Genomic DNA, 55,180 nt, shown 5'->3' with positions numbered 1-55,180 from the left:
GGCGCCGACACCTCGAGCCAGGCCCGCAGTACGCCGGTCATCCGCGGCACGAACGACTTCTCCGCCGCCAGAATCGACTCGACCGCCTCCCGGTGCTGGTCCTGCAGGTGGTCGTAGTACGCCTGCATCAGATGCTCTTTGGAGCTGTAGTAGTAGTACGCGTTGCCGACCGATACGCCCGCCTCGGTGGCGATCGCGCGCATCGTGGTCTTGCCGTATCCCTGCTGGCGAAACAACCGCAGCGCGGTGGACAGGATCAGCTCCCGGGTCTGCTCACCCTTGGAGGTCGCACTCTCCGTCACATCGGTCAGCGTAGTCACCTCCACTCAAGCGCCTCAGTCCCGCAGCCGCCTGGACCATTGCCCGCGCCACCGGCCGCAGGGCCGGACTCGCCAGTCGTACGGCGGTGTGCCTGTGCTCCCCCGTGGTCCACAGGCACACGATCCACGCCCGGTCGCCGACGTACACGGACCCGTCGTCCGCGACCGCCGTCACCTCGCGCAGTGTGGCCGCGTGGTCCAGGTCGGGGTAGAGCGCCCGCGCATACGTCGACCCCGCCGCGACGAATCTCAGCCGCACCACCCCACCCTGCCCGTTCGACGCCGGCCGCTGTACCGCCAGCCACTCCTTGAACCGGCGGCACAGGCCACACTGCGCGTCGTACAGGACGGTCAACTCGCGCATGATCAGTAACCGAGGTGCACAGACGGTTCGGTTCCGGCCGGCAGGACGTGGTTCGGCGGCACCGGTGGCGTGGTCATCTCCTCGATCCGGCTACGGCGGCGGATGGCGTTGAAGACCCAGACATTCACCAGGTGCAGTCCACCCAGCACCAGCATCACGATGCCGAGCTTCACGCTCAGCTGCTCGAACACCCCGCGGGCGTCCAGCACCGCGGCGTCGCTGCGCAGGAACAGCGTCACGAACCCGAGATTGACCAGGTAGAACCCGACCACAAGCAGCCGGTTCACCGCGTCGGCGAAGTCCTCGTTCCCTTGGAACACGTCGACCAGGAAGATCCGGCCGTTCCGGCTCAGCGTGCGGGCCACCCAGATCGTCAGCGGCACCGCGATCAGCAGGTAGATCAGGTACGTCGCCACCGTCATGCTCACCACGTCCTCACAATTTGAACACGTTCAAATTTAGTCACAGCTGGAGCCTACGACCGACTTTTGAACATGTTCAAGTAGCGGAAGACGTGAGCTGGGTCTCGTGCTGCGGCAGGATGGCGGACATGACGACGTGGGTCTTCGAGGGAACCGTTCTGCCGGCCGCGTCCGGCGCGCGCCTGGTGTTCGGCTCTGGTGACGCCGAGGCGCTGCCCGGCCGGTTCGGCGTACCGGGGCTGGTGGACTCGCACTGCCACCTGACCATGGGACCGGGCGAGAACGGACCACGGATGTTCGGCGCCGACTTCGCCGACGAGCGGCTCGACGAGCTCGCGAACGCCGGGGTCAGCGCGCTACGGGACGTCGGCGGCGACCGCGAGATCACCCTCAAGCTCGCGACCACCGAGGACGACAGCCGCCCACTCGTACTCGCGGCCGGCCGTTTCCTCGCACCGCCCGGCCGCTACTTCGCCGGGATGTACGACCCGGTCGAGCCGGAGGACCTGCTCGCGGCGGTCGAGGCGGAGATCGCCGACGGCGCGACCTGGCTCAAGCTCGTCGGCGACTTCCCGGAGGTCGGCCCGGACGGCCCGATCCGCGGCAGTGTGGTGGCGCAGACGTACGAGAGCGACGTGATCCAGGCCGTCGTCGACCTCGCTCACGCGCGGGGTGCGCGGGTCGCGGCCCACACCAACACCTCGATCGTCAGCGAGCTGGTTCGGGTCGGTGTCGACTCGATCGAGCACGGTACGTCGCTCACCGAGCAGGACCTGGAGGCCCTCGGCGCCCGGGGTGGCGCCTGGACGCCGACACTCTGCGCCTCCGTCGGCGCGCACCCGACCCACACCCCCGAACTGCTCGCCCGGCGGACGGCCAAGTCGGAGTACCTGGCATCGATGCTCCCGCTCGCCGATCGGTACGGCGTCCGCGTGCTGACCGGATCCGACGTCGTCGGGACCGTCGCCGGCGAGATCGACCTGCTGGTGCAACACGGCCTGACCGTCACCCAGGCACTCGAGGCCGCATCAACCGGAGCGCAGGACTTCCTCGGCCTGACCGGCGACGGCAATCTCGTCACGTACGACGCCGATCCGCGCGAGCACCCCGCCGTACTCGCAACCCCGTCCGCCGTCATCCTCAACCACCGCCGGATCTCATGAAGGAGAAAGATCTGGATCGGTGGGTGGCGAAGTACCGGAAGGCGTGGGAGTCCAACGATCCGGCTGACATCGCGGCGCTGTGGACCGAGGACGCCGCGTGGTACCGCCGGCCGGACGAGGCGCCGGTGCTCGGCCGGGACGCGATCGTGAGCGCGTGGCTGGAGGTCGCGGACGCGCCGGGCGAGACCACGTTCGAGTACGAGGTGCTGGGGTTCGGCGACGGCGTCGGGTTCGTTCGCGGCTGGACGACGTACCTGACCCAACCGCCGGGTGAGTTCAGCAATCTGTGGGTGATCCGGCTCGACAAGGACCGCGCGCACGAGTTCGTCGAGTGGTGGATGGAGAAGCCTTGATCGGCTACGGTTTCGGTAGGCACTCAGGGTGCCACCGGTCCGCGGGAAGGGCTCAGCCCACCTGATCACGGAGTTGTGCGGTAGTTGTTCACCTCCTTTCTCGCCTGACGACGCGGACAGCAGGCTCGTAGAGAGGAGGTCGCGATGCCGACCCGGAATCTCCCGAACGACCCGTCCCTGGAGCACCTGCGCAAGCAGGCCAAGACCTTGCTCAAGCAGGTCCGCGACAACGATCCCCAAGCGGTCGCGCTGGCCGACGAGTTCCATCCGGTGCAGTCGCTGGCCGATGCGCAGTTGGTGATCGCCCGGAGCTACGGATTCGCCAGCTGGCCGCGGATCGTGCGGCATCTCGAGCTGGTCGACCGGTACAGCCGGTCACCGCATCGCCAGGAGATCGGCGGCCCAATCGACACTCCGGAGCAGCGTGCCGACGAGTTCCTCCGGCTGGCGACACTGCACTACGGGCAGGACGATCCCGCTCGGCAACGCTCGGCCCGGGAGCTGCTCGACCGCTTCCCGGAGATTGCCCTGAGCAACATCTATACCAAGGTGGTGGCCGGCGAGCTGGACGCCGTACGGTCGGAGCTTCCCTTGCAGGCAAGGGCCGAGGGCGGTCCGTATCGGTGGGAGCCGTTGCTGTATCTCACCTATAGTCGCCTCAATGCGCCGCATCAGGTGGAGATCGCTCGACTGCTTCTCGAGCATGGCGCGGATCCGAACGCGGGCTACCTGTGGCAGGGCCTGCCGTCGCCGTTCACTGCGTTGACCGGGGTCTTCGGTCGTGGTGAAGGCGATCAGCCGCCGCATCGCGACCGGGTCGAGCTCGCCCGGGTGCTGCTGGACGCCGGCGCCGACCCGAACGACAGCCAGACCATGTACAACTGCGGCCCCGGCGCTCCTCCGCCGTACGACGAGGTGCACTTGGAGCTACTGCTCGAGTACGGGTTGGGGCGTGGCGACGGCGGTCCATGGCATGAGCGGATGACGACGGCACACCCGACACCCCAGCAACTCCTGGAGGACGAGCTCATCTTCGACGCCCATCAAGGGCTGCTTCGCCGGGCCGAGCTGATCCTTGCGCAGGGCACCGATCCCGAAGGCACGGGCACTGAGCATCCCGCGTTCGGTGGACACCGTCCCTACGAACTCGCGGCCGTCCACGGACACACCGAGGTCGCGGAACTGCTCCGCGCCCACGGTGCGGCACCGCTGGACGACGTACACGAGGTCTTTGCCGCGATCATGCGCGGCGAGACACCGGACGTCAGCGCGGACCTCGCGGCGCGAGCCGTCGAGCGCAATCCGTATCTGCCGATCCGGGCCGCCGAGATCGGCCGGACCGAAGCCCTGCAACCGTTGAAGAATCTCGGCTTCGACCTCAACATCATGGCGCTGACCGCACCGATCCACCGGCCCGCGCTCAACGGACACCTCGACACGGTGAAGAAACTCATCGAACTCGGTGCCGATCCCACGGTCCGCGACACGATGTACGGCGGCAACGCGATGGGCTGGGCCGAGCACGGCGGTCAGCAGGCAGTGATCGACTACCTGAAGACCGTCATGGACTGACCGCGAGGAACAGGAACGCGCTGAACACCATCAGGTGTACGGCGCCCTGCAGCAACGTCGCCCGACCGGTGGCCAGCGTCAGCATGCTGGTCACCACGGTCAGCGCGAACAGCACTTCGGCGTGGTGGACGGCCGCGATCACGGCGGCACCGAGACCGGCACAGACCAGGATCAGCAGTACTGCGCCCAGATCACGACCCCAGGACAGCAGCAGGACGACGAGAGCGAGCGGGGGCACGGCCAGACTCCAGCGCGGCAACCCATGGACCACCGTGTTTGTCATCCCCAACAAGTCTATTCGCTCCTGCGATACCGCCTTGGCATCTTCCGCAGAACGGGTGATGCTTCTCGCACTATGACAGTGCAGATCAGGGATGCGGTCGCGGGCGACTGGGCGGCTATTTGGCCGTTCTTTCATGAGATCGTCACCGCGCGTGAGACCTATGCGTATGACCCGGACCTCACCGAGGAGCAGGGGCGGGCGCTCTGGATGTCGCCGTCGGCCGATCCGCTCAGCCGGACCACGGTCGCGGTCGATGCCGATGGCACCGTCCTGGGGAGCGCCAACATGTACCCGAACCGGCCGGGTCCCGGGTCGCACGTCGCCAGTGCGAGCTTCATGGTCGACTCGGCGGCCCGCGGCAAGGGCGTCGGCCGGCTGCTCTGCGAGGACATGATCGACTGGGCCACTCGTGAAGGATTCCTGGCGATCCAGTTCAACGCGGTGGTCGAGACGAACGAGTCCGCCGTACACCTCTGGCAGGAGCTGGGCTTCAACATCATCGGCACCGTGCCCGGGGCGTTCAACCACCCCAAGCACGGGTACGTCGGCCTCCACGTGATGCATCGGCCGCTCGGATGACCGACAACCGGGCGCGGCGGATGTGGAAGTCGCTCGAGCCGTACCACGCGATCACCTACTTCGCCCCGGACACGAGGCGCGAGACCGACGCGCTGGGCCTGCGCGGCGGCTGGATGAGCTACTTCGGCTGTCGCGCAGCTCCACTTGGCCCGGTCGGCCCGTCACTGGTCGCGGCCGTGTTCTACAACTTCCATCCAGCCATGGTGGCTCGCGCAATCCCGGATGCGTGGGGTCATGCCTCGCCCGCACAGTTGCTCGACGCCCGGCTGCGCGCGGTCGATTCCGCCGTACGACGACTCTTCCCTGACGCGGACCTTCGTCGTACCTCGGAGATCGCTCGTCGCGCGGCCGAGTTGGCGCCCGTCGCGGGGCGGCCGATCGCAGCGGCGAACGCAGCGTTGGAGTGGCCGGACGAACCGCATCTCGTGCTGTGGCAGGCAACGACGATCCTGCGGGAGTCGCGGGGTGACGGGCATGTCGCGGCGCTGGTTGGTGCGGGACTGAGTCCGTGTCAGGCCTGCGTGACGATCTCTGCCGCGGGTGGGCCTTCGAAGGAGGTGTTCCAGGTCAATCGCCGCTGGAGCGACGACGACTGGGCCGCTGCCGAGGAGGATCTGCGGAGCCGGGGCCTGCTCGACTCAGCCGGCGGACTCACTGTCGCCGGCCGGGAACTCCGTCTGCAGGTGGAGGACACGACGGACGCGTTGGCCGATCAGGGCTGGCGGGCGCTCGGCGATGAACTGACCGCCGAGCTCCACGACCTCGTCCATCCGTTGAGCGCGACGCTGATGGCGTCGGGTCTGATCCCGCCCGACAATCCGATGGCGATGCGCTGGGACTGAGGCTCAGCGCAGACCCTTCGCGGCTGCCCGCAGTACAGCTGCAGTAAGGGCATCGAGGATGGCTGACTGTAGCTTCCAGTGCTGCCAGTAGAGCGGTACGTCGATGTACTTGCCTGGGGCAACCTCAACCAGGCGGCCGGCTTCCAGCTCGGGCTGAGCGACCTCATCCTCGATCATGCCCCAGCCGAGACCGATCCGGACGGCTTGATGGAACCCGCCCGGCGCGGGGATCGCATGCGTCGGCGGATCGAGTTTCCGCCGGGTCACCTTGCGCGCCAGCCGATGCTGCAACTGATCCTTGCTGTTGAACACCATCATCGGCGCCTCGGCGAGTGCCTCCGGCAACGGTTTCCCGACCAGCCAGCGATCGGCGTACTCGGGCGTGGCAACCGCCAGATACCGCATCTTGCCCAGCGGTACGACGCGACAGCCCTGCACCGGCCGTGGATCCGCGGTCACGGCAGCGAGCACCGTGCCGTTGCGGAGGAACTCGGCGGAGTGCTCCTCGTCCTCCTGATGGACGACGAACTGTGCTGCGTGCTGCTCGGTCAGATCGAGCATCGCGGGCAGGAACCAGTTGTTGAGCGAGTCCGCGTTCACCGCGATCGGCAACCGCAACGTGTCGGCCCGGCCGCGGACCGCGGCGATCGCCTCCAACTCCAGCAGCGAAACCTGGCGCGCGAGCCGTCGCAACGCCTCACCCGCCTCCGTCGGCCGCGCGGGCTTGCCTCGCATCACCACGACCTGACCGAGCCGGCTCTCCAATGCCTTGATCCGCTGGCTCACCGCCGACGGCGTGATGTTCAGCCGTCGGGCAGCCGCGTCGAAACTGCCTTCGTCGACGACGGCCGCGAACGTGTCCAGCTGTGCGGAGTCGATCTGCATGATGAAGCCATGCTAATGGCACGTGAGAATCTTTAGCTGGTCTGACGGTGAGAAGCTTGCCTACCGTCGTACCCATGCCACTCCTTGCCGGCTTTGCCACCACGTTGTCCCTGATCGTCGCGATCGGCGCGCAGAACGCCTTCGTGCTGCGCCAGGGGCTGCGCCGCGAGCACGTCCTGCCGGTGGTCCTGATCTGCTCGCTGTCCGATGCCCTCCTCATCTCCAGCGGCATCGCCGGCCTCGGCGCCCTGCTCACCCGCAGCGAACTCGCCCTCGACATCGCCAAGTACGGCGGCGCCGCCTTCCTCTACCTGTACGCCGCCTTCGCTTTCCGCCGCGCGCTGAAACCCAGCTCCATCAACCCCGCCGACCATGCCCCCACCGCCCTCCGCAGCGTCCTGCTCACCTGCCTAGGCTTCACTTACCTCAACCCGCACGTCTACCTCGACACCGTCGTACTGCTCGGCTCTCTCGCCAACCAACGCGGCACCGACGGCCGCTGGTTCTACGGCCTCGGCGCCGTCACCGCCTCCTTCGCCTGGTTCTTCGCCCTCGGCTTCTTCTCCCGCAAACTCACCCCCCTCTTCGCCCGCCCCCGAGCCTGGCAACTCCTCGACTCCGCCATAGCCCTCCTCATGACCTCCCTGGCCACCTGGATGCTCCTCCCCTGACTCAGACTGGCCGTGTGGACGTGACGGTGTTGTGTGATGCGGTGGCGGTGTTTCCAGAGAGTGTTGAGGAGGCCTTGCCTGGGTGGAGTGCTGAGCATTCGCAGTGGACCGCCGAGGTGATGCCGGGGAATGTGGGCGGCGTGGGGTGGTGGCTGCACTTCCACAGCTACCTGGTGACTGGGGACGCCGGAGTGGTGCTGGTTGATGCGGGGGTGGGGCCGGCAGGTGGGGAGGCGGCGGAGTGGTTGGGGGTTGGTGGGCGGTTACCGGCGCTGCTGGGGCAGGTGGGGGTTCGGGAGAGCGACGTCGACACCGTGGTGCTGACGCATGTGCATCTGGATCATGTGGGGTGGAGTGCGGAGGGTGAGCGGCCGCGGTTCGGGAATGCGGAGTACGTCGTACAGCGGGATGAGCTCGAGCATGTGCGAGGCGGGGCGACGTACGAGCGGATGATCCGGCCGATTGTCGAGGCCGGGCAGCTCAGGGTGGTGGACGGTGAGGTCGGGTTGCGCGGGATGCGGTTGGTGCCGACGCCGGGGCATACACCTGGGCATCAGTCGGTGGTGACCGAGCGGGCCGTGCTCGGCGGGGACGTGCTGGTGCATCCGGCGCAGGCTCGGTGGCCTGAGCTCGTCTATGTGTACGAGCGGGATCCCGCCCGGGCTGTGACGTCGCGGCGGGAAGTGCTTGCGTTGGCGGCCGCGTCGGGGATCCCGATCGCGGCCGCGCATCCGCATGCGGCGCTGTCCGCCGACGCGCGTCCACTGGCGACGCCCGGCGACGGCAGCGACGTCTGCCCGCCGTACCGGCTTTAGCGGTAACCGGTGGTGTCGGCCGGCTTGCCCGGGTCTTGGACCTCGACGATGTAGCGCCACGCGTCCGGCTGACTTCCGTCGAGGTCGGTGAAGCCGTAGAGCTGCGCGAGTTCGCCGCTCGACGTGGACTTGCCGTTCCAGCGTCGTACGTCGGGATCCGCGGCCAGGGCTGCCACCGCGCGACCGACGTACGACGGACTCTCGGAGATCGCGAAGTGCGGGATCCGCTCGGTCGCGTCCCGCCAGTTGGCCTCGGTCACGCCGAATCCTTCGAGCATCGACTCGGACCGAAGCCACCCAGGTGAGAGCAGTACGGCGGTCGCGTCGTACTTGTCGAGTTCGTGCGCGAGCGCGAACGCCATCCGGCTGACGGCGCCCTTGGCGAGGTCGTAGAAGAACGAGACGCGGTAGTTGTCGGCGTTGTACTCGTTCGTGCCGTCGGTCATCTCGATGACGAGCCCGCCGGGTGACTTGATCAGCAGCGGCAACGCGAAATGGCTGGTGATCACATGCGTGTCGACACCGAGTCGGAGCAGGCGCAGCCCGTTGTCGAGGTCGCTCTCCCAGACGGTCTTGTCCCACTCTGGTTCGCCGAACTGACCCCAGATGTCGTTCACCAGGATGTGCAGCGCGCCCTGTTCGCGTTCGATCCGCTCGACGAGGGCGCGGACCTGCTCGGGGTCCAGATGATCCACCGGTACGGCGATGCCGTGACCGCCGGCCTGGTCGACCAGCTCGGCGGTCTCCTCGATCGTCTCCGGCCGGTTCATCTCCGACCGCCGCGCCTGCGTACTGCGCCCGGTCACGTACACGGTCGCGCCGGCCGCGCCGAGCTGGACCGCGATCCCTCGCCCGGCCGCCCGGGTCGCCCCCGTCACCAACGCAACCTTCCCCGCCAACGGCTTCATGCTCGTGTCCTTTCCATACGTTGTATGGTTATGTACCATACGTCGTATGATTAATGCTGGCAAGCGGTCCGGCCGACCCCGCGCCGGCCAGGAGCGGCTGAGCCGGGAGGCGATCCTGACGGCGGCGCTGCGGATCGTCGACGACGAGGGCATCGACGCACTGACCATGCGGCGGCTCGCCTCGACGCTCGAGGTCAACCCGATGTCGCTCTACCACCACCTGCCGAACAAGGCCGCCGTACTGGCCGGGCTCGCGGAGCTGGTGTTCGCCGACATGGAGCAGCCCGATCCGGGCGACGCGGTGCCGTGGCAGGAGCAGTTGAAGGACGCGGCGCGGGCCTATCGCAACGCGCTCCGGGCACATCCGAACCTCGCCCTGCAGGTCCTGTCCGACACGTCGGCGGTGTCGGATGTGGTCGTCGTGACGGTGGAGCCGTACTATCGCGCGCTCGACCGGGCCGGGTTGTCACCGCGGCAGATCTTCGAGTCGGTGAACACGCTGGTCGACTTCATCCACGGCTTCACGCTCGGCGAGGCCGCGGTCCGCGCGGAGACGTTCGAGCTGGCTCCGGACCTGCTCGCCCGAGTGCAGGGACTGCCCGCGGGCAAAGCGCCGACGCTGGCCCGCGTGGTCGGCGAGTTGGGACCGGAGGGACTCGCCTACGACTTCGACAGCGGGTTCGAGTCCGGGCTGACCGTGCTGACAGCAGGCTTCGCAGCGGCGGTGCCCCGCGACCGATAGCGCGAGATCGCGACACCCATCAGGCAGAGCACACCGCCGAGATAGGCCAGCGGCGCCGGACTTTCGTCGAGCAGGAGCCAGCCGAGGAAGATCGTCAGCGGCGGGACCAGGTACGTCGTCGCGCCCATCCGGCCCGCTGTCGTCCGCGCCAACGCATAGGCCCAGGTGGTGAAGGCGATCGCGGTCGGGAACGCACCGAGGAAGACGATCCACCAGATGGTCGACGGTCGCGCGTCGGCCGACTCCCGGACCAGTGCGGGAGCGAACGGCAGACAGCTGACCGTGCCGATCACGCAGGCCAGCCAGGTCACCTCCAACGCGGGCAGCCTGGCGAGCAACGGCTTCTGTGAAACGACACCGATCGCGTACGCCGCCGCGGCGACGACGCAGAGTACGACGCCCCACGTCTCGGCCCGCCCGTCGGACGAGGACAACCCGATCAGGACGACCCCACCGAACGCGGCGATACTGCCGATCACGAGCTGACGCGGGAAGCCCTCCTGCAGAAGTACGCCGGCCAGCAGAGCGATCAGCAACGGCCCGATGTTCACCAGCATCGCGGTCGTGCCGGCGTCGAGGCGTTGCTCGGCCGCGTTCAGCGCGAGGTTGTAGACGCCGAACCACAACACACCGCAGAGCAGCAGGAACTTCCAGTCACCCTTCGCCGGCCAACGGCGCGGCCGGGTGAACACGAACGCACCCAGCAGCACGCTGCCGACCAGCAACCGGCCGAGCGACAGCGCACCGGCCGAGAACTCCTGGCCGACATGACGGATCGCGACGAACGCCGAGGCCCAGAACACCACCGTCACCGCTGCCGCACCCGCAGCCAGCACACCCTGCTTTCTCATGCCTGCGAGGCTAAGCGTCCGATACTTCGGCGGACACCGAATTCTTGGGCGCCGGCAGCGCGAACGGTACGACGAGCGCCGTCAGCAGCACCGGGATCGTCAGGGCGGCGACCAGGATCGACATGCTGAACCAGAGCGAGCCGACCGCGAACCCCGCGTAGACCGCGACGGCGAAGATCTCGGCGAAGAAGCCGGACACCGACGTCACGGTGGCTCGGGCCGGACCGGTGATCGAGTCCTGCAGCCGCGCCTCCGCGACCACGATCACCAGCTGCATCACGCCGTACCCGATCGCGATCGGGAGGAATCCCCAGGCCGTGCCGCTCAGCGCACCCCAGGCGATCAGCACCGCCGTCGCTCCGAGGCCGACCGCGAATGTTGCTGCTGGCAACTTGTACGCGGGTCCCGCCAGGGCGCCGCCGATCGCCTGGGCCGCGACAGTCCCGGCGATCAGCAAAGGCACGACAGTTGTGGACGCGCCGGCCTCTCTGGCGAGCAGCGGGAAGTACTCGTCGAATGCCAGGAAGCCGCCGAGCAACGCGACCAGCGCCACGGCTCTTCGGACGGGACGGCTGGTCAAGGCCTCGGTCACACCGGATCGCAGCATCGACCAGTACTCGGCCAGCGCGGCCCGAGTGGACGTCGGTTGCGGCTCGTCCTCCTCCGGCTGTGCGGGCTCGACGGGTGGCGCTTCCGGGAGTGTCAGCGCGACGGCGGCTTGGATCAGGCAGCTGAGGACGCTGACGACGCCCGCGAGGGTGTAACCGCCGAGGTCGAACAGCGGTGCGGCCAAGGCAGTCGCGGCCAGGTTGGCGATCAGCGAGGCGGACCTGGCCCGGCCGAGCAGCCCGGCGTACTTGTCGGTGCAGTCGCGCGCGGCCAACTCGTCGTACACGAAGGCCTCGAACGTGCCGGAGATCAGCGCGGACGCCGTACCCCACAGGACGAAGCCGAGCGCGAAGCCGGCGAACGACGGCACCGTGATCCAGGCCGCGTATCCGAGCGCGCTGATCAGCGCACCGAGGACCAGCAGCTTGCGGCGCGAGTACGTGTCGGCCCAGGCGCCCGACGGCACCTCGAGGACGAACGCGGTCGTCGACCAGATGACGAACAGGATCGAGATCTGGGCAGGCGACAACCCGTGATCGGCGAACAGCAACTGGTACAGCGGATACAGCGGGATGAAGTCCTGTAGCGCCTCGTACGCGACGATGCGGCTGGACAGGCTTTTCGGTAGGCGGTCAGGGCGTCAAAGGTGCGGGCTCGTGTACCTCATGTCTTGAAAGATACGAGGAAATCAGCGTCCAAGCAGCTCTTTTCTGCCGGCTGTGGACAAGTGCAGCGCCTGGTACCGCGTGCCGGGCACCGCGCCAGGCTCCGGCGAGCTCCACAAGGTGAAGTGCACGATCTCCCAGCGAGTGGGATCCACCGCGATCGCCGAGCTGTGGACGTCCGCACGGGCTGCGGTCTGCTGCAAGATCCCGACCGCCTCGGCGACCGGATCGGCTGGATCCACGTCGGATGAGAGCTGCCAGGTGTGCTTGGTCGCGCTCAGCGCAGGCTGGTCGACGTCTGGACCGGCGAGTGCCTCCACGCCGGTCCAGTGCCGGACCGGCGGACGGCCGAAGGAGGTGCAGATCGCGGTGAAGAAGCCGCCGCCCCAGAGGAAGCGGCCCATCCCGGCCGAGTCGTTCCACAGGTAGAACGGCGCGTACTGGTTGACCATCGCGCCGTTCGCCCGATCCTGGATCAGGTACGCCTTGACGCCCAGCCCGTCGAAATCGTCCATCCGGTGCCCGGTCGTCTCAACCCGCCGCCGGATGATCCCCATGTCGTAATCGGTCGGCAACGTGACCTCGTACTGCATCGCATCCACGATCCACCCTCTCGCTTGATCCCGAACATACTAGTAGGTACAGAACTAAATGAGGAGCGGGGTCGACCGAGGTCGGACACAGTAGAGCGATGAGTGATGTGAGTGAACGGGTCTGGGGGCGGTTGCCGGAGGGGTGCCGGGAGGCGCTGGTCGATGGGTTGAGTCCGTCGGATCTGCAGTCGGTGCTGCTGGATGTGAGTCGTGCGCGGGCCGCGAAGGTGACGCCGGCGCGGCTGTTGCAGCGGTGGCAGCAGGACCGGTTCGCGCGGCCGTCGACCTCTGATCCGCGGCAGCTCGTGAAGACCCAGCAGCGGCTGTGGGAGCTGCTGCCGGAGCAGTTTGCGGGGGTCGAGCTGTCTCCGGTGACGCCGCTCGGCACCTGTTCGGCCGTCTCCAACATCAACCAGCATCAGATTCTCAGCACGATCCGCAGTACCGAGGTCGCCAGCGATCCGACCAACGAGCTCGCGATCGAGGCCGCCGTACGGCGTCGTGCCGGACAGGCGCGGGTGGACCTGGCCGCGTGCCAGCGGGTCGTCCGCGCTCAGGCGGTCGAGGGACCAGGGATGTTCGCGCACTTCCAGCTGTTCGTACTGGTGTCGAGTGCGCGGGACACCGGCTCGGGCCGGACCGAGGCCGAGCTGCTGGTCGATCACCTGCGCTACTGGCACGACGTACTGGGTGACGCGGCCGAGCTCACGTTCACCACGTTCACCCCGTCGGCTGTGCGGGAGCGGATCGACGACACGGTCCGGCCTGCGCTGAAGACGGACCTCACCGAGGACCCCGAACGCACCAAGGGCAAGAACTACTACTCCGGTACGGCGCTGGGCATCGGCTGGGATGGGGCAGAGCTGGGCGACGGCGGCTTCACCCGATGGACCGCGGACCTGCTCGGCGACGCCAAGGAACGCTGCCTGATCTCGTGCGTCTCGACCGAACGGCTGACGGCTATCTCAGCCTGAGCAGGCCCGCATCGCTCGGCCGGAACCCACAGGCCTCGAGGTAGAAGGCGGTCAGGTGTGGCTCGAAGTCCACATGCAACCACTCACACCCGGCCGCCTTCGCCTCCTCAGCCGCAGCCAGCACGAGCCGTCTCCCCAGGCCCTGCCGCCCATGATCCGGGTGTACGGCGGTATCCAGCACGAACGCGTGCGCACCACCGTCCCAGCACACCTGCACAAAACCGATCAGCTGGTCGTTGCTAAAGGCCCCCACCCACGTCAGCGCCCACCGCTCCAACCGCTCCCGCCAACCCTGCACTTCGACCTCGCCCCCAAAGGCCAACGCGTGCAGCGTGGACAGCTCCCGATCATCAACCGGAAACCGGACTCGGATGTCGGTCACGCTGCCTCCGTGCTGATGAGGATGACTGTGCTGTCGCTGGACAGGTCCAGGCGGTCGCGGGCTGCGCGCAGACCGGCGAGTGATGCCGCTCCACTGGGTCCTGACGAGATTCCAAGCGCGTTGAGGTCGTGTACCGCCTGCAGGGCCGCGTCGTCTTCGACTGTCACGGCGTAGTCGAGGCCTGAGCGCAGTACGGGCCAGGCGAGAGTGGAGGGGGTGCCGCAGTTAAGGCCTGCCATGACTGTCTTGCCGGTGGGGATGGTGAGCAGCTCACCGGCCAGGAGGCTTGTGGTGACGCAGGAGGCGGTGGTGGGTTCAACACCGAGCAGAGCTGGTGTGGACGAGCCACTGCGGTAGTGGGTGACGGCTGCCTGGGCTATCGACCCCACTCCCATCGGTACGACGACCAGGTCGGGCTGTACGTCGATCTCGCGGAACAGAGTGGAGTAGCCGTCCACGATGTGCTGGGGCACCACGTCGTACCCGGGCCAGGCAGAGTCCTGGATCAGCAGCCGGCCAGAATGATCCGCGTACGACGCTGCCTCGGCGACTGCGGCGTCATACGAGTCCGGTACGACGGTCACCGTCGCACCCTCCGAGCGGATGGCATCGATCGCCGCATCGCTCACCACGTCCGGGACGAACACGTGGGACGGCAGACCCAGCATCGTGGCGCGGCGTGCGACCGCGCGGCCGTGGTTGCCGTCGGTCGCGGTGACTAGCTCCACCGGCCCCGGGCGGTCCTGCAGCGTGCGGTGGATCGCCCACCACGCGCCGAGCGCCTTGAATGCGGGCAGGCCGAGCCGCTGCGACTCGTCCTTCACCAGGACTCGGCCGACACCCAGTTCCGCCGCCAGCGACGGGACAGGGGTCAGCGGGGTCGGACGGTAGCCGGGCAGGCTCTGGTGGAACGCCAGCACCTCGTCCGGTGCAGGCGTGGTACGCCAGGCCCGTGCGGCCGGGTTGTCATACCAACGCACCAGCTAGGCGACCAGGCAGAACGCCTGAGCCGAGCCGGAGTAGGCACGCGGGGACGAGGCGATCTGCTGCGGGCGAGACTCCTCGACGCGGATGGCGGCAGTCTGGAGGCGGATCGGTAGCGTGGCCCGGACCGCTGTGGTCAGGTCGAACTGCACCTCGGCCAGCAGGTCGGTCAGCTCGAGGTCCAGCGCGCGGCAGATCGCGGCGAGGATCTCCGAGGACGGCTCCTTGCGGCCGCGCTCGATCTCGGAAAGGTAGGGCACCGACACTTGCGCCAGCTCGGCGAGCTCGCGCAGGGTGATCCCCCGCTCGCGCCGCAGCCGGCGGAAGACGTTCCCGATCACCTGGCGTAGCAACACGTCTGGCCCTCCTCGCCTCCGATGTCCTGTACCGAGTGTGCCATCCCGGCCAGGTCTGCGGTGGGCAGATCTGCCACGGGCAGATTCCCGGGCGCTCCGGTACGCTGGCACGCAGGCTGGACCGCATGAGTGAGTTCCAGCTTCCGAACAGCCTCGACGGCCACATCTACCAGCGTCTGCTCTGGCAGCGCATCCTCGTCCTCGGCGACGAGATCAAGGACGAGAACGCCAACGCCCTGTGCGCCCAGCTGATCCTGCTGAACGCCGAGGACCCGAAGGCGGACATCTCCCTCTACATCAACTCCCCCGGCGGCTCGGTGTCGGCCGGGCTGGCGATCTACGACACGATGAGCTTCATCAGCAACGACGTGGCGACGTACGCGATGGGCATGGTCGCGTCGATGGGGCAGGTGCTGCTGACCTGTGGTGCGCCGGGCAAGCGGTTCGCGCTGCCGCACGCGCGGATCATGATGCACCAGCCGACCGGCGGGATAGGCGGTACGGCGTCCGATATCAAGACGCAGGCGGAACAGGCGATCAAGGCGCGGGAGGACCTGGCTCGGCTGATCAGCGACCGGACCGGTCAGCCGGTCGAGCGGATCGAGACCGACTTCGACCGGGACCGCTGGTTCACCGCGGAGGCAGCCCGCGACTACGGCATCGTCGACCGAGTACTCACGAGGCCCGCTGCGGTGCCGGCCTGACGGAGGGCGCTCGGGTCGGAGGCGCGCTCTGGTGGGGTGGGCAGCGCCGGTCAGGCCTGGGCGAGGGCTTGGGCCAGGTCTGTCGTCAGGTCCTCGGGGTCTTCTAGGCCGAGGCTGAGGCGGAGGAGGCCGGCGGAGGGCTTGGCTTCGGGGGCTACCAGGCGGTGGGTGAGCGCGGCGGGGTGCTGGATGAGGGTGTCTACGCCACCCAGCGACACAGCATGCGTGATCAGGCTCAGCGCACCAGCCACCCGGGCTGCCGCGTCGTACCCGCCAGCAACAGTGAAGGCGAGTACTGCGCCCGGACCGGCCTGCTGGCGGCCGATCAGCTCCTGCGGGTCGGACAGACCCGGGTAGTACACCGCCTCGACGGCCGGCTGAGCGGACAGCCAGTCCGCCACCTTCATAGCGGTCGCCTGCTGCGCCCGCACTCGCACCGGCAACGTCTGCAGTCCCCTGTGCAGTTCGTACGCCGCCAACGGGTGCAGCAGGCCACCAGTCACAGCCCGGATCTGGCGGAGCCGGGCGGTCCATTCCGCGCCGGCCGCGACGACGCCGCCCATGACGTCGCCGTGGCCGCCGAGGTACTTGGTTGCCGAGTGCAGCACCAGGCTCGCCCCGTGACGAGCCGGCTGCTGCAGGACCGGCGTCGCGAACGTGTTGTCCACAAGCACCGGTACGTCGTTGGCCTGCCGAGCGACCGCGGCGATGTCCACCAGCTCAACGGTCGGGTTCGCCGGCGTCTCCACGATCACCAGCCCGGTCTCCGGCCGGATCGCCGCCGCGACCTCGGTTGCCTTCGCCCAACTGACCGTCGTACCCAGGAGGCCTGTGGATAACAGGTGGTCCGAGCCGCCGTACAGGGGCCTTACGGCGACCACGTGCGGACGGCCGGCGGCGACGGTGGCGAGCAGGCAGGCGGTCAGCGCGGCCATGCCGGAACCGAACGCGACCGCGCCGTCAGAGTGCTCGAGTTCCGCGAGGGCGTCCTCGAACCGGGCGACGGTCGGGTTCCACAGGCGCTGGTAGACGAGGCTGCCGCCGTCCGGGCGGTTTCCCTGCGTCAGGACGTCGTACGACGTCCCGCCCGCGGCCACACCGGGCAGCGGGTAGGTGGTGGACAGGTCGATCGGCGGGACGTGCACGCCGAGCGCGGTCAGGTCGTCGCGGCCGGCGTGCACCGACCGGGTGTCGAGCTGGGTCATGCGTACCTCCTCAGGACGACGTGGGCATGAGGATGGAATCTTCTGCGGAATCACCGCAAGAGTTCCGAAGAAAATTCATCCACAGGCTCATCCACACGCTGTGGATTCTGTGGAGGAGTCCTAGAGTGGTGTCATGCCGAAGGATCGTCGGACCCCGGGACCCGCCCCGCGCGCGGCCCCGGGCGGGCTCGACGAGGTCGATCTGGAGCTGGTCCGGCTGCTGACAGCCGACGGCCGGATGCCGAACAATGCGCTCGCGGAGGCGGCCGGGATCGCCCCGTCGACGTGCCTGATGCGGGTGCGGTCGCTGCGGGAGCGCGGGGTCATCCGCGGGTTCCACGCGGATGTGGATCTGGGCGCGCTGGGGCAGCCGTTGCAGGCTCTGGTCGCGGTGCGGATCGGGGCGCACTCGCGGGACGAGATCAACCGCTTCCGGACGAAGGTGCCGGGTCTACCGGGTGTGCTCTCGCTGTTCCACGTCAGCGGTGCGAACGACTACCTGCTGCACGTGTCAGCGGCGTCGCCGGACGCGTTGCGGGAGTTCGTGCTGGATCACCTGACCGCCGATCCGGCGGTCGTGCATGCCGAGACGAGCCTGATCTTCGAGCACGTCCGGGGTGCTAGCGGGGGTTGAGACCCCAGGCCGAGGCCAACTGGGTGAACGAGTGGCGGCGCTCAGCCGGGCTGTGGATATTCGTGGTGATGATGAGTTCGTCGGCGTCCGCGGACTTGGCCCGGCGGGAGAGGTCGGCGGCCACCTGCTCGGCGGTGCCCACGGAAACCAGGCCGGACCACTCCTCGACGGCGGCGCGTTCGCCCTCGCTCCAGGGGTAGGCGGCCGCCTCCTCGGGTGACGGGAGCGGGCCGGGCCGGCCTGAGCGGAGGCGGAGCATCGAGAGGGCGTTGGCCTGGGCCAACTCCTGCGCGCGCTCCTCGGTGTCGGCAACGATCGCGGCGAGCGCGAGAATGACGTGCGGCTCCGACTGGTGATCCGACGGCTGGAAGTTCTCCCGGTACGACGCGATCACGCCGGCCGGATCCAGGGTGCCGAAGTGACCGGCATACGCGAACCCTGTCCCCAGTGCAGCTGCGGCCTGACCGCCGTACGTGCTGGAACCGAGGATCCAGACGGGCGGCAGCGGTACGTCGTCCGGTTGGGCGGAGATCGGCGCGAACGGGTGGCCGGCCGGGAAGCCTTCGGCGTACGCGCGGAGCTCGGCGTACTGCTCGGGGAAGTCGTCGGCGCCGAGTGCCTCGCGGCTTCGGCGCAAGGCGAGCGCGGTCCGCTGATCGGTGCCGGGGGCACGACCGATGCCGAGGTCGATGCGGTCGGGGTGCAGACCCGCCAGCACGCGGAACGTCTCGGCGACCTTCAGCGGCGAGTGGTTCGGCAGCATGATGCCGCCGGAGCCGACGCGGATGCTGGAGGTGGCGGCCGCGACGGCCGCGATCATCACCTCGGGACTCGTGCTGACCACGCTCGGGATGTTGTGATGCTCCGCCAGCCAGTAGCGGTGGTACCCGGCAGCCTCGGCGGTCCGGGCCAGTTCGAGCGTCTCGTGCAGCGCCTGTGACGGACGCGAGCCCGTCGGCACCGGCGAAAGGTCGAGCACGGACAGGGGCATCGGTTCGGCGCTCACGTTCAATCAGCAACCGCATCCGGCCGGTGCCTATTCCGGGGCGGACCGCCAGCACTCATCAATTGGGCCTCACCGACTCCGCTGAGCGTGCGACGGTCGCTGAGACCAACGTTGATGAGTGCTGGCGGTCCGCTAATCCGGGTAAGGGGTCTGGTCGCGGGCGTCGCGGAGTGGGCGAGCCCACCAGGCGAGCTGGCCGAGGAGTGCGGAGGCGGCGGTTGGGGTCGTCGGGTCGGTGGGCTCGCCGTCGGAGGTGAAGTCGGTCTCGTGGAAGCCGAGGGTGTCGCGGATCGTGACCGCGTGGAGCTCGCCGAAGACCAGCCGGAGCTGTTCGGCGGCTCGCAGTCCGCCCGAGCGGCCGCCGTACACGACGAACGCGATCGGCTTCCCGTACCAGGGCCGGCGGACCGCGTCGATCGCGGTCTTGAGGTCCCCCGGGTACGCGTGGTTGTACTCGGCCGTGACGATCACCACGGCGTCGGCCTCCTGGATCCGGACGGACAACTCGCTCACCGGTACGGCGCTCAGATCGATCAGATCGAGCTTGAACCCGTCGTACCGCTCGACCTCGCGGGCGAACCATCGGGCGACCAGAGTGCCGAAGCGACCGGCGTCGACGTTGCGAGTGAGCAGGGCCAGCCGCAGCGGATGAACGGTCACCCAGCGGACGCTAGTACCTCAACAAGACTTGAGGTCAAGCCGTCTCGACGAGTGGCAGTACAGAAATACCGCAAAGGGAGATAAACTTTCGGATTTGTGGCTGCCACCAGAGGAAATGCGGAAAACGTCTCCGGGAGCCAACGCGGCACATTTTATCACAAGGGGTTGGAATTGCCGAATCCGGTCCAGGCTGAACAGATTCACCTGACGACTTTCTACGCGGCGCTCGACGCCGAGCGCGAGCGCGCCGAGGCCCGCAAGCAGGACGAGCAGCTGGTCCACACCCGCCACGCCCAGGCTCTGCACCAGCGCGACGGCCGGATCCGTGAGCTGAACGTCCGGCTGGCCCGGCTCAACTCGGCCGAGGAGGGTCTGTACTTCGGCCGCCTGGACGACGCGAACGGCGAGACCCTGCACGTCGGCCGGCTCGGCCTGCACGACGCCGACTACGAACCGTTGCTGGTGGACTGGCGCGCTCCCGCGGCCCGGCCCTTCTACATCGCGACCGCGGTGGCGAACGAAGGCGTGGTCCGGCGTCGCCACATCCAGACCCGGTTGCGCAAAGTGATCGACGTCCAGGACGAGCACCTCGATCTCGACCGCGACGCGCCGGACGCATCCAAGCCCGGCACCGGCGTGATGGGCGAGGCCGTCCTGCTGAAGGCGCTCGACGCGCGCCGGACCGGCCGGATGGAGTCGATCGTGCAGACGATCCAGGCCGACCAGGACCGGATCATCCGCTCGGAACTGCCCGGAATCCTGGTCGTCCAGGGCGGTCCGGGCACCGGTAAGACCGCGATCGCGCTGCACCGGGCGGCCTATTTGCTTTATACGCACCGTGAGCAACTGGAAAAGCGCGGAATTCTGGTCGTCGGGCCGAATCCGGCGTTCCTGCGGTTCATCGGTGAGGTATTGCCGTCACTCGGTGAGGACGGCGTCCGGCTCGTCACCGTCGCCGAGTTGATCCCGGGTCTGACCGCGACCCGGCCCGAGGACGCGGAGAGCGCCGAGGTGAAGGGGCGAGCGGTGATGGCCGAGGTGATCGCCAAGGCGGTCGCCGACCGGCAGTGGGTCCCCGACCGCCCGATCCACGTCACCGTCGAGCAGACCGTGCTCCGGGTCGACCCTCAGGTCTGCCTCGACGCGCGCGAGCGGGCTCGCCGCCGGCACCTGACCCACAACCAGGCCAGGCCGTTCTTCCTGACCGAGATCATCGACTTCCTCACCAGCCAGTACGCCGAGATCATCGGTGCGGACCCGCTCGGCGGCGACAACCTGCTCGACGAGTACGACCTCGCGGAACTGCGCAAGGAGGTGGTCGCCGAGCCCGCCGTACAAGCTCTGCTCGACCAACTCTGGCCGCTGCTCAGTCCGCAGCGACTCCTCGAGGATCTGTACGGCGACGAGGACCGGCTGGCCCTGGCCGCACCCCAGTTGAACGTCCTCGATCGCGAACACCTGCTCCGGTACGGCGATGACTGGAGCCCGTCCGACGTACCACTGCTCGACGAAGCAGCCGAGTTGCTCGGCGACGACGGTCGTGAGGCGGCGCGGGAGAAGGCAGCGCGGGCTCGGGCGATCGCTTATGCGCAGGGCTCGCTGGACGTGTTGACCGGGTCGGCGTCGACGGACTTCGACGAGGACGACGAGTCGGAAGTCCTTACCGCGAAGGACATTCTCGATGCCGAGATGCTGGCCGAGCGGTACCAGGCCGACGACGACCGGACGCTGGCCGACCGGGCCGCGGCCGATCGGCGGTGGACGTACGGCCATGTGATCGTGGACGAGGCGCAGGAGCTGACCCCGATGGCGTGGCGGGCGATCTCCCGGCGATGCCCGCTGCGGTCGATGACCGTGGTCGGCGATGTCGCGCAGACCGGTGCCATCGGCGGCGGGACGAGCTGGGAAAGCGCGCTACGTGACACCTTTGGCGATCGGTGGCGGTTGGCCGAGCTGACGCTCAACTACCGGACACCGGCCGAGGTGATGGAGCTCGCCGGCGAGGTGCTCCGCGAGGTCGATCCGCAGGCGAAGCCACCGCGCTCGGTCCGGTCGACCGGCGCGAAACCTTGGCACGCGGACATCGCGGCCCCCGATCAAGCGGCGTACGTCCAGAAGGTCGCCGCGGAAGAAACGCAGCACGGACAGGTCGGCGTCATCACGTCACGCAGTCGCCTCGAGCTGGTGCAGGAGGCGGTCGCTCACCTGAGTGGCGTGACAGTGCTGAACGCCGCTGGCGCCAAGGGCCTCGAGTTCGATTCCGTCCTGGTCGTCGACCCCGACGGGATCCTGATCGAGTCCCCGCGCGGCTTGCGCGACCTGTACGTCGCTCTGACCCGATGCACCCAACGACTCGGGGTGGTCGGCCCGCTGCCCGACGTCCTACGTTCCTCCGACGCCTGGGACGACCGCCGCTGACTGCTTTGCCTGTGTGCATTTCGACAGGAGGTGTCCGGTCCTCGAGCCCAATCCCCGGTCGATTCAGGCGGGGAGCAGCCTGCAGCGGGCAGACACCTCCTGTCGAACTGCACTCTTAGTGGTCGGCGCAGCACTTTTGCTGGTGCTGGAGTTCGAAGGGGATGAGGAGGTTGCCGGCGGCGGGTTGGAGTTGGAGGACGAGGCGGCCGCCGCGGCGGATTGGGCGGAGGAAGTCTCGGGTGTCGATCAGTGCGTCGTCGGTGATGGGGACACCGCCGACGGCTTCGAGCTGGTCGATACCGCAGCGGGTGCGGAGTTCTGCCGCGGGCAGCACGCCGTGGCCTTGTTCGTGTCCAGGCCAGCGGACCGCGCGGCCCGCCGTACCGAGGGCTGCTTCGACGGCGGCGACGTACGCACCGCGGACGAGGTGGCTCGGGCCGGCGAGCTCGGGCTCGGACGCGCCGGGACGGGTGATCGCAAGGCCGACCGCGTGATCGGCGAAGTGGTCTCGGATGTCGTCGGCCAGGTCCGCCGCACTCATGAGCGAAACGGCGACGTGCGGGCGGTCGCCGCCTGACACCATGTGGGTGCAGGCGACGACCGGCTGGTCCACGACGCCGAGTACGCCGTACAGCAGGTGGTCGGCCTCGGCCGTGTCCCGGCTGTCCGCGTCGATCGCGATGATCATGGCTGTGATGTCATTCCTTACTTCGGCAGCACCCAGATCGGGTTGGTGTAGAACCAGAGGTCGACCCACGGGTCCGCGTCGCCGACCACGTCGAGCTTCGGGCCGGCCGGGTCGATTGCGGCGCCGAGGTATCCGGGCTGGCTCCGGTTCCCGTCGGTGCCACGGACGCGGACGTAGAACGGCGCCTCCGCCTTGCCCAGCGGGTACACGAGCTCGAACGTGCCACGGCGGCCGGAGGTGTCCCACTGCCGGACGACCTTGGTACTCGGCGCCGTGAACGTGTCGCGGTCCGCGACCGATCCCGTCACCGCGCCCTGGATGACGTCGACACGGTTGAGGGCCGGTACGAAGTTCGCCCAGTTCGGCAGGGTCTGTGCGGTGATGCGTACGACGAGCTCCAGCGACCGGCCCTTGCGCGTGATCAGCGCTCCACCGAGTGGTTCGCCGTACCGCTTGCCGACCTCACGGACCTCGACCTCGACACCCTTCACCAGCGCGCCGTGGTCGACCCAGACCCGGCCGTTGCGCAGGCCCTCCATCACCGCGAGGTAGTCGCGGCGGTCCGCGCCGACGTGCGTGCGGCTGTAGAAACCGGGCCAGAAGTCGCCGGCGGTCGCGTTGACCGCGTTGCCGTAGACCGGGTCCATGTAGCGGCCGTCGCGGTCGAACTGTGCCTGGCTCGAGCCGTCGGGGCGGCGGGCGGTCTCGTTCCAGTTCTGGTGCGAGTCGGAGTTGGCGCTGATCCACCACGGCTTGCCCTCGGCGAGCAGGCTGTCCCAGAGACCGCCGACGGTCGCCGTCATCCAGTCGAAGCCGCCCCAGGTGCGGTAGCTCTCGGCCGGGTAGCCGGGGAAGGAGTTCGCGTTCGGCGAGTTGCCGTAGAACCCGCGGGCGCTCGCGCCGCCGATCCCCTTGGGCAGGCCGGCCGCCTGGTGACCCGGCGCGCCTTCGAAACCGACCGCGATCCGCGGGTCGGCGTCACGCCAGTTGCGGATCTCGTGCGGGCTGTCGATGCCGTTGCGGGCCGGGTGGTTGGCCAGGAACAGCGCGTCCGCGACCCGGCGCTGGTCGACCTGCTGACCGAGCCACTGGATGCCGGACACCGCGAGCGCCTCGTTGGCCGGAGTGTTCGCCCCGGCGCCCTTCACGCTGCCGTCGTACCCGTTCTCGAACTGCTTCAGTACGTCGACCTCACGGCTGCCCGGCGCGACGAAGACCGTCCCGTGCTCGGCGGCCGGGATGTTCCACTCCAGGCCCTGGAAGATCAGCGTGTTCCGCAGCTCCGAGCGGGCCGCCTTGATCTGCGGGTTGACCAGGTCGACACCGATCCGGGCGTGCGTCGCGCCGCCGTGGTCGGTGATGACCAGCCAGTCCAGCCCGTACGCCGCTGCATGGCGAGCCTGGTCGATCACCCGGTACAGACCGTCGGAGCTCAGCTGCGTGTGAATGTGGTGATCGCCGGCCAGCCAGACGTTCGGGCGACCGCCCGGCCGGAAGACCAAGCCGTCCGTGGGAGCCGTCGCAGCCGCGACCTGAGCTCCCGTCACCGCCAGTGCCGCCGTACCCCCGAGGATGCCGGCCGACCGCAACAGGGCACGCCGGGACACCTCACTCGGCGACAGATCACTGTCCGGCACCGACTCGTCCAACGCAGCCAACGTCGTCGCGTCCAGCTCGGTATTCGGATGGTGATGATCGTGGTCATGCCCGTGGTCATGCCCATGTCCGTGACCATGTCCGTGGTCGTGGGAGTGGCCCATCATGTGTCCTCTCGGATGGCGGAATCCGCCGCGATCATCACCCTTTCCCATGACCACCAGATGTTGTCCCGATGAACGCCAACCATGGACAACACAGAGCGACGACGTTTCAATGAGCGCGGGGGGAAACCATGAATGGAGAACTGCGTTCTGTCACAAACCATCGCAAGATCACCGGGCCGGACCGCGGCAACGCGACGCTGGCGGCCCTGGCAGGCGTCGCGGTCGGGGTGCTGCTCGTCCTGCTCACCTGGCTCGTCGTGCTGCTCAACCGGTCCGATCCGGCCGACCGAGCGGCCACCACACCGACCACCGCGCCGGCCACAGCTCCGGCTCCTTCGACGGCTCCAACTCCAGCTCCGGTGAAGACGGTGACTGTCGCGCCTTCGGTCAAAGGAACCGCCACGGCTCCGCGGGCTCCCGGCGATGTCCGGGCGCTGCCGGCTGGGCTGTTCTGCCGGGATCTGAAGGCCAACGGATACAGCTACGTGGCGGCGATCGACTACTGGCGACTGCACGGTCAGCCGAACCAGATGGATGCCGACCGCAACGGAATTCCGTGCGAGACCGTCTACCCGCGCGGTGACGTCGCGCTGTACTGGAACGGGCGGGAGATCTCCGGCTACATCCTGCCGGCGCCGGGACTGTTCTGTCGCGACCTCGCCGCCGGTGGAGCGTCGTACGGCGAAGCTGTTGCCTACTGGTGGTACTACGGTCGGCCGGCGCGAATGGATGCCGACAACAACGGCATTCCCTGCGAGACGGTGTACTCGGCCGCGACTGTCCATGCCTTCTGGTCGCCGTGAGGCGGTCTGTCTGGGCGGTCTTCCTGGCGGCCGCGGCTGTGGTCACAGCCGGTGGGCTGGTCGCACTTTCATCGGCCGGCGCGTTCGACTCGACTGAGTCGGACGCGCCGGCCGTCAATACGCCGACGCCCACCAGAACTGTCCGGGTCTCGACCACCCCGACCACAGCCCCGACTCCGACCCCGACAGTGACGCCGACGGTCAGCCGGGTGCCGGTGCCCGTAGCAAGGATCGGCTACGTCTTTCCCGTCGGAGGTTGTGAGGCGGCTGCGTCGCAGAGTCATCATGATTATCCGGCTTCGGACATCTTTGCGGGGCGGGGATGCCGGTTTGTTTCGCCGGTGGATGGGCGGGTTGACGAGGTGACTCGGGTGGACGGGTGGGATCAGAAGACCAACGTCGGGCGGGATCGAGGTGGGTTGTCGGTTTCGGTGGTTGGGGTTGACGGGGTTCGGTACTACGGGTCGCATCTGTCCGCGATCGGCAGCGGGATCAGGCCCGGTGTGCAGGTGCGGGCCGGGCAGACGCTCGGGTTGATCGGGAACACCGGCAGCGCCCGGGTCACCCCGCCTCACCTGCACTTCGGCATCAGTTGGCCGACTCCGGCGGGCAAGTGGTGGATCCGCCGCGGGTCGGTGTCACCGCAGCCGTTCCTGAACGCATGGCGGAAAGGTCAGCAACTCTCGCCCGTTTCCGCGGTCGCTAAGGCGCGACGCGCGTACGGCGTCGATCGCGGCTGCCGCTCCTACTGCTGACGAACGCCAACCCGAGCAACGCGCCACCCAGCGGCATCAGATCCAGGTTCGCCGAGATCACCACGAAGCCGACAAGCAGCAAGACCGGCGACCACACCGGCAACTGCCGCTCCACCGTCAGCAGCACTGCCAGGGCCAGCAACCCGACCAGGAACAACAACGGCCCTACGGTGTACAGCGGCTCGTAGATCCCCAGATCACCCGGCCAGCGCTCGTACTCGTCCCCGATCCGCGACATCGCCGCGTGATCCTCCGCCCGGAACCCCACGATCAGATCCACCACGAACACCCGCACGAACGCCGCCATCCCCACCATCCCCACCACCACAGCCGCCGTCCCCAGCCCACGCCGAGCCCTCAACAGACCCCGAGCCCGCACAAGCACCACGCCGTACAACAAGATCCCCACCAGAAACAGCAGATGCCCAGCCGTCCAGGCGATCCCCGGCCCATGCTCCCCATCCCGCCCGTCAACCCACCGAACGATGCCATAAGCAACAAACAACCCCGCCGCCACCATCCCAAGCTTCTTCATACCCCCATCCTTGGAACCCGCGCCCTTCCACACATCGCCGCCGAGAGTGAACTCCTGCAGGAATCTGGGTCGCGGGAGTGAACTCCTCCTCCGAACCACCGAGCCCCTCGCAGGGGGCGGAGAAGCCGCAGTCCCAACTTCAGTTGGGATGAGAAGCGGACCGAACGACAGGAGGTGTCCGGCTGAGGGCGGGTCCGGGGCGGTCGGCTCAGGCGGGGCTGCGCGCGGGCGAGCCGGACACCACCTGTCGTTAGGCACCCGGGGTGATGAGGCCGGATTCGTAGGCGGTGATGACGGCTTGGGCTCGGTCTCGGAGGTTGAGTTTGGTGAGGGTGTTGCTGACGTGGGTCTTGACGGTGTGTTCGCTGAGGGTGAGGGCGGCGGCGATCTCGGCGTTGGAGAGGCCGCGGGCGAGGAGGACGAGGGTTTCGCGTTCTCGGGTGGTGAGGACGTCCAGGGCTGGGGTCGCGCGGGGGCGACGGTTGCGGGTCACGTCGGCGATGAGGCGGCGGGTGACGCTCGGGGCGAGCAGGGATTCACCGGCTACGACGACGCGGACGGCGTGCACGAGGTCGTCGCGGCGGACGTCCTTCAGCAGGAATCCGCTCGCGCCGGCGTAGAGAGCGTCGTACACGTAGTCGTCGGAGTCGAAGGTGGTCAGCATCACCACCTTCGTCTCGGTGCTCGCGCAGATCGTGCGGGCGGCGGCGAGGCCGTCGAGGCGAGGCATCCGTACGTCGAGCAGCGCGACGTCGGGCCGCAGTGACCGGACCAGTGAGACCGCGTCGGCGCCGTCGGCCGCCTCGCCGACGACCTCGATGTCGGGTTGCGCGTCGAGGATCATCGCGAACCCGCTGCGGACGAGTTCCTGGTCGTCGGCCAGCACCACCCGGATCATGAAACTCCTTCTGGACAAGGAAGTCTGGCCCGTACCTCGAACCCACCACCGGCCAGCGGCCCGGCCTCCGCCGTACCACCACACGCCGCCGCACGCTCGCGGATCCCGATCAACCCGTGCCCGCCGGACGACACCACAGACCCGACACCGTTGTCGGTCACCGTCAACTCCAAGGCATCGGCAGACCAATGAAGCCGCACGGCGACCTGCGTCGCATGCGCGTGTTTCACCGTGTTCGTCAACGCCTCCTGAATGATCCGGTACACCGCGACCTCGGTGTCCGGCGGCACAGCGCGTCGTACCCCGGTCTCCTCGAAAGACGTGCCCCGCACCAGGGACGGCAGCTCGGCCAGCGTCGGCTGCGGCGCACGGTCCTCACCGGCCTTGAGTACGCCGAGCAGCCGTCGCAACTGCACCATCGCGTCCCGGCCTGCGTCGGCGATCGCGTCGAAGGCTCGTTCGGCACGCTCCGGATCGGTGCGTACGACGACCGGTCCGGCCTCGGCCTGGACGACCATCAGGCTGACCGCGTGCGCCAGGATGTCGTGCATGTCGCGCGCGACCCGGGCACGTTCCTCGGCGGCGGCGCGGGCGGCCTCGGCGACGCGTTCGCGTTCCAGCTGCTGAGTGCGTTCGCGCAGTACGGCGGCATGCTCGCGGTGACTGCGTTCCAGCGAACCGAGCAACCAGGCGGCGACTGGCAGCAGGAAGGTGAACATGAACTCGTCGAGGTCGTTATCCTTCAGCAGCAACGACGCCGGCGGGAACGTGACCAGGATGACGACGAGCACCCCGATCCGCTGCCACTGCTTCCGGCCGAGACTGGCGAGCGTGTAGATCGCGACCAGACCGGCGTACTGGAGGTTCTGCCCCGGCCGGTGGTACAGCGAGACCAGCGTGGCGGCCACCCCGACCACCACCATCACCCCGAACGGCCACCGCCGCCGCCACAACAACGGCACGACTGTAGCCAGGTTGAACACCAGCCCCAGCCAAGTCACCCCACCCGGCACCGGATCGATGAACGGCACCGACGTCGCGATCCCGACCGCGATCACGACCCCGACGTCGACCGCCCGCGGACCAGGAACCCCAAACACGCCCTCAGTCTGACCCACCCCGCCCGGCCGAGCCTCACTCCCACGACGGAGATGAGCCACCTAGCTCCGTCGTACGAGCGAGAGCCGGCTCACTGTTCCGGGCCGAAGATTTGGCGGATTTCGGATTCGCCTTCCCAGCCGGGCCAGGTGCGGCGGTGGAGGTCCATGAAGCGCTTGGTCCAGTCGATGACCTCGTCGCGGGTGGAGACGTCGTACACGGCATATGCGCCGAGCGGGGCCGGGTCGTCGAAGGGACCGTCGGTGATGGTGAGGCGGCCGGCGGTGACACCGACGCGGGTGGCGGTCGCGATCGGGAGCAGGCCGGCAGTGTCGACGAGGACCCCGGCTCGGGCGGCCTCCGCGCCGAGGGCGGCGATGCCTTCGTGCAACTCGGGCGGCGGGAAGCCGTGGGCCTCGGAGGTGCGCAGTACGGCGATGAATCGCATTACCGGGCCCGACCCTCGCGCAACATCCCGATCGACTTCTCGATCCGCCGGTCCCGGGTCTCCTCGGTCTTCGCCGACGTCACCTGCGCCACGTGCCACTGCTGCTTGCTGTAGCTCAGCGTCTGCCAGAACTCCGAGGCGGCAGCATCCGCAGCGAGTGCCGCGGCAAGCTCCTCGGGTACGTCGACCTCGCGCGGAGCCGTGTCGAGTTCGACGTCGACCTCCAGCACGTCCCCGGCCGAGACGCCGGCAGCGGTACGACGTTCCACGCTGACGCCGAGCAGATACCGGCCACCCATCCGGGCGATCGAGGTACGGAACGTGTACCCGTTGACGGTCACGCTGACCTTCGGGTGCCCACCGCCGCCGAGCTTCTCGACGATCTCGGCAGGAACCTCGAACCCGGCCGTCGTCTTACCGGTGGACTCCAGTTCAGCCGTGAACTTCATCCGACACTCCCCTCCGCGCGAGCGCGCAGCATCAGCAAGGTGATCCAGGTCCAGCCCAGGATGACAGCGACGGTGAAACCGAGGTTGACGGCGGCGGTGCCGCTCCCGGCGCCGAGGCCGACCAGCCCGAGGAGATAGACGATGCCGGTCGCCAGCGAGAACCGCGACCAGCCGACCGAGCGCTGCCGCCCGAACCACCGGCTGAGCACGAAGCAGGCGACGATCAGGCCGATGAACCCGAGGAACCCGGCGATGACGTGCCCGAACCCGTGCCAGCTGATCGTCTCCGGCATCGCGTCCGGTGTACCGGGCGGGAACCCGAGCGCCGGATCGGCACGCATCAGTCCGGCCGCGGCGACACCGGCGCCGTACAGGGCCAGACCGCCGACGGCCCAGCGAGACTGGAGTCCAGAGCGGCGAAGGGCGACCACGCCGATGACGGTGAGCAGGCCGGTGGCGACCATCATGACGGAGTGGATCCACCCGCCAGTTCCGTTGGCGAGCAGGCTCAATGAGTGCTTGCGGATGTCGAAACCGTCGCGGACGATCGCCTCGACGGTGCCGATTCCGACGTACAGAGGTCCGGCGAGTGCGCCGGCTAACAGCAGAGGACGTGTCATGGTGAACAGCCTCGGTGGCACTCCTTCAGAAAGACTTTAGGCTGAGGCGCATGCGATTCGGGGTGCTAGGCCCGGTCACCGCGTGGACCGATGACGGCCAGGCGGTGCGGATCCCTGATCGCAAGGTGCGGGCGTTGCTGGCCGACCTCCTGCTGCATGCTGGCCGACCAGTCGCCGCGGCAACGATCATCGACGATCTCTGGGGCGACGAGCTGCCGGTCAATCCGACCGCGACCCTGCAGACCAGGGTCTCCCAGCTGCGCAAAGCGCTCGACGAAGCCGAGCCGGGTGCCCGCGATCTGGTGCGTACGACGCCCGCCGGCTACCTCATCACCGTCGCCGCGGAAGCCGTCGACTCGGGCCGGTTCCGAGCGCTCGCCGCCCGCGCCCGGCAGACCGGCAACGCACGCATGCGCGCCGCAACACTGGCCGACGCGCTCACGCTCTGGCGTGGTCCGGCGTACGCCGATGTCGCAGCGGACGCCTTCGCCCGGGCAACCATCGACCGGCTCGACGAGGAGCGGCTCGCCGTGCAGGAGGCGTACGCCGAGGCGCGCCTGGTGCTCGGTGAGTACGACGAACTCGTCGCCGAGCTGGCCGAGCTCGTGGCGCGGAACCCGTTGCGGCAGCGGCTGCGCGCCGTACAGATGAAGGCCTTGCATCAAGCCGGCCGACAAGCCGAAGCGTTGGAGAGCTACGCAGACCTGCGGCATCGGCTGGCCGACGAGCTCGGGCTCGATCCCGGCCCTGAGCTGGTCGCGCTGCATCAGCAGGTGCTCACGGAGGCGCCGGCAGCCAGGGAGTCGTCGAGGACCAATCTGCCGACCGAGGTCGAGTTGATCGGCCGGGATGCCGCTGTGGACGAGGTGGTCGAGCGGCTGGCGTCGGCCCGGTTGGTGACGCTGACTGGTGCGGGTGGGGTCGGCAAGACCAGCCTCGGGCTTGCGGCCGCGCGTCGTACCGGCGACGAGGCCTGGCTGGTCGAGCTCGCGGCACTGGACGCCGGCGCCGGCCCTGACGAGGTATCGGAGCTGATCGAGGCCACGACCGGGCTGCTCGTCCTCGACAACTGTGAGCACGTGATCGAGGCAGCCGCGGACGTGGCGGCTCGGCTGTTGCGCGAGTCGCCGGGGCTGCGGATCCTCGCCACGAGCCGGGAACCACTCGCTGTCGCGGGCGAACACCGGTGGCCGGTGCCGTCGTTGGATCTCCCGTCGACCGACGCCGAGGCGGACACCAGCCCTGCCGTTCAGCTGTTCGTTGCGCGCGCCTCGGCGGCGGACCCGCGCTTCAGCCTGACCGCGGACAACACCGCGGCAGTGGTTGCGCTGTGCCGACGGCTCGACGGGCTTCCGCTCGCGCTGGAGCTGGCGGCGAGCCGGGTGGCTGCGATGGACGTCCGTGACCTGGTCGACCGCTTCGACGACCGGTATCGCCAGCGCGGTCTACCCGATCGGCAGCAGACGCTGTCGGCCATGGTCGAGTGGAGCTGGGATCTCCTCGGCGAACCGGAGCGGGCGGTCCTGCGCCGGCTCGCACCACATCCCGGCGGCTGCACGTTGGCCGCGGCCGAGGCGGTGTGTGCGGGCGACGACGTACCGGTGGCTGATGTCGCGGAACTGCTGAGCCGGTTGGTCGACCGGTCGCTCGTCGTACGCGTGGATGGGACGTCCGGGTCTCGGTATCGCTTGCTGGAAACGGTACGCGCGTTCTGCCTGCAGCGACTGGAAGAAGCAGGTGAGCTCGAGACGACCCGGCGACGGTACGAGCGGTACTTCGAAGGGCTGGCGCGGCACACCGAGCCACGGCTCTACGGACACAATGAGCTGTTCGCCTATCTCGGCGGCTTGTACGGCGACGCACCGAAGCGCTCCGCGACGCCGACCACGATGTTGCCTCGGACAACGACTGTGGTGTCGGCCGACGGTACGCCGATCGTGCTCGAGCTGTACGGCGACGGTCGCCCGGCGCTCGTCCTCGTCGGCGGGGCGCTGAACGACCGGCGGACATTCATCCCGCTCGCCAAACGGCTGGCCGGGCAGTTCACCGTGGTGACCTACGACCGGCGCGGTCGCGGCGACAGCGGAGAAGTGCTGCCGTGGGCGGTCGAGCGGGAGATCGAGGATCTGGCCGCGGTGGTGGACGCGGCCGGTGGTTCGGCGTACGCGTTGGGAGTCTCGTCCGGCGCGGTGCTGGCGGCCGAGGCGGCGGTGTACGGCGTACCGATCCTCGGGCTGCTGCTGATCGAGCCGCCGTTCATCATCGACGACACCCGGCCGCGGCTCGCGGCCGACTTCCCGGCCCGGCTGCAGGAACTGGTCCAGCAGAATCGGTACGGCGACGCGACCGAACTGTTCCTGGTCCAGGCCGTCGAGATGCCGGCCGAGGTGCTCGCGCCGATGCGGTCCGCCCCGCTCTGGAAGGACCTGGAGGCGCTGGCCCCCACATTGGCGTACGACGTCCTGGTGATGGGCGACTTCACCATCCCGGACCGTTGGGCGACCGCGCTCACCGTGCCCACCCTGGTGATCGACGGCGGCGAGAGCCGGGACTGGCGTCGCAACACCGCGCAGGTGGTGGCCGATCTGCTCCCGAACGGCCGGCGGCTGACCATGGACGGTCATCCGCACGACGTCGAGCCGGACGTCCTCGGACCGATTGTGGAACGCTTCATGTCGAGCTGATCCAGCTGGCTCCGACGTACCGGATGTGTGAGCTGATCAGCAGCTCCCCGGACGAAGGATCTACGCATGGGTAAGCCCGTTCTGAACAGCATGTTGCTCGGCAGCACCGACCCGGAGCGGTTGAAGGCCTGGTACCGCGACGGTTTCCAGGCCGAGGTCGACGGCTACGGCAATCTGAACCTCGGCGGCTTCGGCCTGGTGATCGAACAGCGCGACGACGTCGCCGCGAAGACCGCCGAACCCGGCCGGTGCATCGTGAACTTCGCCGTCGACGACATCGAGGCGGCGGCCGCGCACCTGCGCACCCTCGACGTCGAGTGGCTGGTGCACCCGGAGGACCGCGGGGTCGGCTGGTTCGCCACCCTGATCGACCCGGACGGCAACTACGTCCAGCTCATTCAGATGAAACCGGAGTACTACGCCGGACTCTGAACACAAAGAAACGTCCGCACCGGCCTTGGGGAACCGGTGCGGACGGGGACTTCTGTTCAGATACTGCAATCAGGCGCATTTCAGGGGAGAAAAACGGCGGCAAGCGAGGGGCAGAGCGCCAACGCCCGCTTGCCGCCAACGGCGTCTTCGGATGATCGAGGTGAGGTTCTCGACCGGGTCGCGTGTCCGGGTGGGTTGTCTGGTGAGATACGGAACGCGTGAAGATGCCGGTTGCTTCTCAGCGGGGTGCTACATCCCACATGCGCTCGCCGGGCAGGGGGTCGGGGAGCCGGTCGACGGCGGGCATCGGGTCGTTGGTGACCCGAAGTCCGGCGAACCGACGGCTCATGGCGTGGGCGTACCGCTCGGCCAACGCCGGCTCGGCGTTGTAGTCGGCGATCACGTGCTCACCGAACCAGACTCGCACGCGTCGGCGCTCAGACGTCTGGGTGGCGGTGGCGGTTGTCACTGGTCCTCCTGGCTGTTGCTCGAGGGTGGTCGGCCTCTGATCGCGGAGCGAGCGCGGTGGCGGTGCGCCGTGTGTTCACCGTCACGTCAGATCCAACGGAGGACGTCGACGGTAAGTCACGCACCGATCGCGATTCGGGACAGTTTTTCGAGACCACCCAGGACGCATTCTTCGAGCCTTTGTTCGAATACCAATTCACAGCGTTTCCTCAGGAACGACACGCCGGGCTGTCGGTGGGACTCCGTACGCTGGATTGCGTGACCATCGAAGACGCTGGAACGAAGTCCTTGGCGGTGCCCGAGAGGGTGACCAACGGGGTCGTGCAAGCACCCGATCGGGTCGAGGCCACCGGCCTCGCCGCAGTCCAGACCGAGCACCTGATCAGCGATGTCGGCGACGCGCTCCGCCTGCTCGACGCGGTCGAACGCGTCCGCGGCCACGCTCACCCACTCATCCTCGGTCTGCAGGACGCGGTCGGGATGAAGATGCCGGCGGCACTGACCCTGAGCGCCATCGCGAACGGCCAGAGCACCGCCGAGGCAGTCGCCGAGCAGGTCGGGACGACGACCGGCGAGGCCGAGTTGGCGATCGCCGAGCTCGAGGCGCTCGGCATGGTCCGGACCGAGCCGCGCCTGGTCGTCACCTCACTGGGGCATGCTCGCCTCTCCCAGCTGGACGGTCTGACCGTCCGCGTCCTGGACGTGGTCACCGGCATTCTCGGCCCGACCGACGCCGCCCACCTGGTCCGGTTGCTGCACACCGTTGCCGACGGCCTCGAGTCCGCCGCCGTCACCGCGAACGTCACCCAGCCCTTCTCGCAGGCCGCTCTGCACAACTGAGGCCGAGCCGCTGACAGGTTCGTGTCGAAGGGCGCACGATGGCATCGACGTACCTGATGTCAGTTCCCACTACGAGGGAGGTACGTGATGTTCAAGGACACGAAGGCGTTCAGCACCTTCTCGGCGGACGACATCCAGGCGGCCAAGGAGTTCTACGGCAACACGCTCGGCTTGGACGTCAGCGAGGACCACGGGCTGCTGCGGTTGAACATCGCCGGCGGCAGCACGGTCATGATCTACCCGAAGGACAACCACGTGCCGGCCGAGCACACCGTGCTGAACTTCCCGGTCGACGACATCGAGGCTGCGGTTCGGGAAGCGGCCGGACGAGGGATCACCTTCGAGCGGTACAGCGACGCGCACGACGACCTCGGGATCCTGCGTGACCCGCAAGGCCCGGCGATCGCCTGGTTCAAGGACCCGGCGGGGAACACCCTGGCGATCCTTCAGGAGTGAGGGACCGGGTCGTCGTACTGACCCAAACGACCCTTGTAGCGGGCGCCGTTGACGTAGGGCCAGGAGTACGGCGTGCAGCCGTGCAGGCCCAGCGTCTGTTGCTGCATGACCGGCGCCGGCTGGCCGGGACCCGGGCACAACTCGTGGCCGCGGCCGAGCCGGTGACCGGTCTCGTGGTTGATCATGTACTGCCGGTACGCCGCCAGCGGCGCACCGTAGTTCGGTACGCCGTGCACCCAGCGGGCGATGTTGAGGACGACGCGATCGCCGATCCGGCAACTGGTGTAGCGGTCGTACCCGCCGCCGCAGATGAGGTCGCGCGTCCCCGGCGTCACCAGCATCAGCGTGAAGTCGGCGTTCTGCCCCGGACCGACCTGCTGGAAGCGCCACAGCCCGCCGGACGCCCAGCCCTGCGGTGCGCCGTACGTCGCCCGGACGAACTGGGCCAGCGCGGTCCGGTCGATCCCGGTGATCCCGCCCTCGACCGCGATCTGGAAGGTGAGCAGCCGACCGGCCCGGCCGATGACCGCGGGGTTCCCGGGCAGGACGCCGTACGAGACAGTGCCTCGAGCGGGGTAGGTGATCGCCGGGCGGGGGCGCACCGGCGTCGACTCGGACCGGTCACCGGGCTCGACCGGCTTGACGGGGTGCTCTGCGGCGGCTGCCTTGGTGGACGCTGCCGTTGTGGAAGCGGCCGGGCGCTCGGGGTAGCCGTGGCGGGCGAACGGGCTGGCCGGTAGCTGGTACAGCGCACCGATCGCGACCACGACGGCGACCGCCAACCCGGTCATCCTGACAACACTCCAACGGCGCATCCGGCGAGCTCCTCACAGCGCCCCTCTGAGCGCATTCTCACCCGTTCTTGCCCGTGTGCCCACAAACCCTTCTCAGCTCACGGGGGCCTGGGTCAGCTGAGGCGTAGGCGGAGTGTCGGGTAGCCCGCTTCGATGAAGCCGACGGCGCGGTAGAGGTCGATGCCGTCCGGCGTGGCGTGCAGCTCGATCTGGCCGACTGCGGTCTCGTCGCGGAACCAGTCCATCAACGCGACCACGCAGGCCCGGGCCAGTCCGCGACGGCGGAAGTCGGGCTCGGTGCTGACGTTGTACAGGTGACCGCGCAGCGTGCTGAGGTCCTTCGGGCCCGGCGGGTGGACGTAGACGTTGCCGGCCGCGCCCGCGACCACGCCGACGGCCGGGTCATCGACGACGTACGCCGCGAAGGTCTCCGGTGAGGCGAGTTGCTCGGCGAACCACCGCCGCGCGACCTCGCGCCACGGGGCGTCCGGGCCGCCGACGTCGGCGCCCATCGCCGCGAGCATGAGTCCCCGGAGCCGGACCAGTGCGTCCGCATCGTCCGGCTTGGCCCGCCGTGCCTGAATGTCGGTCACCATCACATCTTGCCAGCCGGAAATCACTGCCGAACTTTTCGTCCGGTCGGTGAATCGAAGAGGGTGGACGCGAACCGGGGACGCGTCCACTGTCTTGCCGCCGACCGCCCAGTGGAGCGCCGTGTCCCCGAGCAGTAGAGCCCGCCGCGCCGCCCGGCCCGGGCGAGCCCGGCGGTCGAAGCCTCGGCAACGGTCCTCGCTGGGCGCGTTGGCGCTCGCGGTCCTCGGTGCCCTCCTCCCCGGTACGGCGTACCTGATCGCGCAGCGCTACCGGCTCGGCGGCGCGGTGACGACGATCAGCCTCGCGTCGTACGGCGCAGCGGCGTACTTCGCCCTGTTGCGCCGGGACGACGTGATCGCTTGGGCCCTCGATCCGGACAAGCTGCTGTGGATGGTCGGCGGACTGGGCGCGGTCGCACTCTGCTGGGTCGTCGTACTCGTCACGTCGTACAAGATGTTGCGGCCGCTCGCAGCGCGGCCCGCGTCGCGGCTGTTCGGGGCGGTGGTGGTCGGGCTCGTGTGCTTCGGCATGGCGTCGAGTACGGCGCTCGGGGCGCAGACTCTGATGGCGCAGCGCAGTCTGGTGCGGAACGTGTTCGGGAACGAGGAGTCGAAGAGCCAGACGCGACCGACGATCACGAACACGAAGGACGTGTGGTCGCAGCTGCCGCGGCTGAACCTGCTGCTGCTCGGCGCGGACGACGGGGAGGGCCGGGACGGGACGCGGACCGACACGGTGATGGTCGCGAGTATCGACACCAAGACCGGCGACACCGCGCTGATCTCGCTGAGCCGGAACTGGATGCGGATGCCGTTCCCGAAGGACTCGCCGCTGTACAAGCTCTACCCGACCGGCTTCTGGAATCCGAACGTCCCGGCGAACCAGGAGGCGAACTACTACCTGGACGCGATGTACCGGAACGTGCCGGCGATGCACAAAGGCATTCTCGGGCCGTCGGACAACGAGGGCGCGGATGTGCTGAAGCTGTCGGTCGGAGAGGCGCTCGGGCTGAAGCTGCACTACTACGTGCAGATCAACCTGGCCGGGTTCGAGCAGCTGGTGACGGCGCTGGGCGGGATCACGGTGAACATCAACTACCCGGTCCCGGTCGGCGGCAACGACGACAAGAACATCCCGCCGAGCCGCTACCTCGAACCGGGCCCGAACCGGAAGCTGAACGGCGCCGACGCCCTCTGGTTCGCCCGCGGCCGCTACCGGGTCCCCACCGCGGACGTCGCCCGCCAGGCACGTCAGCGCTGCACGATCCAGGCGATCGTCGAACGAGCCACCCCACAGAACGTGCTGGCCAACTACCAGTCCATCGCCGAGGCCGGCGAACACCTGATCCGCACCGACATCCCGCAGAAGCTGCTCGCCAACCTGATCACCCTCGGCCAGAAGGTGAAGTCGGCCAAGATCACCAACATCGACCTGGACAAGAAGCGCAACTACCCCAACGGCCGCAACCCCAACTACGCCGCCATGCGCACCCTGATCCAGAACGCCCTCAACCCACCCGCCACCAAACCCCGCCCCACCACCTCCCCGACCCGCCGCCCGACCACCACCACCAAACCCACAACAAAACCAACCACCCCCACCACCCTCACCGAAGCCTGCGCCTACAACCCCGGCCCACCGGGTTGATGCTCCGAGGGGCGGGACGGGGCCTTGACCGGGGGTAGTGTTAGCGCTAACAATTGCGTCGTCCCCGACCGAGACGCCCCATGACCAGCGGAGTTGCGATGTCATCGAACGACGGCCGTCGGCCGCCGGTGATGGCCGATGTGGCGCAGTTGGCCGGCGTCTCGCATCAGACGGTTTCCCGGGTGCTCAACGACCACCCGAACGTGCGCGGCGAGACCCGCGACCGGGTGCTCGCGGCGATCGACAACCTCGGCTACCGGCGGAACCTCGCCGCTCGCGCACTCGTCACCCGGCACAGCCGCACCCTGGGTGTCGTCAGCTTCGACACCACGCTCTACGGCCCGGCCAGCACGCTGTACGGCATCGAGCAGGCGGCCCGGGCGGCCGGATACTTCGTCAGCATCGTCAGCCTGAAGACACTGACCGCGGAGCTCGTCGTCGAGGCCGTCGAGTTCCTGTCCGACCAGGGCGTCGACGGGATCGTCGTGGTCGCACCACAGCGAAGCGCCGCCAGCGCACTCGCCGGGCTCAGGTCACACGTGCCGGTGGTCGCGGTCGAAGGCGGCCAGGCGGGCGAGGCGCCCGCGGTCAGCGTTGACCAGGCCGACGGCGCCCGCCAGGTCGTCGAGCATCTCCTCGGCCTCGGGCACGAGACCGTCTGGCACGTCGCGGGTCCGACCGATTGGCTCGAGGCCGAGGGCCGCCTCGACGGCTGGCGCAAGGCACTGACCGCGGCGGGCCGGCCGGTCCCCGAGCCGCTCGTCGGAGACTGGAGTCCCCGATCCGGGTACGACGCCGGTCGCCGACTGGCCGAGGTACCCGGGCTCACCGCGGTCTTCGTCGCGAACGACCAGATGGCGCTCGGCCTGCTGCGGGCGTTCACCGTGCTCGGTATCCGGGTGCCCGAGCAGATCAGCGTGGCCGGCTTCGACGACATCCCCGAGGCGGAGTTCTTCAATCCGCCGCTGACCACCGTCCGGCAGGACTTCGGCGAAGTCGGCCGGCGCTCCATCGAGATCCTGCTTCGGCGGGTCGAGTCCGGCGCGGACCTGGGCTACGAACAGTCGGTGGTACCAGCCCGGCTGGTGATCCGGGACAGCTCGGGCCCTGCGGCCCGGGCGAAGCAGAGCTGACCAATCGCAACCAAGGAAAGGCTGGAAGATGAGCGATGATGTGAACGCTCACAGCGGCTATGTCATCGGGGTCGACTTCGGCACCCTGTCCGGCCGGGCCGTCGTGGTCCGGGTCGCCGACGGCGCTGAGCTGGGTACTGCGGTGCACGAGTACGAGCACGGCGTGATCGAGGATCGCCTCCCTGGTTCCGGTGTCAAGCTCGGGCCCAGCTGGGCCTTGCAGTCGCCCGAAGACTGGCGCGCCGTACTGCGGAACGCCGTACCGAAGGCTGTTGCCGCGGCGGGCATCCGGGCGGCAGACGTGATCGGCGTCGGCACCGACTTCACCGCGTGCACCGTGCTGCCGGCACTGGCTGACGGTACGCCGTTGTGCGAGGTCGAAGGGCTGGCCGACCGGCCGCATGCCTGGCCGAAACTGTGGAAGCATCACGCGGCACAACCGCAGGCGGATCGCATCAACGCGGTGGCGGCGGAGCTCGGTGAGCCCTGGCTCGCTCTGTACGGCGGAAAGATCTCGTCGGAGTGGGAGTTCGCCAAGGCCTTGCAGGTCCTGCAGGAGGATCCGGACAGCTATGCCCGGGCGGATCGCTGGATCGAGGCCGCCGACTGGATCATCTGGCAGCTCACCGGCACGGAGTCCCGCAACCTCTGCACGGCCGGTTACAAGGGGATCCACACCGACGCGGGCTACCCGTCTCGCGAGTACCTGACCGCGCTCGATCCGGGATTCGCGGACTTCCTCACCAAGCTGGACCACCCGCTGTCGCCGCTCGGCGGCCTGGCCGGACGGTTGTCCGACGAGGCCGCGGCGTGGACCGGACTGCCGGCCGGCATCGCCGTTGCTGTGGGCAACGTTGACGCACACGTCACAGCGGCGGCGGCGAACGCCGTACACAGCGGGCAGATGGTCGCGATCATGGGTACGTCGACCTGTCACATCATGCCGTCGGACCACCTCGCCGAGGTGCCGGGCATGTGTGGCGTGGTGCGGGACGGCATCGTCGACGGGCTGTGGGGTTACGAGGCCGGGCAGTCCGGCGTCGGCGACATCTTCGGCTGGTTCGTCGACACCTCGGTACCGGCGGAGTACCAAGCCGAGGCCGAGCGTCGCGGCATCGGCGTCCACGACTACCTGGTGGAGCTCGCGGAGAAGCAGGCCGTCGGACAGCACGGCCTGGTCGCACTGGACTGGCACAACGGCAACCGCTCGGTGCTGGTCGATCACGACCTGTCCGCCGTGGTCGTCGGTCAGACCCTGGCGACGCGGCCCGAGGACACCTACCGCGCCCTGATCGAGGCGACCGCGTTCGGCGCGCGCCGGATCGTCGAGGCGTTCGAGACGTCCGGGGTCGCCGTACAGGAGTTCATCGTGGCGGGTGGCCTGCTGAAGAACCGCTTCCTGATGCAGGTGTACGCCGATGTCCTGCGCCGGCCGCTGTCGGTGATCGGCTCGGATCAGGGGCCCGCGCTCGGCTCGGCCATCCACGCCGCGGTGGCAGCCGGTGCCTACGCCGATGTACCGGCGGCGGCTGCCGCGATGGGCCGCCGTACCGAGAACTCCTATCTTCCCGACGAAACTCGCGCCGACGGCTACGACCGCCTGTACGCCGAGTATCGCGAACTGCACGACCATTTCGCCGGCACCGCACACGGCGGGAGCGGCGTACTGCACCGGCTGCGGGCGATCCGAAACGAGGCGGCCCGATGAACAAGCTCAGACAAGAACTGGTGACCCTGCACGCGGAGCTGGTCCGCTACAACCTGGTCGCCTGGACGGCCGGCAACGTGTCCGCCCGGGTGCCCGGCGAGGACCTGTTCGCGATCAAGCCGAGCGGTGTCTCGTACGACGACCTGACACCCGAGTCGATGGTGGTCTGCGATCTGGACGGAAACCTGGTCGAAGGTGACCTCGCGCCGTCGAGTGACACCGCCGCGCACGCTTACGTGTACAGGGCGATGCCCGAGGTCGGTGGAGTCGTGCACACGCACTCGACGTACGCGACGGCCTGGGCCGCCCGGGCCGAGCCGATCCCGTGCGTACTGACCGCGATGGCCGACGAGTTCGGCGGCGAGATCCCGGTCGGGCCGTTCGCGCTGATCGGCAACGACGACATCGGCAAGGGCATCGTGGCCACGCTGAGCGGCCACCGCTCGCCCGCCGTCCTGATGCGCAACCACGGCGTGTTCACCATCGGCAAGGACGCCCGGGCCGCGGTCAAGGCCGCCGTCATGTGCGAGGACGTCGCCCGGACCGTGCACGTGGCCCGGACCGGTGGACCGCTGGTGCCGATCGCGCCCGGCGACATCGATGCCCTGTACGACCGCTACCAGAACGTCTACGGCCAACGCTGAAGGAGTCGAGCATGAGTTCCGCAACGACCGAGATCTGGTTCCTGACCGGGAGCCAGGGCCTGTACGGCGAGGAGACGCTGCAGCAGGTCGCGGACCAGTCGCGGCAGGTCGCCGACACACTGGCCGGAGCCGCCGAGATCGGCGCCAAGGTGGTCTGGAAGCCGGTCCTGACCGACGCCGCCGCGATCCGCCGGATCTGCCTGGAGGCGAACGCGGCCGACGAGTGCGTCGGCGTGATCGCCTGGATGCACACGTTCTCCCCGGCGAAGATGTGGATCGCCGGCCTGGACGCACTGCGCACCCCGCTGCTGCATCTGCACACCCAGGCGAATGTCGAGCTGCCGTGGGCGGACATCGACATGGACTTCATGAACCTCAACCAGGCCGCGCACGGCGACCGTGAGTTCGGCTACGTGCAGTCGCGGCTCGGCGTCGCGCGCACCACTGTCGCGGGGCACGCCTCCGATCCCGCCGTACGGCAGCGGATCGGCGTCTGGGCGCGCGCTGCGGCAGGCTTCAACGCGCTGCGGACGACCCGGCTGGCCCGGTTCGGCGACAACATGCGGGATGTCGCCGTCACCGAAGGCGACAAGGTCGAGGCCCAGCTCCGGTTCGGCGTCTCGGTCAACACGTACGGCGTGAACGACCTGGTCGCGGTGGTCGACGCGATCTCCGACGCGAGCATCGACGGCCTGGTGAAGGAATACGCCGACCTGTTCCGGCTGGCGCCTGAGCTCGCCTCCGGCGGCGACCGGCATGAGTCCCTGCGCTACGCGGCCCGGATCGAGCTGGGCCTGCGGTCCTTCCTGGAGGACGGTGGATTCACCGCGTTCACCACGAACTTCGAGGATCTCGGCGGACTGCGGCAGCTGCCCGGACTCGCGGTTCAGCGGCTGATGGCCGACGGCTACGGGTTCGGCGGCGAGGGCGACTGGAAGACCTCGTTGCTGCTCCGCGGCCTGAAGGTTGCTGCTGGCAACAGTCCGGGCGGGACCTCGTTCATGGAGGACTACACCTACAACCTGACGCCGGGTGAGGAGCGGATCCTCGGCGCCCACATGCTCGAGGTCTGTCCGTCGATCGCGGCCGGGACGCCGAGCTGCGAGATCCACCCGCTCGGGATCGGTGGCCGCGAGGACCCGGTCCGGCTGGTCTTCGACGCCACCCCCGGCCCTGCCGTCGTGGTGGGTCTGGCCGACATGGGTGACCGGTTCCGGCTGGTCGCGAACGAGATCGACGTGGTCGCGCCGGACCAGCCGCTGCCGAAGCTGCCGGTCGCCCGGGCCGTCTGGAAGCCGCGGCCGAACCTGCGCACGTCGGCCGAGTGCTGGCTGACCGCGGGCGGTCCGCACCACACCGTCCTGTCGTCGGCCATCGGCACCGAAGAGCTCGAGGACCTGTCCGAGATGCTTCGAACGGAGTTGCTGATCATCGACGCGGACACGACGACCAGGCAGTTCCGCAAGGAGATCCGCTGGAACGCGGCCTACCACCGCCTCGCCCTGGGGCTCTAACTATCCCGTGAGAGCCGCCGTCGCTGATGCGGCGGCGGCTCTCGCGTAGCGGTCGGCACCTGCCCGCGACAGCGGCTGCCGGAGCAAGACGAGTTGGTGGTAGAGCGGCGCGGTCGCGATCATCACCACCTGCTCCGGGTCGGTCGCCGACGGTGCTTCTTTCCGCATGACAAGGAGCGCCTGGCTCCTGAGCGATTCAAGGGCATCTGCACAAATTGGCCGCTCTCGACATCTCCCATGCCTCGGCACGAGCCCGATCATCACTGACAGAACCCAAGTGGTCACGTTCCTCCCCGGCCGGTGCTGACCCACCGCATCCCGCGCGGTCGCGGCCAACTGGAAGGGCAGGCATCCAGCGAGTGGACCTGTTCGCGTGGCATGGCCGACACAGTCTCGCTATCCAGTACTCTTGCCGCGTGACGGCACCATGGGGACCTGCGAATACCGCGGGTAACGAACCGCGACGCTGCGATCTGTGTCGAGAGCCGATCCCAGCCAGCGGCGGCCATGGCTCCGGCCGGTTGTCTGATGGACTCTATTGCAGCCTGCGGTGCTTCGCCCTGAAAGACAATCGATACATTCCCCCACTCCACGGGTCGATTCCCGACGAGCCCCCTAGTGACGATCATGAGTCTTGACCTGCAATCCGATGCTCGCGGCGTATTTCCTTCCCAGATGCTCACTGAAGCGATCAAGCAGGGACACATTTGGGCTGAACACGGTGACATTCCGACCGAAAATGTCCAACCTGCGAGTGTCGACCTTCGCCTCGGCGATGTCGCCTACCGGTTGAGATGCAGCTTCCTTCCAGATAATGACACCGTGGTGAACAAGCTACGTCGCTTCCAGATGGGTGAAGTCGACCTGACGGGCGACGGTGGAATCCTCGAGCAGAACAGACCTTATCTCGTACCTCTCGTTGAGAATTTGCGGTTGCCTACGGGCGTGAGAGGCAAAGCGAACCCTAAGAGTTCGACTGGACGCTTAGATACGTTCACCCGAGTTATCACCGACAACAACTCCCTTTTTGATGAAATTCCATCGGGCTACGACGGTCGCCTTTATCTGGAAATCGTTCCGCGCACCTTTACCATCAAGGTCAGGCATGGCCTAGCATTAAATCAGTTGCGGCTAATGATCGGCAGGACCGAACTGGAGGACGAAGAGATCCTCGACCTCCACCGAGCGTCTCCCTTGCTATTCCGCAACGGGATCGCAATACCGCCAAGTCAGATCGAGGTCAACAATGGCCTTTTCTTGGGCTTGCACCTCGGGCGCCAGAAAGGCGGTGAGGTTGTCGGCTACAGAGCTAAAGAGAATAGCAACTTAGTCGACATGAGTAAGATTAACCATTATCACCATCACACATTCTGGGAGGAAGTCTTTAGCGAGTCCGGCGGCAGGATTGTCCTGGATCCGGAGAAGTTCTATTTGCTTCTATCACAAGATAGCGTCCGCATACCTCCGGAGTACGCAGCGGAAATGACTGCCTATGATCCCACGAGTGGTGAGCTGAGAACTCACTACGCTGGTTTCTTTGATCCGGGTTTTGGGCTCGATCCTGCGACGGGAGAACTTAACGGGAGTCGAGCCGCCCTAGAGGTTAGAGCGCATGACGTACCGTTCGCGGTCGAACACGGACAAAACATTTGCAAGCTGAGTTTCGAGCGCATGATAGCAGTCCCTGATCGACTATATGGCCGAGCTCTCGAGTCGAATTATCAAGGTCAGCAAGTTGCCCTCGGAAAACACTTCAAGCGCGTCCGCGAAAAGCAACTCCCCTCTGCCGCGTTATTCCAATAGTGCAAATCATCTAAGAATCTGGGGTGGCCTGTGCCGGCGACGGCCGATCCGCCTGACGCGGCCACGATTCGACAACGCGGGCCCACGTGCGCATCCCGGACAGCGGAGTAAAAGCCTCGCCGACTGTCAATCGTGTTGCTACAGACGCTCGTAGTCCGGTCTTCACTAGACGAGTCTGGCAGTGCGATCACGCTTCGCGTTTTGAACATGAGGAATCGCTCGCGGTAGTGAGCGGGCGGCAGATGTCAGTTCCTCTGCGGAGAGCCTCGGAGGCGATGTTGCGCAGACACGCCAATCAGCCTCGTGCTAGCGTTCCCGAAACTGTCATATGGTGGACACACCGACCGACGGGCCCAGGGAGGGTGCCTTGCCGAACTCCCATCGAGTGCGAGCAGGTGGAACTCACGAGCGGGCGGAGCATTGCGCCGCCGACTGCGGCTCCTTGCCCGGACACGTGCCCGCCGTAGCCGTCGCCACCGCGAGTCCACTGGGCCGAGAAATCGAGAACTTAGGGCTGGCTAGCTTGGCTGCGAGGGTGGCAGCTGCCGCTCGCAGAGTCCTTGCCGGCCTTGGCATCGATCCCAAGCGCGATTCCAAGGCACTCGAGTCCGCCGAAACCCTCCTCCGAGCTGGCGCTGCAGTCCTGCGGGGCGACAGCGTGCCCCCAGCCGCCGACCAGATCTCTCGCCACGAGAGCTATGCTTTCGCGCGAATCACTCATTCAGCGCTCAGCCACAGAACGAGTCGGCCCGCGGGTCTCGACGACGCCAGACGACGTGAAGCGACTGCCAAGTTGCTCATCGAACTTGCCGACGACCTGAAGGTCCTCCGCACTGAGCCGGCTGATTCACCCGCTGTTGAGCGCTCGGCCAGGGAGCTGAGTCTCGTGTTTGGACGAATAAGCGCGAACGTGCTAAGCGATATGGGAAGCCCCGGCGACTCGATCGGAGGGGCGAGATAAATTCGGACCTCGCGCGGTTGGCTCCCTCATTCGGCCACGAAGCGTACCTGACAACTCTTCATCAACGGATAGAAGCGTTCCGCTCGTATCTGACAGCCCTATCGGGAGAGATCTCTGGCGCTGACCCAGTACTCAGATCAGCGATTGACTCATTCATCGAATATACCGAAAAGCTCGAAGATCAGTCGAATCAGCTCATTATCGGTGACGTTGACCTGTTCTCCGCACTGCAGCCATATCTGATCCATCTCCGCAACGTCGAGAAGGTTGCAGATCAACTGTTCAGCCGGGGGCACGCTGTGGCCGTCCCGAGATCACTCAGGTCCGCCGCTACGCGCGAACTGCGGCAATTAGGCCTAGACAATCGGCGACCGGTGATCGTAATTGGTCCACCACAGAACTTCGAGACATTCATAACCGATCTCCGCGACTACATGTTCAGCATTCTGGATCTAGTCGAAGTCAGGCCGAGCAGCGAAGTTCTGGCGATGATTTGCCTGCCTTATCTTGAGGGAACGCAGGCGCTATGGCAACCGGTGACGATGGGGCACGAGCTTGCCCACTTGGCCGAGAGCGAACATAGTGTCGTTGCGAGTCTTGATTCTGATACCTGGATTACACGCGAGATGGTCGATGACATCGACTTCGAGCGTCTGCCCACATGGCTCGACGCCTCCCTTGACATCGTTCAAGAGGTAAGGGAAGTTCTCAAGAGTTGGATCCGGGAAGTTGTGTGTGACTTACACACCATCCGCCGGTTCGGCCCAGCGGGATTTGCGGCGATTGCCGAATTCCTATCCAGCATTGGAGCGCTCTACAACGTTTCCGTATCTCACCCGCCTGGGAGTTTCCGAATCTACTGCATGTGCCGGCTTCTTGGCGAGGACCTTGGCGCGTACGTGGACGTGGTTGGCACCTGGCGAGAGTTTGAGTCAGATCTACTTGAAGAACCCGAGCGTGAACTGCCAGCTATTCTTTCTAGCTGCATTCGGGATCACTTTGACCTCATCAAAAGTGCTGCCGAATCTCTTACATCGGCTACATACGACTGGCGAGGACGCCAAGAGATCGCCGTGGAGCTTAGTAAGAGTCTAATTGAGTACATACCTGCCGTAGATTCCGGCGACCCGGAGAACGGGCGAGCGAGGCAAGAGGACCTACTTAACGCCGGATGGCTCGCTCGAGTACATCATGAGCGGAAGATCCCGCGGCAGGTACGCAGTCGGGCACTTGTAATGCTGGATCGTGTGATTTCTAAGTCCCTCAGTGACCTAGACTTTCTGTCACTCTGGGACGAGGCTGGCACGGCCTTGGCCGAAGACCAGGGAGCTGACAACCCCGGAGAGGACTTCGCGTCGAGCGAAAGTGGCCTCTCATACGGGCCGGTGCTCGATCAGTCGCCACCTGTAGCGACTGGCGCACTCCCGGCAGACGAAATCATGCGCCGCCTTCGACCCAGCGTTCCTATCGAGGCTACTCCAGTCGCTCCCATCATTGTCACGCCGTTCTTCACTGCGGCTGCCCAGGGTGCTGCGTTGGACCTTCGGTTATCGACAAAGTTCATTATATTCCGCCGGGCCGGTACCCCGATGTTCGACTCTCTTGATCCGGATCAAGACCCGAGAGAGATGCAGGAACTCGTCGAGAAGGACTGGGCGGGACAGTTCATACTTCACCCTCTTGAGCTAGTCCTAGCGGCGACACATGAGTACATTTCGATGCCACCAGACTTGACAGCTCAGGTCATCACGCGCTCGTCCCACGGTAGATTAGGGTTATTGTCAGCCACAGCAGTACAGGTCCACCCGTACTTCAGAGGGTGCCTCACGCTTGAATTGGTCAATTTGGGTCAAATGCCGCTAGCTCTTACACCGGGCGAGCGCATAGCGCAACTGGTCTTCTACCCCGTAAAGCCGGCTCCCTCGGAACCGTCTCGAAAATATGACTATCCCACGGGACCTCAATTCTCGCGCGTCCGCCACGATCGTGATCTCAACCGTCTTAGAACCATGCGGAACCTCCGTCGAACTACAATGCCTTACATCTGAGCACGCTCGGCCGACGTTCTATGACGTAGCTTGTTGATTGATTGGGATCGCCGTCTCGTTCTGTGCACGAAAATTTCACTGCCTTGGTCGCGAAACATCTACTGGGATTGATCAGGTTCAGCAGTCGGCCACAATACTCAGTGCCGCGATGCTATTCATCTCAACTTCTCTCAATGTCCCCCGGATCTCCTGAATATAAATATGCTTATCTTTGATCAGCAGTGGGCTTCCACATATTGGCTGTGGTGTTGGTTGGCTCGATGTCGCTACTAGACCGACGCGTAAGTAGAAATTCGCACCAGGCAACACTGGCGCGTTCCAGTAGAGCAGTGTGGCGGCAGACAGCATCACTACCGCAGAGACCGTTAATCGTTTCGCCCAATTTAGATGCCCAACAGCCTTTCTCGCGAGACCAGCGCGATACGGCTTTACGCCACCCTCGTACTCAATTTCAGCGACATCGACGGACCTCGGGGTACCAAACGCAGCCTTCAACGATAGCCAGGCGCCCGCAAGCGCAAGACTCAGGCAAAGTACGAGCATGATTGACACAGACCACCGAGCCCATGGAACGATCTTGGATATAGATTCTGGGCCTTTGAGAAAGAGAACAGTTGCGACCAGGGCAAGCAAGCCAGCCAATCCTGTGCGCCAATTCTCTGCGGTCTTGCGAACGGTATCGAGCTGTTCTGCGGCCAGATCCTCGACGTCATGAGGTTTCGGCGTCGCCGCCTTCTCTCCCTGTTCGGTCGGACTATCACTCGAGCCGCTCATTGTATGCGTCCGCCCGCCCGTCGGGCACTGACGCGAAATCGCGCTCCGCAGGACTTGTTTGGAATGGGTTGACCTGGATGGTCGCCGGCACAGTTGCATTTCATTGGCCAGGTGACCTCTCCTGCTACTGCGTTCACATCCCGGCCAAGTCCAGCCCGCAAGAGTTCTCGCTCAGCATCTGGCCTCACAGCTCTTCCTACTCCCGAGACGACGATGATCAACGCATGATCGTCCTCGATATGGTGATCGCATCGCGGACAGACGCCATCTGCCATCGCGTAACTTCCGTTAGGCACCACCCACGTCCTAATCGTATTCCTCGCTCGTTCATCGAGGTCCGGGCTGCTCGTTGGTTCCCAGGGAAGTATCGCTCCCTGGGAGTCCGTAGTGCCATCCTTCATGATCACATCCTTAATCGAGTGGGTTCTGATTGCGGTGACCGCGTCACGTTAACCTATCTGTTGTCATTTTGTGATCCTACCCATAGCAACATTCTCTCGCCTCGACGAGCTCCGCGAGCCCCGTTCCTATCTATTCAGAATGAGATATCCGAGACTCCGAGTGCCGTGTCCAACTCGAGCAGGTTCGAGCCGACAGGATCTGTTGCATTTGTGCAGTACTCCGGGTGAACGCAACGTTGTTGCTAAGCGACCTCCACTGTGCCGCGAGGACGCCTCTACTAGACTATTGCCGAGGCAATCGAGCCCGAGCGAGCGACAGTCCTCCTACGGCTCAGGCCAGCCAGTCTGCTTATCTCCCATGGGCAGCTGACGCTTCCTTCGCGCCTGCGGCGGCGGCTCTCGCGTAGCGGTCGGCACCTGCCCGCGACAGCGGTTGCCGAAGCAAGACGAGTTGGTGGTAGAGCGGCGCGGTCGCGATCATCACCACCTGCTCCGGATCGGTCGCCGGATCCACTTCACCCCGTACGACGGCACGTCGTACGACGACCGCACTCCGGCGATACCGATCCGCCCAGAACGCGGTGAGCGCCTCCGCGGCCTCAGGCGTGCGGAACGACGCGGCGATCACCGCCTGCGTGATCGACGGACGCTCCGTGAGGGCCGCATGCACCTCGCGGTTGAGCTTGACCAGATCACCCTCGAGCGACCCGGTGTCGGCCGGCTCCCACGAGTCGTCGAGCCCCGCCTGCAGCAGGTCGACGAGCAACCCGGCGACCGTCTTCCAGCGCCGATACACAGTCGTCCGGTGTACGCCGGACCGGGCCGCGACCCCGTCGATCGTCAGACCGTCGTACCCATGCTCGACGAGCTCGGCCTCGACCGCCGCCAGCACGTCCGCCCGCACCCGAGCAGTCCGGCCACCCGGCCTGCTTGCGCGTTCGCCCGTCGTCATGGCATCATCTTAACGCAACAGTCGTCGCATTAGTGGAGGCAGCAGTGATCTTCTGACCCCGGCCCGTTCCCAGTGAACCCCGCGCGCGTCAGAGAGGATCCGTATGCCTACCCAGCTGTCCCTGCACGACATCACCAAGTCCTACGACCACCGCCTGGTGCTCGACCAGATCACCTGCGCCTTCCCACCGGGACAGGTCAGCGGCCTGATCGGCGAGAACGGTTCCGGCAAGTCGACCCTGTTGCGCATCGCAGCCGGTCTCGAGCCGCCGACCGACGGCGCGACAGTCGTAGCCGGAAGCATCGGCTTCCTTGCCCAGGACAACCCGTTGCCACTCCACCGGGACGTGGCCGCACTCGCCGACCACGCCCTCGCGGACCTCCGCCGGATCGAGTCCCGGCTCCGCGAGCTCGAGCAACTGCTCGCTGCCGGCCACGACGTCCTCGACGAGTACGGCGACCTCCAGACCGCCTTCGAGGTTCGTGAGGGCTACGACGCGGACGCCCGGTTCGCCCGAGCCACCCATGGCCTGGGCCTCAGCAACCTGCCCGGCGATCGAGTGCTGTCCACACTCTCCGGCGGCGAACTCGCTCGCCTGCACCTGGCCGCCGTACTCGCGTCCTCCCCGAGATCCTGCTGCTCGACGAGCCGACCAATCACCTGGATCTGGATGCGGCCACCTGGCTGGAGGCTCACCTCCGATCGCGGCGGGGCACGACCGTCGTGGTCTCGCACGACCGAGCCTTCCTGGAACAGGTCGCGTCGACGCTGTTCGAGATCGACGGCGACACGCATCAACTGACGAGATATGGCAACGGTTACCAGGGTTACCTGACCGAGAAGGCCGCCGAGCGTGCCCGGATCGAGCAGGCCCGCCAGCTCTGGGAGGACGACGTCGCCGCGATGCGCGTGACCGTCCGGACCACGGCCGACCGCGTCTCGCACCGGGGCGCGATGAAGGACAAAAACAAGGTCGCGTACGACCGGGCGACCGGTCGCGTCAACGAGGCCGAGCGCAGCAAGATCCGCAACGCGAAGGAACGTCTCCGCCGCCTGGAGGACGATCCACCACCGGTGCCGGCGAAGCCGCTGCGGTTCACCGCTTCCCTGCGTACGACGGGATCGCCGTCCGGCCTGGATGCGGTCGGGGTCTTGGTGGCCGACCGACTTCAGCCGATCTCGGTCGAGGTCACCGGGCGACTGCTGATCACCGGACCGAACGGCGTCGGCAAGTCCACGCTGCTCGACGTACTCGCCGGGCGACTCCAGCCGGACTCCGGGTACGTCGAACGCCGCGGCCGACTCGGCTACCTCCCACAGGAGACGACCGAGGCCCATCCAGATCGCAGGTTGCGCGAGGTGCTGACCGACACGATGGGCTTGTTCAAGGCAGACCAACTACAGACCCGGGTCGGCGAACTGTCCACAGGTCAACGCCGCCGACTCGCCCTGGCCCGCCTGCTCAGCACGCCGTACGACGTCCTGTTGCTCGACGAACCCACAAACCACTTGTCGCTCGCGCTGGTGGAGGAACTGGAGGCAGCGCTCGACCGGTACGCCGGTGTGCTCGTCGTGGTCAGCCACGACCGCCGGTTCAACTCCCGCTGGCGCGGCGACGTCCTCGATCTGAAGGAGTCCTGCCTTGTCAGTCACTGAGTTCACCGTTGCCGGACCGAGCGAGGGTCCATACGGCGTTGCCATCGCCAAGGGCGAGGTGTGGACGACGCTCGTCCACGCCGGTGTGGTCGCTCAATTGTCCGGATCCCGCCTCGACCTGGAGGCCCCCGGCTCGCGGCCGAGCGTGATCGTGCCGGGTCCGGACGATCTCCTGTGGTTCACCCGCAGCGGTGACAACCGGATCGGGCGATCGGATGGAGTGTCGTTCGAGGTGCCGGGGTCGCCGTACGGGATCTGCGTCGGCCCTGATGGCGCGGCGTGGTTCACGTTGATGGACACGGATCACGTCGGACGCGTGACGGTCGACTGTGACGTGGAGACGTTCCCGATCGGGACGACCGGGGCGTTTCCGGCGATGATCACCGCGGACGACGAGCTGTGGTTCACGCTCAACCAGGGCAACGCGATCGGGCGGATGACCACGACCGGCGACGTGACGACGTACCCGTTGCCCACCGAAGCGGCCGGGCCGGTCGGGATCAGCGCCGGCGCCGAAGCCGTCTGGTTCGTGGAGATCCTCGCCGACCAGGCGGGCCGGATCAGGCCCGACGGGACGATCGAGGAGTTCGCGCTGCCGGCCGGTTCGAAACCGCATGCGGTCGTGACGACGGACGACGGCGGGTGCTGGATCACCCTGTGGGGCGCGGCCGCGGTCGCGCGGTTGGATGCCGCGGGCAACCTGATCGAACAGATCGGCTTGGGCGAGGGTTCCGAGCCGCACGGGCTGGCGCTGGACGTCGACGGATCGGTCTGGGTCGCGCTCGAGAAGGGTTCCGTTGCTCACATTCAACCGTGAGAGTGAGGGGGTTCACTCTCCGGAAGGAGGACCGATCCCGGCAGGCGGGAGCAGAGTGGTGTCGTGACCACGACGGTGGGAGTTCGCACAGCGGCACCGCGCGTTCGGGATGTGCTGGCGGTCGGACGGCCTGCCTTCTGGGTCGTGTCGATCGTGCCGTACTACGTCGGCATCCTGCTGGCGACGCGTCAGCTCGTTCCGCCCCTCGAGGACTGGCCGCGACTCATCGTCGGGGCCGTCGTGATGGGCCCGCTGGTCTGGCTCGCGGTGCTCGCGATCAACGACGCGTACGACCTGCCGAGCGACCGACTGAATCCCCGCAAGGCGAAGTCCCCGCTGCTCGACGGCCGCATCACCTTGCGAGCAGTCAAGCGGCTCGCGTTCGCCGCCGCGGTCGCAGCGGTGGGGATCAGCCTGCATGTCGGGATCGTGTTCGCACTTGGTGTGCTGCTCGCGGTGCTCCTCGGTTACGCGTACAGCGTGCCGCCGGTGCGGTTGAAGACGCGGGCCGGCTTCGACGTCGCGGTCAACGCGCTCGCACTCGGCGCGTTCGGACCGCTCGCCGGGTGGGCGGCCGTGAATCCCGACCTCAGCGACTTCCCGTGGCTGATGGGCCTGCAGGGCACGCTGGCCGCGGTCGGTCTGTACCTCCCGACAACGCTCGCCGATCTCGAAGCCGACCGGGCCGCCGGCTATCACACGATCGCGGTCCGCTTCGGCGCGCGAACGACGTACCTGCTGGGGTTCGGCGCCTGGATCGCGGCGGCGGCGTTGTCAGTGATTCTGGCCGCGACCGGCACGATCATCCCGCGCAGCATGCTGGCGCTCGAGGTGGTGATGGTGCCGGTGCTGATCGCGGCGTACTGGCGGCTGATCGGGCCGCGGCAGTCGTTCAGGGGGATCATCGTGCTGGCCTCGCTGTTCCTCTTCCCCTGCGGCACCTTCGCGCTGACCTATACCGGGGTGCTGTATATCTAACAGTGCTGTTACATTGGATATAACAGCACTGTCAGATCAGAGGAGCCGCTGATGTATCCCGAGATCGAGCCGTACGACCACGGCCTGCTCGACGTCGGTGACGGGCACCGCGTCTACTGGGAGGTCTGCGGTAACCCGGACGGCAAGCCGGCCCTGGTGATCCACGGCGGACCTGGTTCCGGGGCCGGTGCCTCGTGGCGGCGGTACTTCGATCCGTCGGCGTACAAGGTGGTTCTGTTCGACCAGCGGAACTGCGGCCGCAGTACGCCGGATGCCGCCGATCCGGACGTGGATCTCAGCACCAACACCACGGCCCACCTGATTGCGGACATGGAGCAACTGCGGTCGATGCTCGGCATCGGCAAGTGGCTTCTGTTGGGTGCGTCCTGGGGCGCGACGCTCGGTTTCGCGTATGCCGAGCAGCACCCGGAAGCGGTCTCGGAGATCGTTCTGTTCAGTGTCACCAACACGACCCGGCGTGAGGTCGAGTGGATCACCCGGGACATGGGCCGCATCTTCCCGGAGGAGTGGGCCCGCTTCCGCGACGGCGTACCGGAAGATCAGCGGGACGGGAACCTGGCGTTGGCCTACAGTCGCCTCTTGCACGACTCGGATCCCGCCGTCCGGGACAAGGCGTCGCGGGACTGGTGTGACTGGGAGGACACTCATGTCCGGACGCATCCGGGCTGGAAGCCGGACTCCCGGTACGACGACCCGGTCTTCCGGCTGCGACTCGCCCGACTGGTCACGCACTACTGGGGTCACGCGGCCTGGCTGGACGAAGACGTCCTGATGCGGGAGGCCGGCAAGTTGGGCGGGATCCCCGGCGTCTTGATCCACGGCCGGTTGGACATCAGTAGCCCGGCGGACATCGCCTGGCGGATGGCTCAGGCGTGGCCGGATGCCGAGCTCCACCTGGTCGAGCAGGAAGGGCACGGCGCCGGTGGAAGCAGGACGAACGAGCTGATCCTGGCGGCGCTGGACCGGTTCGCCCGCTGAGCTTCACTAATAGGGCAAAGATTTGATCACTGATCTTTACATCGATAAAGCGGCCCGGAACCCTAGGGTGGCATGACTCTGACCCGCCCGGAGCTCGTGACCGACTACACCCTCAGCCGGTCCGCCATCGCCCACTTCGCCGAGCACGGTTTCGTGAAGCTGAAGAACGTGCTCAGCGCGGAGACCATCGCGGCGTACGAGCCGGAGATCACCGGCAAGGTGATCGAGCTGAACACCCAGCACCTGCCGCTGGAGGAGCGCGACACCTACGGGAAGGCGTTCCTGCAGGTGATGAACCTGTGGCAGGACAGCGAGCAGGTGCTCGAGTTCGTGTCGTCCCCGCGCTTGGCGCGGATCGCGGCGCAACTGCTGGGTGTGCAGTCGGTCCGGCTGTACCACGACCAGGCGCTGTACAAGGAGTCCGGCGGCGGGGTCACGCCGTGGCACGCGGACCAGTACTACTGGCCGTTCGCGACCGACCGCTGTGTGACGGTGTGGGTGCCGCTGCAGGAGACGCCGATGGAGATGGGTCCGCTGTCGTTCGCCGCGGGCAGTCACATCTTCGAGCACGGCCGGGACCTGCCGATCAGCGACGAGTCGGAGCGGGTGCTGCAGGAAGCACTGGCCGAGCAGGACTTCGCCGAGATCTCCGAGCCGTACGAACTCGGCGAGGTCAGCTACCACCTCGGCTGGACGTTCCACCACGCGCCGCCGAACCAGACCGACGTACCGCGCCGGGTGATGACGATCATCTACGTCGACGCCGCAATGGAGATCGCGCCACCGGTCAACCGCTTCCAGGAGGCCGACCTCGCCACCTGGATGCCCGGCAACCAACCCGGCGAACAGGTGTCCTCGCC

Annotated in this window: 60 protein-coding genes (2 of these 60 running past the window's edge); 31 read left to right on the top strand and 29 right to left on the bottom strand. The window is 67.3% G+C overall.

Going from position 1 to position 55,180, the window contains the following annotated elements; translation table 11 throughout:
- The 3 genes in view from V9K99_RS05955 to V9K99_RS05945 are tightly spaced (at most 2 nt apart) and all read right to left on the bottom strand, a layout consistent with a single transcriptional unit that may run on beyond the window.
- Positions 1-302: the start of a TetR family transcriptional regulator gene (locus V9K99_RS05955; protein WP_337000328.1), read on the bottom strand. The gene continues 367 nt to the left of window position 1, outside the view; 302 of the gene's 669 nt are visible here — the first part of the coding sequence; it begins with the start codon at positions 300-302; its stop codon lies beyond the left edge, outside the window.
- On the bottom strand, positions 274-684 hold the full coding sequence (locus V9K99_RS05950; protein ID WP_337000329.1) for a thiol-disulfide oxidoreductase DCC family protein: 411 nt from the start codon (positions 682-684) through the stop codon (positions 274-276). The genes V9K99_RS05955 and V9K99_RS05950 overlap by 29 nt, the downstream gene beginning before the upstream one ends.
- Before the next feature lie 2 nt (positions 685-686).
- Positions 687-1,106 (bottom strand): hypothetical protein, encoded by a 420-nt coding sequence (locus tag V9K99_RS05945; protein ID WP_337001337.1) that lies wholly within the window; start codon positions 1,104-1,106, stop codon positions 687-689.
- Positions 1,107-1,234: 128 nt separating this feature from the next.
- Between V9K99_RS05945 and V9K99_RS05940 the strand changes: the two genes are divergently transcribed.
- The 3 genes from V9K99_RS05940 to V9K99_RS05930 all read left to right on the top strand — a co-directional run bounded on the left by V9K99_RS05940 (position 1,235) and on the right by V9K99_RS05930 (position 4,194).
- Positions 1,235-2,269: an amidohydrolase family protein gene (locus V9K99_RS05940; RefSeq protein ID WP_337000330.1), complete on the top strand. Its 1,035-nt coding sequence runs from the start codon at positions 1,235-1,237 to the stop codon at positions 2,267-2,269.
- Positions 2,266-2,622 (top strand): YybH family protein, encoded by a 357-nt coding sequence (locus tag V9K99_RS05935; RefSeq protein WP_337000331.1) that lies wholly within the window; start codon positions 2,266-2,268, stop codon positions 2,620-2,622. Before V9K99_RS05940 ends, V9K99_RS05935 begins: the two co-directional genes overlap by 4 nt.
- A 144-nt stretch (positions 2,623-2,766) precedes the next feature.
- On the top strand, positions 2,767-4,194 hold the full coding sequence (locus V9K99_RS05930) for an ankyrin repeat domain-containing protein (RefSeq protein ID WP_337000332.1): 1,428 nt from the start codon (positions 2,767-2,769) through the stop codon (positions 4,192-4,194).
- Here the strand turns inward: V9K99_RS05930 and V9K99_RS05925 are convergent.
- Positions 4,184-4,477 carry a hypothetical protein gene (locus V9K99_RS05925; RefSeq protein ID WP_337000333.1) on the bottom strand — a complete coding sequence of 98 codons (294 nt, stop codon included), beginning with the start codon at positions 4,475-4,477 and terminating at the stop codon, positions 4,184-4,186. The two genes, V9K99_RS05930 and V9K99_RS05925, sit on opposite strands and share 11 nt — an antisense overlap.
- A gap of 72 nt (positions 4,478-4,549) precedes the next feature.
- Here V9K99_RS05925 and V9K99_RS05920 point away from each other — a divergent pair, with 72 nt between their 5' ends.
- Together V9K99_RS05920 and V9K99_RS05915 are read left to right on the top strand one after the other, a co-directional pair.
- The gene (locus tag V9K99_RS05920; protein WP_337000334.1) at positions 4,550-5,056 is read left to right on the top strand and encodes a GNAT family N-acetyltransferase; all 507 of its coding nucleotides are present in this window, start codon (positions 4,550-4,552) and stop codon (positions 5,054-5,056) included.
- Entirely contained in the window at positions 5,053-5,898 is an 846-nt protein-coding gene (locus V9K99_RS05915; protein ID WP_337000335.1) for an SCO6745 family protein, read from the top strand. Before V9K99_RS05920 ends, V9K99_RS05915 begins: the two co-directional genes overlap by 4 nt.
- 3 nt (positions 5,899-5,901) lie before the next feature.
- On the opposite strand, the gene V9K99_RS05910 is transcribed toward V9K99_RS05915, so the two are convergent.
- Positions 5,902-6,783 carry a LysR family transcriptional regulator ArgP gene (locus V9K99_RS05910; protein WP_337000336.1) on the bottom strand — a complete coding sequence of 294 codons (882 nt, stop codon included), beginning with the start codon at positions 6,781-6,783 and terminating at the stop codon, positions 5,902-5,904.
- A gap of 74 nt (positions 6,784-6,857) precedes the next feature.
- Here V9K99_RS05910 and V9K99_RS05905 point away from each other — a divergent pair, with 74 nt between their 5' ends.
- A complete protein-coding gene (locus V9K99_RS05905) occupies positions 6,858-7,454 on the top strand; it encodes a LysE/ArgO family amino acid transporter (RefSeq protein ID WP_337000337.1) in 597 nt (198 codons plus the stop codon).
- Positions 7,455-7,468: 14 nt separating this feature from the next.
- Positions 7,469-8,269 (top strand): MBL fold metallo-hydrolase, encoded by an 801-nt coding sequence (locus tag V9K99_RS05900; protein ID WP_337000338.1) that lies wholly within the window; start codon positions 7,469-7,471, stop codon positions 8,267-8,269.
- Here V9K99_RS05900 and V9K99_RS05895 read toward each other — a convergent pair.
- Positions 8,266-9,177 carry an SDR family oxidoreductase gene (locus V9K99_RS05895; RefSeq protein WP_337000339.1) on the bottom strand — a complete coding sequence of 304 codons (912 nt, stop codon included), beginning with the start codon at positions 9,175-9,177 and terminating at the stop codon, positions 8,266-8,268. The genes V9K99_RS05900 and V9K99_RS05895 overlap by 4 nt on opposite strands.
- A gap of 46 nt (positions 9,178-9,223) precedes the next feature.
- Between V9K99_RS05895 and V9K99_RS05890 the strand changes: the two genes are divergently transcribed.
- Positions 9,224-9,919 carry a TetR/AcrR family transcriptional regulator gene (locus V9K99_RS05890; RefSeq protein ID WP_337000340.1) on the top strand — a complete coding sequence of 232 codons (696 nt, stop codon included), beginning with the start codon at positions 9,224-9,226 and terminating at the stop codon, positions 9,917-9,919.
- Here the strand turns inward: V9K99_RS05890 and V9K99_RS05885 are convergent.
- The 3 genes from V9K99_RS05885 to V9K99_RS05875 all read right to left on the bottom strand — a co-directional run bounded on the left by V9K99_RS05885 (position 9,838) and on the right by V9K99_RS05875 (position 12,637).
- On the bottom strand, positions 9,838-10,770 hold the full coding sequence (locus V9K99_RS05885) for a DMT family transporter (protein WP_337000341.1): 933 nt from the start codon (positions 10,768-10,770) through the stop codon (positions 9,838-9,840). The two genes, V9K99_RS05890 and V9K99_RS05885, sit on opposite strands and share 82 nt — an antisense overlap.
- 10 nt (positions 10,771-10,780) lie before the next feature.
- Positions 10,781-11,947 (bottom strand): MFS transporter, encoded by a 1,167-nt coding sequence (locus tag V9K99_RS05880; protein ID WP_337322886.1) that lies wholly within the window; start codon positions 11,945-11,947, stop codon positions 10,781-10,783.
- A gap of 120 nt (positions 11,948-12,067) precedes the next feature.
- A complete protein-coding gene (locus V9K99_RS05875) occupies positions 12,068-12,637 on the bottom strand; it encodes a DUF4865 family protein (RefSeq protein WP_337001341.1) in 570 nt (189 codons plus the stop codon).
- A 98-nt stretch (positions 12,638-12,735) separates the two neighbouring features.
- Between V9K99_RS05875 and V9K99_RS05870 the strand changes: the two genes are divergently transcribed.
- A complete protein-coding gene (locus V9K99_RS05870; protein ID WP_337000342.1) occupies positions 12,736-13,611 on the top strand; it encodes a hypothetical protein in 876 nt (291 codons plus the stop codon).
- Here V9K99_RS05870 and V9K99_RS05865 read toward each other — a convergent pair.
- The 3 genes from V9K99_RS05865 to V9K99_RS05855 are packed head-to-tail and all read right to left on the bottom strand — an operon-like array spanning position 13,598 to position 15,333.
- Positions 13,598-13,993 carry a GNAT family N-acetyltransferase gene (locus tag V9K99_RS05865; RefSeq protein ID WP_337000343.1) on the bottom strand — a complete coding sequence of 132 codons (396 nt, stop codon included), beginning with the start codon at positions 13,991-13,993 and terminating at the stop codon, positions 13,598-13,600. The two genes, V9K99_RS05870 and V9K99_RS05865, sit on opposite strands and share 14 nt — an antisense overlap.
- The gene (locus V9K99_RS05860) at positions 13,990-14,973 is read right to left on the bottom strand and encodes a pyridoxal-phosphate dependent enzyme (protein ID WP_337000344.1); all 984 of its coding nucleotides are present in this window, start codon (positions 14,971-14,973) and stop codon (positions 13,990-13,992) included. The genes V9K99_RS05865 and V9K99_RS05860 overlap by 4 nt, the downstream gene beginning before the upstream one ends.
- A gap of 3 nt (positions 14,974-14,976) precedes the next feature.
- Positions 14,977-15,333, bottom strand: a complete 357-nt coding sequence (locus tag V9K99_RS05855) for a helix-turn-helix domain-containing protein (RefSeq protein WP_337000345.1) — start codon at positions 15,331-15,333, stop codon at positions 14,977-14,979.
- Positions 15,334-15,458: 125 nt separating this feature from the next.
- Here V9K99_RS05855 and V9K99_RS05850 point away from each other — a divergent pair, with 125 nt between their 5' ends.
- Positions 15,459-16,037 carry a ClpP family protease gene (locus V9K99_RS05850; RefSeq protein ID WP_337000346.1) on the top strand — a complete coding sequence of 193 codons (579 nt, stop codon included), beginning with the start codon at positions 15,459-15,461 and terminating at the stop codon, positions 16,035-16,037.
- A 50-nt stretch (positions 16,038-16,087) separates the two neighbouring features.
- On the opposite strand, the gene V9K99_RS05845 is transcribed toward V9K99_RS05850, so the two are convergent.
- Positions 16,088-17,242, bottom strand: a complete 1,155-nt coding sequence (locus tag V9K99_RS05845; RefSeq protein WP_337000347.1) for a trans-sulfuration enzyme family protein — start codon at positions 17,240-17,242, stop codon at positions 16,088-16,090.
- A 133-nt stretch (positions 17,243-17,375) separates the two neighbouring features.
- Here V9K99_RS05845 and V9K99_RS05840 point away from each other — a divergent pair, with 133 nt between their 5' ends.
- Positions 17,376-17,876 carry an Lrp/AsnC family transcriptional regulator gene (locus tag V9K99_RS05840; RefSeq protein WP_337000348.1) on the top strand — a complete coding sequence of 167 codons (501 nt, stop codon included), beginning with the start codon at positions 17,376-17,378 and terminating at the stop codon, positions 17,874-17,876.
- On the opposite strand, the gene V9K99_RS05835 is transcribed toward V9K99_RS05840, so the two are convergent.
- Both V9K99_RS05835 and V9K99_RS05830 read right to left on the bottom strand, forming a co-directional pair.
- Entirely contained in the window at positions 17,863-18,882 is a 1,020-nt protein-coding gene (locus tag V9K99_RS05835) for an LLM class flavin-dependent oxidoreductase (protein ID WP_337000349.1), read from the bottom strand. The two genes, V9K99_RS05840 and V9K99_RS05835, sit on opposite strands and share 14 nt — an antisense overlap.
- 132 nt (positions 18,883-19,014) lie before the next feature.
- Positions 19,015-19,542 (bottom strand): NADPH-dependent FMN reductase, encoded by a 528-nt coding sequence (locus V9K99_RS05830; RefSeq protein ID WP_337000350.1) that lies wholly within the window; start codon positions 19,540-19,542, stop codon positions 19,015-19,017.
- Between the two features lie 171 nt (positions 19,543-19,713).
- Here V9K99_RS05830 and V9K99_RS05825 point away from each other — a divergent pair, with 171 nt between their 5' ends.
- Entirely contained in the window at positions 19,714-21,960 is a 2,247-nt protein-coding gene (locus tag V9K99_RS05825) for a HelD family protein (RefSeq protein WP_337000351.1), read from the top strand.
- Positions 21,961-22,075: 115 nt separating this feature from the next.
- On the opposite strand, the gene V9K99_RS05820 is transcribed toward V9K99_RS05825, so the two are convergent.
- Positions 22,076-22,648 (bottom strand): hypothetical protein, encoded by a 573-nt coding sequence (locus V9K99_RS05820; protein ID WP_337000352.1) that lies wholly within the window; start codon positions 22,646-22,648, stop codon positions 22,076-22,078.
- Between the two features lie 17 nt (positions 22,649-22,665).
- Entirely contained in the window at positions 22,666-24,411 is a 1,746-nt protein-coding gene (locus tag V9K99_RS05815; protein ID WP_337000353.1) for a PHP domain-containing protein, read from the bottom strand.
- Positions 24,412-24,539: 128 nt separating this feature from the next.
- Here V9K99_RS05815 and V9K99_RS05810 point away from each other — a divergent pair, with 128 nt between their 5' ends.
- The gene (locus V9K99_RS05810) at positions 24,540-25,214 is read left to right on the top strand and encodes a hypothetical protein (protein ID WP_337000354.1); all 675 of its coding nucleotides are present in this window, start codon (positions 24,540-24,542) and stop codon (positions 25,212-25,214) included.
- On the top strand, positions 25,112-25,969 hold the full coding sequence (locus tag V9K99_RS05805) for a M23 family metallopeptidase (protein WP_337322884.1): 858 nt from the start codon (positions 25,112-25,114) through the stop codon (positions 25,967-25,969). Before V9K99_RS05810 ends, V9K99_RS05805 begins: the two co-directional genes overlap by 103 nt.
- Here the strand turns inward: V9K99_RS05805 and V9K99_RS05800 are convergent.
- The 6 genes from V9K99_RS05800 to V9K99_RS05775 form a co-directional block, all read right to left on the bottom strand.
- Positions 25,917-26,504, bottom strand: coding sequence for a hypothetical protein (locus V9K99_RS05800; protein WP_337000355.1), 588 nt, complete (start codon positions 26,502-26,504; stop codon positions 25,917-25,919). The genes V9K99_RS05805 and V9K99_RS05800 overlap by 53 nt on opposite strands.
- A 250-nt stretch (positions 26,505-26,754) precedes the next feature.
- Positions 26,755-27,402 (bottom strand): response regulator transcription factor, encoded by a 648-nt coding sequence (locus V9K99_RS05795; protein WP_337000356.1) that lies wholly within the window; start codon positions 27,400-27,402, stop codon positions 26,755-26,757.
- Positions 27,399-28,502: a sensor histidine kinase gene (locus tag V9K99_RS05790; protein WP_337000357.1), complete on the bottom strand. Its 1,104-nt coding sequence runs from the start codon at positions 28,500-28,502 to the stop codon at positions 27,399-27,401. Before V9K99_RS05790 ends, V9K99_RS05795 begins: the two co-directional genes overlap by 4 nt.
- An 89-nt stretch (positions 28,503-28,591) precedes the next feature.
- Positions 28,592-28,948, bottom strand: a complete 357-nt coding sequence (locus tag V9K99_RS05785) for a YciI family protein (RefSeq protein WP_337000358.1) — start codon at positions 28,946-28,948, stop codon at positions 28,592-28,594.
- Positions 28,948-29,397, bottom strand: a complete 450-nt coding sequence (locus V9K99_RS05780) for a YdeI/OmpD-associated family protein (protein WP_337000359.1) — start codon at positions 29,395-29,397, stop codon at positions 28,948-28,950. Before V9K99_RS05780 ends, V9K99_RS05785 begins: the two co-directional genes overlap by 1 nt.
- Positions 29,394-30,017 carry a DUF998 domain-containing protein gene (locus tag V9K99_RS05775; protein WP_337000360.1) on the bottom strand — a complete coding sequence of 208 codons (624 nt, stop codon included), beginning with the start codon at positions 30,015-30,017 and terminating at the stop codon, positions 29,394-29,396. The genes V9K99_RS05780 and V9K99_RS05775 overlap by 4 nt, the downstream gene beginning before the upstream one ends.
- Positions 30,018-30,067: 50 nt before the next feature.
- On the opposite strand from V9K99_RS05775, the gene V9K99_RS05770 reads away from it, so the two are divergent.
- Complete coding sequence (locus tag V9K99_RS05770) at positions 30,068-32,701, top strand: alpha/beta fold hydrolase (RefSeq protein WP_337000361.1); 2,634 nt, start codon at positions 30,068-30,070, stop codon at positions 32,699-32,701.
- A 66-nt stretch (positions 32,702-32,767) separates the two neighbouring features.
- Positions 32,768-33,133: a VOC family protein gene (locus V9K99_RS05765; protein ID WP_337000362.1), complete on the top strand. Its 366-nt coding sequence runs from the start codon at positions 32,768-32,770 to the stop codon at positions 33,131-33,133.
- 238 nt (positions 33,134-33,371) lie between these two features.
- On the opposite strand, the gene V9K99_RS05760 is transcribed toward V9K99_RS05765, so the two are convergent.
- Positions 33,372-33,602, bottom strand: coding sequence for a hypothetical protein (locus tag V9K99_RS05760; protein ID WP_012924486.1), 231 nt, complete (start codon positions 33,600-33,602; stop codon positions 33,372-33,374).
- Between the two features lie 257 nt (positions 33,603-33,859).
- On the opposite strand from V9K99_RS05760, the gene V9K99_RS05755 reads away from it, so the two are divergent.
- Both V9K99_RS05755 and V9K99_RS05750 read left to right on the top strand, forming a co-directional pair.
- Positions 33,860-34,441 carry a MarR family transcriptional regulator gene (locus V9K99_RS05755; RefSeq protein WP_337000363.1) on the top strand — a complete coding sequence of 194 codons (582 nt, stop codon included), beginning with the start codon at positions 33,860-33,862 and terminating at the stop codon, positions 34,439-34,441.
- A gap of 87 nt (positions 34,442-34,528) precedes the next feature.
- Positions 34,529-34,897: a VOC family protein gene (locus V9K99_RS05750; protein WP_337000364.1), complete on the top strand. Its 369-nt coding sequence runs from the start codon at positions 34,529-34,531 to the stop codon at positions 34,895-34,897.
- On the opposite strand, the gene V9K99_RS05745 is transcribed toward V9K99_RS05750, so the two are convergent.
- Together V9K99_RS05745 and V9K99_RS05740 are read right to left on the bottom strand one after the other, a co-directional pair.
- Positions 34,888-35,688, bottom strand: a complete 801-nt coding sequence (locus tag V9K99_RS05745) for a DUF3152 domain-containing protein (RefSeq protein ID WP_337000365.1) — start codon at positions 35,686-35,688, stop codon at positions 34,888-34,890. The two genes, V9K99_RS05750 and V9K99_RS05745, sit on opposite strands and share 10 nt — an antisense overlap.
- Before the next feature lie 116 nt (positions 35,689-35,804).
- A complete protein-coding gene (locus tag V9K99_RS05740; RefSeq protein ID WP_337322883.1) occupies positions 35,805-36,284 on the bottom strand; it encodes a GNAT family N-acetyltransferase in 480 nt (159 codons plus the stop codon).
- A gap of 121 nt (positions 36,285-36,405) precedes the next feature.
- On the opposite strand from V9K99_RS05740, the gene V9K99_RS05735 reads away from it, so the two are divergent.
- The 5 genes from V9K99_RS05735 (at position 36,406) to araA (ending at position 42,931) form a co-directional block, all read left to right on the top strand.
- The gene (locus V9K99_RS05735; RefSeq protein ID WP_337000367.1) at positions 36,406-37,932 is read left to right on the top strand and encodes an LCP family protein; all 1,527 of its coding nucleotides are present in this window, start codon (positions 36,406-36,408) and stop codon (positions 37,930-37,932) included.
- A gap of 98 nt (positions 37,933-38,030) precedes the next feature.
- Positions 38,031-39,065 carry a LacI family DNA-binding transcriptional regulator gene (locus V9K99_RS05730; protein ID WP_337000368.1) on the top strand — a complete coding sequence of 345 codons (1,035 nt, stop codon included), beginning with the start codon at positions 38,031-38,033 and terminating at the stop codon, positions 39,063-39,065.
- Positions 39,066-39,093: 28 nt separating this feature from the next.
- A complete protein-coding gene (araB, locus tag V9K99_RS05725; protein ID WP_337000369.1) occupies positions 39,094-40,773 on the top strand; it encodes a ribulokinase in 1,680 nt (559 codons plus the stop codon).
- Positions 40,770-41,417, top strand: coding sequence for an L-ribulose-5-phosphate 4-epimerase (locus V9K99_RS05720; RefSeq protein WP_337000370.1), 648 nt, complete (start codon positions 40,770-40,772; stop codon positions 41,415-41,417). The genes araB and V9K99_RS05720 overlap by 4 nt, the downstream gene beginning before the upstream one ends.
- 11 nt (positions 41,418-41,428) lie before the next feature.
- On the top strand, positions 41,429-42,931 hold the full coding sequence (araA, locus tag V9K99_RS05715; protein ID WP_337000371.1) for an L-arabinose isomerase: 1,503 nt from the start codon (positions 41,429-41,431) through the stop codon (positions 42,929-42,931).
- On the opposite strand, the gene V9K99_RS05710 is transcribed toward araA, so the two are convergent.
- Complete coding sequence (locus V9K99_RS05710) at positions 42,932-43,099, bottom strand: hypothetical protein (protein ID WP_337000372.1); 168 nt, start codon at positions 43,097-43,099, stop codon at positions 42,932-42,934.
- A gap of 459 nt (positions 43,100-43,558) precedes the next feature.
- On the opposite strand from V9K99_RS05710, the gene V9K99_RS05705 reads away from it, so the two are divergent.
- Positions 43,559-44,734 carry a 2'-deoxycytidine 5'-triphosphate deaminase gene (locus V9K99_RS05705; RefSeq protein WP_337000373.1) on the top strand — a complete coding sequence of 392 codons (1,176 nt, stop codon included), beginning with the start codon at positions 43,559-43,561 and terminating at the stop codon, positions 44,732-44,734.
- 978 nt (positions 44,735-45,712) lie between these two features.
- Positions 45,713-47,743 carry a dCTP deaminase gene (gene dcd / locus V9K99_RS05700; protein WP_337000374.1) on the top strand — a complete coding sequence of 677 codons (2,031 nt, stop codon included), beginning with the start codon at positions 45,713-45,715 and terminating at the stop codon, positions 47,741-47,743.
- 117 nt (positions 47,744-47,860) lie between these two features.
- Here the strand turns inward: dcd and V9K99_RS05695 are convergent, their stop codons facing one another.
- Complete coding sequence (locus V9K99_RS05695) at positions 47,861-48,517, bottom strand: hypothetical protein (RefSeq protein WP_337000375.1); 657 nt, start codon at positions 48,515-48,517, stop codon at positions 47,861-47,863.
- 750 nt (positions 48,518-49,267) lie between these two features.
- Positions 49,268-49,870, bottom strand: coding sequence for a TetR/AcrR family transcriptional regulator (locus V9K99_RS05690; protein WP_337000376.1), 603 nt, complete (start codon positions 49,868-49,870; stop codon positions 49,268-49,270).
- A 103-nt stretch (positions 49,871-49,973) separates the two neighbouring features.
- On the opposite strand from V9K99_RS05690, the gene V9K99_RS05685 reads away from it, so the two are divergent.
- The 6 genes from V9K99_RS05685 to V9K99_RS05660 form a co-directional block, all read left to right on the top strand.
- Positions 49,974-50,672: an ATP-binding cassette domain-containing protein gene (locus V9K99_RS05685; protein ID WP_337000377.1), complete on the top strand. Its 699-nt coding sequence runs from the start codon at positions 49,974-49,976 to the stop codon at positions 50,670-50,672.
- The gene (locus V9K99_RS05680) at positions 50,594-51,526 is read left to right on the top strand and encodes an ATP-binding cassette domain-containing protein (protein ID WP_337000378.1); all 933 of its coding nucleotides are present in this window, start codon (positions 50,594-50,596) and stop codon (positions 51,524-51,526) included. Before V9K99_RS05685 ends, V9K99_RS05680 begins: the two co-directional genes overlap by 79 nt.
- Complete coding sequence (locus V9K99_RS05675) at positions 51,513-52,343, top strand: Vgb family protein (RefSeq protein ID WP_337000379.1); 831 nt, start codon at positions 51,513-51,515, stop codon at positions 52,341-52,343. The genes V9K99_RS05680 and V9K99_RS05675 overlap by 14 nt, the downstream gene beginning before the upstream one ends.
- A gap of 63 nt (positions 52,344-52,406) precedes the next feature.
- Complete coding sequence (locus tag V9K99_RS05670) at positions 52,407-53,321, top strand: UbiA prenyltransferase family protein (RefSeq protein WP_337000380.1); 915 nt, start codon at positions 52,407-52,409, stop codon at positions 53,319-53,321.
- 51 nt (positions 53,322-53,372) lie between these two features.
- Positions 53,373-54,320 (top strand): prolyl aminopeptidase, encoded by a 948-nt coding sequence (pip, locus tag V9K99_RS05665; protein WP_337000381.1) that lies wholly within the window; start codon positions 53,373-53,375, stop codon positions 54,318-54,320.
- A gap of 72 nt (positions 54,321-54,392) precedes the next feature.
- Positions 54,393-55,180, top strand: partial view of a phytanoyl-CoA dioxygenase family protein gene (locus V9K99_RS05660; protein WP_337000382.1) — the 5' portion only. It continues 22 nt past the right edge of the window; 788 of the gene's 810 nt are visible here — the first part of the coding sequence; the start codon lies at positions 54,393-54,395; its stop codon lies beyond the right edge, outside the window.

The organism is Kribbella sp. CCNWLW201 (genome assembly GCF_037203805.1).
In the GTDB taxonomy this organism is placed as follows: Bacteria; Actinomycetota; Actinomycetes; order Propionibacteriales; family Kribbellaceae; genus Kribbella.
Note: the sequence above shows the minus strand (reverse complement) of the source record. Positions and strands in the feature narration are given on the sequence as shown.

What these genes read in the sequence shown, in the direction of transcription:
- V9K99_RS05950 (WP_337000329.1), bottom strand. Translation starts at nt 684, where the DNA reads ATGCGCGAGTTGACCGTCCTGTACGACGCGCAGTGTGGCCTGTGCCGC.
- V9K99_RS05945 (WP_337001337.1), bottom strand. Translation starts at nt 1,106, where the DNA reads ATGACGGTGGCGACGTACCTGATCTACCTGCTGATCGCGGTGCCGCTG.
- V9K99_RS05940 (WP_337000330.1), top strand. Translation starts at nt 1,235, where the DNA reads ATGACGACGTGGGTCTTCGAGGGAACCGTTCTGCCGGCCGCGTCCGGC.
- V9K99_RS05935 (WP_337000331.1), top strand. Translation starts at nt 2,266, where the DNA reads ATGAAGGAGAAAGATCTGGATCGGTGGGTGGCGAAGTACCGGAAGGCG.
- V9K99_RS05930 (WP_337000332.1), top strand. Translation starts at nt 2,767, where the DNA reads ATGCCGACCCGGAATCTCCCGAACGACCCGTCCCTGGAGCACCTGCGC.
- V9K99_RS05925 (WP_337000333.1), bottom strand. Translation starts at nt 4,477, where the DNA reads ATGACAAACACGGTGGTCCATGGGTTGCCGCGCTGGAGTCTGGCCGTG.
- V9K99_RS05920 (WP_337000334.1), top strand. Translation starts at nt 4,550, where the DNA reads ATGACAGTGCAGATCAGGGATGCGGTCGCGGGCGACTGGGCGGCTATT.
- V9K99_RS05915 (WP_337000335.1), top strand. Translation starts at nt 5,053, where the DNA reads ATGACCGACAACCGGGCGCGGCGGATGTGGAAGTCGCTCGAGCCGTAC.
- V9K99_RS05910 (WP_337000336.1), bottom strand. Translation starts at nt 6,783, where the DNA reads ATGCAGATCGACTCCGCACAGCTGGACACGTTCGCGGCCGTCGTCGAC.
- V9K99_RS05905 (WP_337000337.1), top strand. Translation starts at nt 6,858, where the DNA reads ATGCCACTCCTTGCCGGCTTTGCCACCACGTTGTCCCTGATCGTCGCG.
- V9K99_RS05895 (WP_337000339.1), bottom strand. Translation starts at nt 9,177, where the DNA reads ATGAAGCCGTTGGCGGGGAAGGTTGCGTTGGTGACGGGGGCGACCCGG.
- V9K99_RS05890 (WP_337000340.1), top strand. Translation starts at nt 9,224, where the DNA reads ATGATTAATGCTGGCAAGCGGTCCGGCCGACCCCGCGCCGGCCAGGAG.
- V9K99_RS05885 (WP_337000341.1), bottom strand. Translation starts at nt 10,770, where the DNA reads ATGAGAAAGCAGGGTGTGCTGGCTGCGGGTGCGGCAGCGGTGACGGTG.
- V9K99_RS05875 (WP_337001341.1), bottom strand. Translation starts at nt 12,637, where the DNA reads ATGCAGTACGAGGTCACGTTGCCGACCGATTACGACATGGGGATCATC.
- V9K99_RS05870 (WP_337000342.1), top strand. Translation starts at nt 12,736, where the DNA reads ATGAGTGATGTGAGTGAACGGGTCTGGGGGCGGTTGCCGGAGGGGTGC.
- V9K99_RS05850 (WP_337000346.1), top strand. Translation starts at nt 15,459, where the DNA reads ATGAGTGAGTTCCAGCTTCCGAACAGCCTCGACGGCCACATCTACCAG.
- V9K99_RS05845 (WP_337000347.1), bottom strand. Translation starts at nt 17,242, where the DNA reads ATGACCCAGCTCGACACCCGGTCGGTGCACGCCGGCCGCGACGACCTG.
- V9K99_RS05840 (WP_337000348.1), top strand. Translation starts at nt 17,376, where the DNA reads ATGCCGAAGGATCGTCGGACCCCGGGACCCGCCCCGCGCGCGGCCCCG.
- V9K99_RS05820 (WP_337000352.1), bottom strand. Translation starts at nt 22,648, where the DNA reads ATGATCATCGCGATCGACGCGGACAGCCGGGACACGGCCGAGGCCGAC.
- V9K99_RS05815 (WP_337000353.1), bottom strand. Translation starts at nt 24,411, where the DNA reads ATGATGGGCCACTCCCACGACCACGGACATGGTCACGGACATGGGCAT.
- V9K99_RS05810 (WP_337000354.1), top strand. Translation starts at nt 24,540, where the DNA reads ATGAATGGAGAACTGCGTTCTGTCACAAACCATCGCAAGATCACCGGG.
- V9K99_RS05800 (WP_337000355.1), bottom strand. Translation starts at nt 26,504, where the DNA reads ATGAAGAAGCTTGGGATGGTGGCGGCGGGGTTGTTTGTTGCTTATGGC.
- V9K99_RS05795 (WP_337000356.1), bottom strand. Translation starts at nt 27,402, where the DNA reads ATGATCCGGGTGGTGCTGGCCGACGACCAGGAACTCGTCCGCAGCGGG.
- V9K99_RS05785 (WP_337000358.1), bottom strand. Translation starts at nt 28,948, where the DNA reads ATGCGATTCATCGCCGTACTGCGCACCTCCGAGGCCCACGGCTTCCCG.
- V9K99_RS05780 (WP_337000359.1), bottom strand. Translation starts at nt 29,397, where the DNA reads ATGAAGTTCACGGCTGAACTGGAGTCCACCGGTAAGACGACGGCCGGG.
- V9K99_RS05775 (WP_337000360.1), bottom strand. Translation starts at nt 30,017, where the DNA reads ATGACACGTCCTCTGCTGTTAGCCGGCGCACTCGCCGGACCTCTGTAC.
- V9K99_RS05770 (WP_337000361.1), top strand. Translation starts at nt 30,068, where the DNA reads ATGCGATTCGGGGTGCTAGGCCCGGTCACCGCGTGGACCGATGACGGC.
- V9K99_RS05765 (WP_337000362.1), top strand. Translation starts at nt 32,768, where the DNA reads ATGGGTAAGCCCGTTCTGAACAGCATGTTGCTCGGCAGCACCGACCCG.
- V9K99_RS05750 (WP_337000364.1), top strand. Translation starts at nt 34,529, where the DNA reads ATGTTCAAGGACACGAAGGCGTTCAGCACCTTCTCGGCGGACGACATC.
- V9K99_RS05745 (WP_337000365.1), bottom strand. Translation starts at nt 35,688, where the DNA reads ATGACCGGGTTGGCGGTCGCCGTCGTGGTCGCGATCGGTGCGCTGTAC.
- V9K99_RS05730 (WP_337000368.1), top strand. Translation starts at nt 38,031, where the DNA reads ATGTCATCGAACGACGGCCGTCGGCCGCCGGTGATGGCCGATGTGGCG.
- araB (WP_337000369.1), top strand. Translation starts at nt 39,094, where the DNA reads ATGAGCGATGATGTGAACGCTCACAGCGGCTATGTCATCGGGGTCGAC.
- V9K99_RS05720 (WP_337000370.1), top strand. Translation starts at nt 40,770, where the DNA reads ATGAACAAGCTCAGACAAGAACTGGTGACCCTGCACGCGGAGCTGGTC.
- araA (WP_337000371.1), top strand. Translation starts at nt 41,429, where the DNA reads ATGAGTTCCGCAACGACCGAGATCTGGTTCCTGACCGGGAGCCAGGGC.
- V9K99_RS05710 (WP_337000372.1), bottom strand. Translation starts at nt 43,099, where the DNA reads ATGCGGAAAGAAGCACCGTCGGCGACCGACCCGGAGCAGGTGGTGATG.
- V9K99_RS05705 (WP_337000373.1), top strand. Translation starts at nt 43,559, where the DNA reads ATGAGTCTTGACCTGCAATCCGATGCTCGCGGCGTATTTCCTTCCCAG.
- V9K99_RS05695 (WP_337000375.1), bottom strand. Translation starts at nt 48,517, where the DNA reads ATGAGCGGCTCGAGTGATAGTCCGACCGAACAGGGAGAGAAGGCGGCG.
- V9K99_RS05690 (WP_337000376.1), bottom strand. Translation starts at nt 49,870, where the DNA reads ATGACGACGGGCGAACGCGCAAGCAGGCCGGGTGGCCGGACTGCTCGG.
- V9K99_RS05685 (WP_337000377.1), top strand. Translation starts at nt 49,974, where the DNA reads ATGCCTACCCAGCTGTCCCTGCACGACATCACCAAGTCCTACGACCAC.
- pip (WP_337000381.1), top strand. Translation starts at nt 53,373, where the DNA reads ATGTATCCCGAGATCGAGCCGTACGACCACGGCCTGCTCGACGTCGGT.